This window comes from Pseudomonas sp. GW821-FHT02B10 (genome assembly GCF_059421865.1).
In genome coordinates, this window is record NZ_JBWKVU010000014.1 from 109,978 (window position 1) to 166,094 (window position 56,117).

Annotated in this window: 54 protein-coding genes and 1 tRNA gene (1 of these 55 running past the window's edge); 30 read left to right on the forward strand and 25 right to left on the reverse strand. The window is 64.5% G+C overall.

Annotation, left to right across the window (positions count from 1 at the left end; all coding sequences use genetic code 11):
* Positions 1-331 precede the first annotated feature (331 nt).
* From AC07VU_RS25445 to AC07VU_RS25475, 7 genes are all read left to right on the forward strand, one after another.
* Positions 332-1,162 (forward strand): DUF8611 domain-containing protein, encoded by an 831-nt coding sequence (locus AC07VU_RS25445; protein WP_495030696.1) that lies wholly within the window; start codon positions 332-334, stop codon positions 1,160-1,162.
* Between the two features lie 29 nt (positions 1,163-1,191).
* Positions 1,192-1,392, forward strand: coding sequence for a DUF8610 domain-containing protein (locus AC07VU_RS25450; RefSeq protein ID WP_495030735.1), 201 nt, complete (start codon positions 1,192-1,194; stop codon positions 1,390-1,392).
* A gap of 407 nt (positions 1,393-1,799) precedes the next feature.
* Positions 1,800-2,345 (forward strand): PAAR domain-containing protein, encoded by a 546-nt coding sequence (locus AC07VU_RS25455; RefSeq protein WP_277589009.1) that lies wholly within the window; start codon positions 1,800-1,802, stop codon positions 2,343-2,345.
* Positions 2,346-2,355: 10 nt separating this feature from the next.
* A complete protein-coding gene (locus AC07VU_RS25460) occupies positions 2,356-3,138 on the forward strand; it encodes a hypothetical protein (protein ID WP_124313772.1) in 783 nt (260 codons plus the stop codon).
* Positions 3,123-3,491 carry a DUF7079 family protein gene (locus AC07VU_RS25465; protein ID WP_041983247.1) on the forward strand — a complete coding sequence of 123 codons (369 nt, stop codon included), beginning with the start codon at positions 3,123-3,125 and terminating at the stop codon, positions 3,489-3,491. The genes AC07VU_RS25460 and AC07VU_RS25465 overlap by 16 nt, the downstream gene beginning before the upstream one ends.
* Positions 3,492-3,525: 34 nt before the next feature.
* The gene (locus tag AC07VU_RS25470; protein ID WP_124313773.1) at positions 3,526-3,762 is read left to right on the forward strand and encodes a hypothetical protein; all 237 of its coding nucleotides are present in this window, start codon (positions 3,526-3,528) and stop codon (positions 3,760-3,762) included.
* 186 nt (positions 3,763-3,948) lie between these two features.
* Complete coding sequence (locus tag AC07VU_RS25475) at positions 3,949-4,500, forward strand: hypothetical protein (RefSeq protein ID WP_277589010.1); 552 nt, start codon at positions 3,949-3,951, stop codon at positions 4,498-4,500.
* 364 nt (positions 4,501-4,864) lie between these two features.
* On the opposite strand, the gene AC07VU_RS25480 is transcribed toward AC07VU_RS25475, so the two are convergent.
* Together AC07VU_RS25480 and AC07VU_RS25485 are read right to left on the reverse strand one after the other, a co-directional pair.
* Positions 4,865-5,659 carry a DNA adenine methylase gene (locus AC07VU_RS25480; protein ID WP_277589011.1) on the reverse strand — a complete coding sequence of 265 codons (795 nt, stop codon included), beginning with the start codon at positions 5,657-5,659 and terminating at the stop codon, positions 4,865-4,867.
* Positions 5,660-5,810: 151 nt separating this feature from the next.
* A complete protein-coding gene (locus AC07VU_RS25485; RefSeq protein ID WP_422121735.1) occupies positions 5,811-6,158 on the reverse strand; it encodes a hypothetical protein in 348 nt (115 codons plus the stop codon).
* 227 nt (positions 6,159-6,385) lie between these two features.
* Between AC07VU_RS25485 and AC07VU_RS25490 the strand changes: the two genes are divergently transcribed.
* Positions 6,386-6,760 (forward strand): site-specific integrase, encoded by a 375-nt coding sequence (locus AC07VU_RS25490; RefSeq protein WP_311198383.1) that lies wholly within the window; start codon positions 6,386-6,388, stop codon positions 6,758-6,760.
* 100 nt (positions 6,761-6,860) lie between these two features.
* Here the strand turns inward: AC07VU_RS25490 and AC07VU_RS25495 are convergent.
* The 5 genes from AC07VU_RS25495 to AC07VU_RS25515 all read right to left on the reverse strand — a co-directional run bounded on the left by AC07VU_RS25495 (position 6,861) and on the right by AC07VU_RS25515 (position 10,733).
* Positions 6,861-6,934: transfer RNA gene (locus tag AC07VU_RS25495), tRNA-Cys, on the reverse strand.
* A 268-nt stretch (positions 6,935-7,202) separates the two neighbouring features.
* Positions 7,203-8,336 carry an MFS transporter gene (locus AC07VU_RS25500; RefSeq protein WP_495030736.1) on the reverse strand — a complete coding sequence of 378 codons (1,134 nt, stop codon included), beginning with the start codon at positions 8,334-8,336 and terminating at the stop codon, positions 7,203-7,205.
* A gap of 116 nt (positions 8,337-8,452) precedes the next feature.
* The gene (locus AC07VU_RS25505) at positions 8,453-8,830 is read right to left on the reverse strand and encodes a VOC family protein (RefSeq protein WP_101339444.1); all 378 of its coding nucleotides are present in this window, start codon (positions 8,828-8,830) and stop codon (positions 8,453-8,455) included.
* Between the two features lie 55 nt (positions 8,831-8,885).
* Complete coding sequence (locus tag AC07VU_RS25510) at positions 8,886-9,704, reverse strand: alpha/beta fold hydrolase (protein WP_053261521.1); 819 nt, start codon at positions 9,702-9,704, stop codon at positions 8,886-8,888.
* A 120-nt stretch (positions 9,705-9,824) separates the two neighbouring features.
* On the reverse strand, positions 9,825-10,733 hold the full coding sequence (locus AC07VU_RS25515) for a LysR family transcriptional regulator (RefSeq protein ID WP_274303514.1): 909 nt from the start codon (positions 10,731-10,733) through the stop codon (positions 9,825-9,827).
* Between the two features lie 104 nt (positions 10,734-10,837).
* Between AC07VU_RS25515 and AC07VU_RS25520 the strand changes: the two genes are divergently transcribed.
* The 6 genes from AC07VU_RS25520 (at position 10,838) to AC07VU_RS25545 (ending at position 16,161) form a co-directional block, all read left to right on the forward strand.
* Positions 10,838-11,509 (forward strand): RraA family protein, encoded by a 672-nt coding sequence (locus AC07VU_RS25520; protein WP_495030697.1) that lies wholly within the window; start codon positions 10,838-10,840, stop codon positions 11,507-11,509.
* Positions 11,502-12,161 carry an RraA family protein gene (locus AC07VU_RS25525; protein ID WP_123411469.1) on the forward strand — a complete coding sequence of 220 codons (660 nt, stop codon included), beginning with the start codon at positions 11,502-11,504 and terminating at the stop codon, positions 12,159-12,161. Before AC07VU_RS25520 ends, AC07VU_RS25525 begins: the two co-directional genes overlap by 8 nt.
* Positions 12,158-12,796, forward strand: coding sequence for an RraA family protein (locus AC07VU_RS25530; protein WP_102680443.1), 639 nt, complete (start codon positions 12,158-12,160; stop codon positions 12,794-12,796). Before AC07VU_RS25525 ends, AC07VU_RS25530 begins: the two co-directional genes overlap by 4 nt.
* Positions 12,793-14,007: a pyridoxal phosphate-dependent aminotransferase gene (locus AC07VU_RS25535; protein ID WP_495030698.1), complete on the forward strand. Its 1,215-nt coding sequence runs from the start codon at positions 12,793-12,795 to the stop codon at positions 14,005-14,007. Before AC07VU_RS25530 ends, AC07VU_RS25535 begins: the two co-directional genes overlap by 4 nt.
* A 182-nt stretch (positions 14,008-14,189) precedes the next feature.
* Positions 14,190-15,164, forward strand: a complete 975-nt coding sequence (locus AC07VU_RS25540) for a quinone oxidoreductase family protein (RefSeq protein ID WP_495030699.1) — start codon at positions 14,190-14,192, stop codon at positions 15,162-15,164.
* A gap of 58 nt (positions 15,165-15,222) precedes the next feature.
* Positions 15,223-16,161, forward strand: coding sequence for a LysR family transcriptional regulator (locus AC07VU_RS25545; protein ID WP_495030700.1), 939 nt, complete (start codon positions 15,223-15,225; stop codon positions 16,159-16,161).
* A gap of 6 nt (positions 16,162-16,167) precedes the next feature.
* On the opposite strand, the gene AC07VU_RS25550 is transcribed toward AC07VU_RS25545, so the two are convergent.
* On the reverse strand, positions 16,168-17,061 hold the full coding sequence (locus AC07VU_RS25550) for a LysR family transcriptional regulator (RefSeq protein WP_495030701.1): 894 nt from the start codon (positions 17,059-17,061) through the stop codon (positions 16,168-16,170).
* Positions 17,062-17,146: 85 nt separating this feature from the next.
* On the opposite strand from AC07VU_RS25550, the gene AC07VU_RS25555 reads away from it, so the two are divergent.
* From AC07VU_RS25555 to AC07VU_RS25575, 5 genes are all read left to right on the forward strand, one after another.
* A complete protein-coding gene (locus tag AC07VU_RS25555) occupies positions 17,147-17,938 on the forward strand; it encodes an NAD(P)H-dependent oxidoreductase (RefSeq protein ID WP_495030702.1) in 792 nt (263 codons plus the stop codon).
* 209 nt (positions 17,939-18,147) lie between these two features.
* The gene (locus AC07VU_RS25560; RefSeq protein ID WP_277589019.1) at positions 18,148-19,404 is read left to right on the forward strand and encodes an HlyD family secretion protein; all 1,257 of its coding nucleotides are present in this window, start codon (positions 18,148-18,150) and stop codon (positions 19,402-19,404) included.
* Positions 19,405-19,433: 29 nt separating this feature from the next.
* On the forward strand, positions 19,434-21,608 hold the full coding sequence (locus AC07VU_RS25565) for a peptidase domain-containing ABC transporter (RefSeq protein WP_457276585.1): 2,175 nt from the start codon (positions 19,434-19,436) through the stop codon (positions 21,606-21,608).
* Positions 21,609-21,614: 6 nt separating this feature from the next.
* A complete protein-coding gene (locus tag AC07VU_RS25570; protein WP_274303530.1) occupies positions 21,615-21,821 on the forward strand; it encodes a hypothetical protein in 207 nt (68 codons plus the stop codon).
* Positions 21,822-22,000: 179 nt separating this feature from the next.
* Positions 22,001-22,333 (forward strand): hypothetical protein, encoded by a 333-nt coding sequence (locus AC07VU_RS25575; protein WP_495030703.1) that lies wholly within the window; start codon positions 22,001-22,003, stop codon positions 22,331-22,333.
* 14 nt (positions 22,334-22,347) lie between these two features.
* Here the strand turns inward: AC07VU_RS25575 and AC07VU_RS25580 are convergent, their stop codons facing one another.
* Complete coding sequence (locus tag AC07VU_RS25580) at positions 22,348-22,908, reverse strand: TetR/AcrR family transcriptional regulator (RefSeq protein ID WP_277589022.1); 561 nt, start codon at positions 22,906-22,908, stop codon at positions 22,348-22,350.
* 277 nt (positions 22,909-23,185) lie between these two features.
* Between AC07VU_RS25580 and AC07VU_RS25585 the strand changes: the two genes are divergently transcribed.
* The 6 genes from AC07VU_RS25585 to AC07VU_RS25610 all read left to right on the forward strand — a co-directional run bounded on the left by AC07VU_RS25585 (position 23,186) and on the right by AC07VU_RS25610 (position 28,642).
* Positions 23,186-24,214 carry a cupin domain-containing protein gene (locus tag AC07VU_RS25585; RefSeq protein ID WP_274303531.1) on the forward strand — a complete coding sequence of 343 codons (1,029 nt, stop codon included), beginning with the start codon at positions 23,186-23,188 and terminating at the stop codon, positions 24,212-24,214.
* 29 nt (positions 24,215-24,243) lie between these two features.
* Entirely contained in the window at positions 24,244-25,188 is a 945-nt protein-coding gene (locus tag AC07VU_RS25590) for a DMT family transporter (protein ID WP_495030704.1), read from the forward strand.
* Positions 25,185-25,973 (forward strand): glutathione S-transferase family protein, encoded by a 789-nt coding sequence (locus AC07VU_RS25595; RefSeq protein WP_495030705.1) that lies wholly within the window; start codon positions 25,185-25,187, stop codon positions 25,971-25,973. Before AC07VU_RS25590 ends, AC07VU_RS25595 begins: the two co-directional genes overlap by 4 nt.
* Positions 25,963-26,406 carry an acyl-CoA thioesterase gene (locus AC07VU_RS25600; RefSeq protein WP_274303537.1) on the forward strand — a complete coding sequence of 148 codons (444 nt, stop codon included), beginning with the start codon at positions 25,963-25,965 and terminating at the stop codon, positions 26,404-26,406. Before AC07VU_RS25595 ends, AC07VU_RS25600 begins: the two co-directional genes overlap by 11 nt.
* Before the next feature lie 12 nt (positions 26,407-26,418).
* Positions 26,419-27,705: a cation:proton antiporter gene (locus tag AC07VU_RS25605; protein WP_495030706.1), complete on the forward strand. Its 1,287-nt coding sequence runs from the start codon at positions 26,419-26,421 to the stop codon at positions 27,703-27,705.
* A gap of 124 nt (positions 27,706-27,829) precedes the next feature.
* Positions 27,830-28,642 (forward strand): enoyl-CoA hydratase/isomerase family protein, encoded by an 813-nt coding sequence (locus AC07VU_RS25610; protein WP_087090486.1) that lies wholly within the window; start codon positions 27,830-27,832, stop codon positions 28,640-28,642.
* A 130-nt stretch (positions 28,643-28,772) separates the two neighbouring features.
* Here AC07VU_RS25610 and AC07VU_RS25615 read toward each other — a convergent pair whose 3' ends face one another.
* Positions 28,773-30,368 (reverse strand): serine/threonine-protein kinase, encoded by a 1,596-nt coding sequence (locus AC07VU_RS25615; RefSeq protein WP_495030707.1) that lies wholly within the window; start codon positions 30,366-30,368, stop codon positions 28,773-28,775.
* 338 nt (positions 30,369-30,706) lie between these two features.
* Here AC07VU_RS25615 and AC07VU_RS25620 point away from each other — a divergent pair, with 338 nt between their 5' ends.
* The gene (locus AC07VU_RS25620; protein WP_495030708.1) at positions 30,707-31,468 is read left to right on the forward strand and encodes an alpha/beta hydrolase; all 762 of its coding nucleotides are present in this window, start codon (positions 30,707-30,709) and stop codon (positions 31,466-31,468) included.
* 29 nt (positions 31,469-31,497) lie between these two features.
* Here AC07VU_RS25620 and AC07VU_RS25625 read toward each other — a convergent pair whose 3' ends face one another.
* From AC07VU_RS25625 to AC07VU_RS25635, 3 genes are all read right to left on the reverse strand, one after another.
* Positions 31,498-31,713, reverse strand: a complete 216-nt coding sequence (locus AC07VU_RS25625; protein ID WP_495030709.1) for a DUF3079 domain-containing protein — start codon at positions 31,711-31,713, stop codon at positions 31,498-31,500.
* A 127-nt stretch (positions 31,714-31,840) separates the two neighbouring features.
* Entirely contained in the window at positions 31,841-34,984 is a 3,144-nt protein-coding gene (locus AC07VU_RS25630) for an efflux RND transporter permease subunit (protein WP_495030710.1), read from the reverse strand.
* A gap of 12 nt (positions 34,985-34,996) precedes the next feature.
* Entirely contained in the window at positions 34,997-36,193 is a 1,197-nt protein-coding gene (locus AC07VU_RS25635) for an efflux RND transporter periplasmic adaptor subunit (RefSeq protein WP_495030711.1), read from the reverse strand.
* Between the two features lie 96 nt (positions 36,194-36,289).
* On the opposite strand from AC07VU_RS25635, the gene soxR reads away from it, so the two are divergent.
* Positions 36,290-36,775: a redox-sensitive transcriptional activator SoxR gene (soxR, locus tag AC07VU_RS25640; RefSeq protein WP_007923596.1), complete on the forward strand. Its 486-nt coding sequence runs from the start codon at positions 36,290-36,292 to the stop codon at positions 36,773-36,775.
* 54 nt (positions 36,776-36,829) lie between these two features.
* On the opposite strand, the gene AC07VU_RS25645 is transcribed toward soxR, so the two are convergent.
* The 11 genes from AC07VU_RS25645 to AC07VU_RS25695 all read right to left on the reverse strand — a co-directional run bounded on the left by AC07VU_RS25645 (position 36,830) and on the right by AC07VU_RS25695 (position 52,148).
* Positions 36,830-37,525, reverse strand: a complete 696-nt coding sequence (locus AC07VU_RS25645) for an anaerobic ribonucleoside-triphosphate reductase activating protein (RefSeq protein WP_457276596.1) — start codon at positions 37,523-37,525, stop codon at positions 36,830-36,832.
* Positions 37,522-37,689, reverse strand: coding sequence for an anaerobic ribonucleoside-triphosphate reductase (gene nrdD, locus AC07VU_RS25650; protein WP_053261543.1), 168 nt, complete (start codon positions 37,687-37,689; stop codon positions 37,522-37,524). Before nrdD ends, AC07VU_RS25645 begins: the two co-directional genes overlap by 4 nt.
* A gap of 32 nt (positions 37,690-37,721) precedes the next feature.
* Positions 37,722-39,740 (reverse strand): ribonucleoside triphosphate reductase, encoded by a 2,019-nt coding sequence (locus AC07VU_RS25655; RefSeq protein WP_457276597.1) that lies wholly within the window; start codon positions 39,738-39,740, stop codon positions 37,722-37,724.
* 933 nt (positions 39,741-40,673) lie between these two features.
* On the reverse strand, positions 40,674-41,666 hold the full coding sequence (moaA, locus tag AC07VU_RS25660; protein WP_277589028.1) for a GTP 3',8-cyclase MoaA: 993 nt from the start codon (positions 41,664-41,666) through the stop codon (positions 40,674-40,676).
* A gap of 10 nt (positions 41,667-41,676) precedes the next feature.
* Positions 41,677-42,642 carry a peptidylprolyl isomerase gene (locus AC07VU_RS25665; protein ID WP_495030712.1) on the reverse strand — a complete coding sequence of 322 codons (966 nt, stop codon included), beginning with the start codon at positions 42,640-42,642 and terminating at the stop codon, positions 41,677-41,679.
* Positions 42,643-42,652: 10 nt separating this feature from the next.
* Entirely contained in the window at positions 42,653-43,333 is a 681-nt protein-coding gene (gene narI, locus AC07VU_RS25670; RefSeq protein ID WP_007928747.1) for a respiratory nitrate reductase subunit gamma, read from the reverse strand.
* Positions 43,326-44,081: a nitrate reductase molybdenum cofactor assembly chaperone gene (narJ, locus tag AC07VU_RS25675; protein WP_495030713.1), complete on the reverse strand. Its 756-nt coding sequence runs from the start codon at positions 44,079-44,081 to the stop codon at positions 43,326-43,328. Before narJ ends, narI begins: the two co-directional genes overlap by 8 nt.
* A gap of 2 nt (positions 44,082-44,083) precedes the next feature.
* Positions 44,084-45,622 (reverse strand): nitrate reductase subunit beta, encoded by a 1,539-nt coding sequence (narH, locus tag AC07VU_RS25680; RefSeq protein WP_495030714.1) that lies wholly within the window; start codon positions 45,620-45,622, stop codon positions 44,084-44,086.
* A gap of 9 nt (positions 45,623-45,631) precedes the next feature.
* The gene (locus AC07VU_RS25685) at positions 45,632-49,399 is read right to left on the reverse strand and encodes a nitrate reductase subunit alpha (RefSeq protein WP_495030715.1); all 3,768 of its coding nucleotides are present in this window, start codon (positions 49,397-49,399) and stop codon (positions 45,632-45,634) included.
* 69 nt (positions 49,400-49,468) lie between these two features.
* Positions 49,469-50,866, reverse strand: coding sequence for a NarK family nitrate/nitrite MFS transporter (locus tag AC07VU_RS25690; RefSeq protein WP_101338267.1), 1,398 nt, complete (start codon positions 50,864-50,866; stop codon positions 49,469-49,471).
* Complete coding sequence (locus AC07VU_RS25695; protein ID WP_274303565.1) at positions 50,853-52,148, reverse strand: MFS transporter; 1,296 nt, start codon at positions 52,146-52,148, stop codon at positions 50,853-50,855. The genes AC07VU_RS25690 and AC07VU_RS25695 overlap by 14 nt, the downstream gene beginning before the upstream one ends.
* 313 nt (positions 52,149-52,461) lie before the next feature.
* Between AC07VU_RS25695 and AC07VU_RS25700 the strand changes: the two genes are divergently transcribed.
* The 3 genes from AC07VU_RS25700 (at position 52,462) to AC07VU_RS25710 (ending at position 55,712) form a co-directional block, all read left to right on the forward strand.
* On the forward strand, positions 52,462-54,276 hold the full coding sequence (locus AC07VU_RS25700) for a HAMP domain-containing protein (RefSeq protein WP_495030716.1): 1,815 nt from the start codon (positions 52,462-52,464) through the stop codon (positions 54,274-54,276).
* Complete coding sequence (gene narL / locus AC07VU_RS25705) at positions 54,273-54,920, forward strand: two-component system response regulator NarL (protein WP_007928738.1); 648 nt, start codon at positions 54,273-54,275, stop codon at positions 54,918-54,920. The genes AC07VU_RS25700 and narL overlap by 4 nt, the downstream gene beginning before the upstream one ends.
* A 114-nt stretch (positions 54,921-55,034) precedes the next feature.
* Positions 55,035-55,712: a Crp/Fnr family transcriptional regulator gene (locus AC07VU_RS25710; protein ID WP_274303570.1), complete on the forward strand. Its 678-nt coding sequence runs from the start codon at positions 55,035-55,037 to the stop codon at positions 55,710-55,712.
* Between the two features lie 160 nt (positions 55,713-55,872).
* On the opposite strand, the gene ubiT is transcribed toward AC07VU_RS25710, so the two are convergent.
* Positions 55,873-56,117, reverse strand: the 3' portion of a protein-coding gene (gene ubiT, locus AC07VU_RS25715; protein ID WP_087092108.1) for a ubiquinone anaerobic biosynthesis accessory factor UbiT. Its footprint extends 238 nt past the window's final position; the window shows 245 of its 483 coding nt (coding positions 239-483); its start codon lies off the right edge, out of view — the gene reads right to left on this strand; it ends in the stop codon at positions 55,873-55,875.

Here is a 56,117-nt window from a genome sequence, read left to right on the forward strand (position 1 = left end):
ACTGTTTTATTTACAGCCCCCTGATCCAAGCCCCAAAACGCCTGGCACCTTTCCTGATAAACTCAGCGCACCATACCCCCCGCCGGCTGCACTCAAAGCGACAGACACTCCATCCCCTTGAGCCCCCCCGCCCAGTCCGAACCCTCCCGCCGATTTTCCGTGCCCCTCATGATGGATTGGGTGCAATAAGCGCTGACGACCCCGTGCTCTCTGACTAATCAGCTCTTTCGCCTTCGCTCTGTAGCAACTTTCAAGCAAACGGCATCAATCGACTGTCTCTCGCGTTCCCGCTGCTATGCTTGGGCCTTAGCAAAGCTAAAGGGAAAAAACCATGAAGCTTAAGCGAGAAGCGCGGACACTCAAAAGCAAGGGCATTGCATCGTTACGCCGGGGCTTAGAGGTATTCAATAGCCACGACGACCAAGGTCGTACCGAGTCCGTGCTTCTGCACATGCAGCACTGCAGTGAGATGCTCATTAAGGCGTTGCTGATTCAGAAATCTCAACCAGTTTTTGACAAAGAAAAAGGCATCTCTATCGGGCTGGAGAGAGCCCTGAATGTGGCGACAGCCAGTGGATATATGAACGCTTCCCAAGCAGGAACAATTAGAACTATTGATGCAATGCGGGATGCAGCCCAGCACTGGATGATTGTGGTGTCTGAAGAAGTACTATATCTAAATGCTCGAGCGTTGATCACGACCATTGACGAACTTCTAAAGCTGCACTTCGGAGATTCTCTTGCCGGTAATCTCCCTTTGAGAGTTCTACCTCTTTCGACCACACCGCTGAGAGAGTTTGAACTGTTGATCGATAACGAATACACGCAAATTGCAGAACTTCTTGCTCCTAATAAAAGAGCACACGACGAAGCTCGGGGAAGAATCAGAACCCTACTTGCAATGGAGGGACATGTCACCGAGCAAATCGCTGTGTCAGAGCGGGACATAGATCGTATTGAGCGAGCAATAAAAAATCGCACAGAGGTCTCTGAGGTTTTTCCAAGGTTGATGACTCTCGCGAGCGACGTAACGGGTGAGGGACTAACCGTCAAAGTCCATTTCAGCAAGAAAGAGGGAGCACCTGTTCGTTTTATATCAGGCGACGATCCAGGAGCGGCAGGGGCAATACGGGAAGTCGATCTTCAAAAAAATATCACTTAAGTCCTCAACAACTATCTGAAAAATTAAGTATTACCCCTCCGCGCTGTAAAGCTCTTAGAGATTATCTTGAGATAGATGAAGACGCCGCCAATATGATGATTTTTGAGTTCGGCAGTCAACGACATCCACGATACTCCGATAACGCGCTACGCCTCCTCCACGCGAGCAACACACCGGAAACATTGCACGTCGCTTGGGTAAACAGAAATGCGAGGAAGGTTGCACCGTAGTGAGCAGTTATCAATCATTGCAACTATTTTTTGATCTGGCATGGTTAGGGATTCGAACCCGACCGAAGAACCCGGCAAGCCGCGATAGACCTGTATTTGCTAGGTCGAAAATCAGTACCTGTGGGCTGTCGCGGTCTATTTAGGCCCCAGTTATGCCCTAAATTTGCCCTAACCGCTGCCCCGTTTTCCACATATCCAGCAAGGCTTGCCCAGGTGACGGAGATCGACTAGGGATCGCAGGCCTGCTCCCTGAATGGATTATCAGGATAACCTCAAGGTTGCCTATCGATGGTCAATATAAATCTTTGACCATCCAGCATTCCCGCCGCTAAACCCTCAAACGCTCCAATACCGTCAATCAGTCTGTTAAGGTCGAATCTTCATAGGTTTTTTGACAGGAGGTCATCATGGCGAAACCAGCCGCACGACAAACCGACTCAACCAGTTGCCCGATCCCAGGACATGGCACCAACCCAATAGCTACAGGCTCCCCAACCGTTTTCTTCGACGGGCTCCCTGCTGCACGCCAAGACGATGTTTGTACCTGCGGCAGCACCCTATCGACTGGTTTGGCCTCAACGGTATTCATCAACGGCAAGAATGCTGCAACTATCGATACCGGCGGTACTCATGGCAGCATCATAATAGGTGGTTCCGGTACGATCATCATCGGTGACGTCCACACGCCAGCACCATTCATACCTCCAGAGCCGCTGAACATTCTTCCTAACTGGATCGGTTTCGTTATTCCCGCATCTGAAAGCTATGCGGGAGTTATGTGCACTGCACATTTTGACGACGGTTCCTCAATGTCTGGAATTTTTGACTCAACCAATACAGTCAAATTCCCCAACCCTACCGGAAGGCTTTGTCATACGTTGGAATTTGCTCAGCATGAAGATACCTGCACTACATCAAGCATAGACGGACTATTGAAAGAAATATTGGAATAAGGATCTTCTCATGACTGAACCTAACTTAGTGACCGGTAGCTATATTGTAAAAAGCGAACACACGCTAACGCAGTCACCTCTTGAAATGGCCGTCGCTGGCATGGAGGGCGCCGCAACACGGTTTTCTATAGATGCGATCAAAGACGAACGAGTCCGCGCGAGCTATCAACGCAATATTAAACGCATGTCTGAACAAATTTTCGCCGACGTACGAGCAGGAAACATCAGCGTTGAAGAGGGTACAAAATTTAGTAATGAAATGCGCAACAAAATTATGTTTGAACATCGTAAATTCACTTCCGCTCATGGCCTAGCCATCGTACAAAAAAAGAAAAAATCCGGCAAAACCTACACAGATATTCTTAACGAAAAGTCGAAAACTCAATTCGGCCAAAACTACGAACAACTTTCAAAGGCGCAGCAGAAAGAAGTTCTGTACAAAGCACTAGAACGCTCAGGAAGCGCCAACGCCAAATTCACCTCGGGCACGAAGATCATGTCCGTCATGGGGAAGGTTGGCATCATCCTGACTGCAGCGCTGGCCACTTACGAAATTCTTGAAGCAGACAACAAGGTCAAAGAGAGCGCCCGTCAAGCGACTATCTTAGGCGCTGGTGCCGCAGGAGGGTTTCTGGCCGGACTAGGCGTTTCTGCTATTTGCGGCCCCGCAGCCCCTGCGTGCGCCATAGCCGTCATACTGATCGGAAGCGCCGCGGGAGGTGTAGCCGGCGGAGTGATCGCCGATACTTTCGATGATGAACTGGAGGAGCTTTCGCATTGGGACATATTCTGACTCCGCAAGAGAAAGCGAGTATCCAGATAGCCCTGGCTGAAACTTTTGTAGATAGCGTCGTCGACTACGCTCATATCGCAGAACGCATTCGCGGCTATGACTTAAAAATCGTGGAAGACATTCTGTACTCAGAAGTCGCCCCTGTATGCTTCAGCAACCTTGAGACACCAGTCCCTCCTATATGGACTGGGTTCAAGGACGACTGGCTATTAAATGAAATAGAAAACGAACTCAAGGCCCGAGAATCTAGTTTGATACGCCGAGCCTTTGACAAGCTAAAAGTTGCATGGCTTCGCTATAGCTATGGCTATATATGGAAAGAAATCATGAAAAACTATGACTCCGAAAAATAAATATAAGCATTGATAGAGATCATAAGGAGGCTACATGGGCCTTACCAAACCGAATCAAGAGCTGCGCCGAGACCTGAAACAAGCAGCTGCTATTCTCAAGTGGTCCGGTGTCGATCTTTTCAAGGTTGCAGTTCGGTTATCCGAGGTTGGGCTCGAAACCGAAGCAAGAGAATTGCTCAGAATGGCGAATAGCTACCAGGAAATTGAAGACCGGTTGACGGCCTATTCCAATGAGGTTAAGCAGGGACGAATTGTAAGAGCGAAACTATAAAAGACAGTAACTGCTCGTTGAAATAGAAAACTCAGCCCCCCCTTATGACCACTACAGTGAGCTTTTCCGGTGACATGTAGCCATCCTCTTATTCGACTCTCTGCTTCCTCAGCTTCTTGCGAAAAGATGCGCCTGTGCTACACCTAACATTCGTTCAAGGAAGTTATTCAACCAAAGGATTACCCAATGACAATCTACAGAGTTTATGTCCGAGGACACGGTGGCGAAGAGACGCAGAAGTTGCCTCCATCAAAGGATCTTCCGATCAGCATGATCACACTGGGTCAGTTTGGCAGCACAATGTCCGATGAAGTCGCGGATGACTATATCTATCATCATCGCGGCATTGATGACATCAAGGCGCAGATCAGAGACGAGGTCGTCATCTACTGGACCAAGGCGCAGCGCGACGACTGGTATGACCATCATCGCCTGAACTACTCGAAGCCCGTCCTAGGCATCAATCCCTACGAAACCCTGACCCAGAACCTCGCGCTAGATGGAGACCGTGGCATCGGCGATTGCGGTGTTTGTTACTGGAACGAGCCGAAAGCGGAGTTGACGTGGATTGTCAAACTGCGCCATGGCGAAACGATTCTCCTATCGGAGATCCTTGCGAAGTTGCGAGGCTTGCTCCACGGGGAGCAAGACTCCATCGAACTGTTCTGGACGGCCTGCATGAGTGCCAAGTACTGGAGCGGTAACGCCAAGAAGGTCTCTTTCAACCCTACCAAGTAGGCGGTGGGCAGTGGCTGAATAGAAAACTTAAAGCATTGATGAACGCATATCCGCCGATTCATTTCAAAGTAAGAAGCAAAGGCCCCGGCTATGCCGAGGCCTTTGCTTCAGAGCGCTTGTAGTCGTTCGGCCTCTTGAAACCCCACCCACTTCCCTTCCGAGTTCATCCCCCGTGAGGTCAGCTCACGCCAAGCTAATTCGTTTAGGTCAACCTCCCCACGCACTACTGCGGCGAGAATACTGGCGGGGATTGTCTGAAGGTACATGTCGGCGGTTTCCATGGGGTACTCACTTTGTTTGCGTAGCCACAGTAACGCTCTGTTGAAAGCGTATAGCAAGCTGATCAGGTCCCCCGGAAGCAGCATCAGAACAGCCCTCCCAGGACCGCCGGAGTCCAGTTCATGATCACCAGCTCCCCGGTGACTTCGGCCTTGGCCTGCCGCTGATTGGTGTTGCTGTAGCGGATGTCCAGCGTCTGGAAATGAAAACCATCAAACACCTGGCGGATGTCAGGATGGTCGTTGATGCTGACCATCACCTTGCCTTTGCAACGGAGCATGAAGTCGGCCATGCGCTCGTACTCCTCGAACGGGAAGTCGAGCCCGTAGCCGGCGGTCTGCCAGTATGGTGGGTCCATGTAGAAGAACGTGTGCGCTCGATCGTAGCGCTCGGCGCAGTCGAGCCAGGACAAGTTCTCGACGTAAGTACCGGCGAGGCGCTGCCAGGCCGTCGAGAGGTTCTCCTCGATGCGCAATAGGTTGATGGCCGGCCCCGTGGTGGCAGTGCCGAACGTCTGGCCGGTGACCTTGCCACCAAACGCGTGTTGCTGCAGGTAGAAGAACCGGGCGGCACGCTGGATATCGGTCAGCGTCTCGGGGCGGGTCATCTTCTGCCACTCGAAGATCTGGCGGGAGCTGAGCGCCCATTTGAACTGACGGACGAACTCTTCCAGATGGTTCTGCACCACCCGGTACAGCGTCACCAGGTCGCCGTTGAGGTCGTTGAGCACCTCCACCGGGGCTGGCTGGGGGCGCATGAAGTACAACGCGGCACCGCCGGCGAAGACTTCGACATAGCATTCGTGAGGGGGAAAGAGAGGGATCAAGCGGTCGGCCAGGCGGCGCTTGCCGCCCATCCAGGGGATGATAGGAGTGGTCATTGTTTGCAAGCCTTTACTGTATGGATAAACAGGTGACAGGCTCGCCGCGCTTTGTGCACAAGGCAGAGGCCGCGGCTGGATTTGCAGGAAGGGTCTGCGGGTTCGGCGGGCCGGGCTGGATGTTGGCGCATCCACCCGGCTCGCCTCTTTACTACTTGGTGACTTCGCGGACGTAGGCCTGGCAGGCCTTCAACGCGATCAGTCCCCGATCGCCTTCGTCGGTGATGGCGATAATTCTTCGAGCATGCGCTGGGTCAAGCTGGGTACGTAGGGCTCCATCCACCAGGCCTCCGGTGCCGGCGGGCGCTCGCATCCCACTGTCACCACCCTGGGCGGCAGCGGTTCCGGCGTCGAGTAGGACTGACAGCCGCAGATCAGCAGTAGCAAGCCGATCACGCAAGCGAGCCTGGGCTTGTTGAGCATCGTTCATATCCTTCCAATGTGTTTTGTCTTGAGCCTGCAGGCGATCCTCCAGATCGAGTCGCTGCGCCTGGTGCATCGCCGTCTGCCCGAGCGCTGCTACTGCGGCCCACGCTCGCGCCCATGCGCCAGGTCTTTCGCAGCGAGCTGCCGCTCATACTCCATCGCCTGATTGGCAAGCTCATCGGTCTGCCACATCCAAGCAACGCGAGCACCTACTGCCGCTCCGAACACCAGGGCCAGCACGCCCCACCTCCAGCTCAGAGCCATCAGATCAGCACCTGCTCGGCACGCTTGTAGAAGCGCTTGCGCATTCTCCTTGAGGACGCCGGCAAGCAATCTGATCTGGCGGCGTTTCTTGAGAACCTGCTGGAACGTCGAGCAATGAACGGAATCCGGACGTCGATCCTGATCACCAACGCCTCAGGCCTGCGGATGAGCCAGCAAATGCTACGCAACCGCTGGGACGAGGCCAGGGAGAAAGCAGCCATCAAGGCCACGGCAGAGGGCGATACCGCGCTCGCGGCCAGCATCCGTCAATTTCAGTTCAGGGATATCCGGCCAAAGGCAGCCAGCGAGATCGCTCTGGAGCATGCCAGCAAGCTGCTTGGGCATACCTCCGAAGAGATCACCAAGAGGGTTTATCGCCGTGTCGGGGAAGTCGTCAAACCGACAAAATAGAGGGGGGGGTTGCGGAACACTTGCCAAAAGATGCGGAACACATTGTAAATTTCAGCCAATAAAAAAGCCCGTAGATCGCTGATCTACGGGCTTTTCAGTTTGGAGGCCGAGGTCGGAATCGAACCGGCGTAGGCGGATTTGCAATCCGCTGCATAACCATTTTGCTACTCGGCCAAACTTTCGATGCTTTGCAACCGCATCAAAGGCATACAACTCGAAGCTGGAAACCTGAACTTGATCTAGCTTCCAACCCTTTGAATTCTAAGGGGTTTTTCGCGTTCCTGAATCAGGAATGGACGCAATTCTGGACTTGTTCGCCGGGCATGTCAAGAACAGGAATAAAATAATTCAATGCCCGGCGCCGGCATCCGTCGTGTCTGGCGCAAGCCCCCTTCCCTGCTTCTTTTATCCTGTGGCGGGCATCGACAGACTAACAGGACTGTCATGACGGTCTTTGCGGAGCGCGTGATACCAGCCTGATCAACCACCCCACCAACAGCACATTCAGCAGCGCCAGCGAGCAGAGTGTTGCCAGCACCCCGCCCGCCCCCAGCGCTTGCAACAGGAAGCCGCCGGCCAGCGGCGTCAGGGCCTGGCCGATCAGCGATGGCCGTGACATGCGCCCCATCAGCAGGACATAGTCCGCCGGTGACATCAGGGCCAGCGGCAGCAGGCCGCGGACGATGGCGCGCAGGCCATTGCCGGCGCCGTAAAGCACCAGGCCGAGCGCCGTAGTGCCAGGCGCCAGCGCCACCAGCAGCAGCCCCATGGCCACCAGGGTGACGGAGATCAAGGCAGTCCACACCGGGTGCCGCTTGCGCGCGAATACTTGCAGCACCCGCGAGCCTACCTGGCTGGGCCCCAACAACGCACCAAAACCAATGGCCGCGGCCAGGGAGTACCCCAGGCCCTGCAGCAGAGAAACCAGTTGCACGGAGATCGCCGTCATGATCACCGCGCCCAGGGCGAAGATCGTGGTCAGCAGCCCATAAATACGCCGGTCGATCGCGACCACGGCGGCAACGGCGGTTTGCTGTTTCGCCAGGGACCCGCGCCCGCGCGGCAATGCCCACAGGTACAGCGGTGCCACGGTCAGCGCCAGCAGCACGGCATACACCTGGCAGGTGGCGCGCCAACCGATGTGCTCGATCAGCAGCGCCACCAGTGGCCATGCCAGGGTGCTGGCAAACCCGGAAATCAAGGTGATGCCGGTGATCGCGCTGCCCGCCCGCTCGCCATAAAGCGCGCCCAGGCTGGCGAACAAGGCTTCGTACAAACCCAGCGCCATCCCCAGGCCGATCACCACCCAGGCCAGGAGGAACATCGCCAGTGTTGTCGAAGCGGCCATCAGACCCAGACCCGCGGCGACCGCCAGGCCACTGCTGGCCAGCACCCCGCGCCCGCCATGCCGGGCGATCAGCCGGCTGGTCAGGGGCGCCAGCAACGCCGAGACGAGGATGCTCAGGGACAGCGCGCCATACACCCACTGGCTGGCCCAGCCGGTGTCCTTGATGATCGGCCCGGCCATCACCGCCATCAGGAAGAACGAACCGCCCCAGACCAGGATCTGCAACAGCCCCAGGACAACAATGCCGGAGACGCCCGGTAACCGTGAATGATCGTTCAAGACAATGCCGCCAGAGGGATGGGAATGTGCAAGGCCCCGAGCCAACGGGGCGAAGCGTTTGCGCGCTACAGGTATTGCGAGATTTCGATCAGGTTGAGGTCAGGGTCGCGCACGTAGACCGAACGGATCGGCCCGGTGGCGCCCGTGCGCTGCACCGGCCCTTCGACGATCGGCCAGTTGTGCCGCTGCAGATGGGCGACCACTGCCTCCAGCGGCTGGGCACTGATAAAGCACAGGTCCAGCGCGCCCGGCACCGGCAGATGCGCCTTGGGCTCGAACTCCTGCCCGCGCACGTGCAGGTTGATCTTCTGGTTGCCGAAACGAAACGCCATGCGGCCGTTGCCGAAGGTTTCCAGGGTCATGCCCAGCACCCGCAGGTAAAAGTCCTGGCAGGCCTCGGGGTCCACGGTGGTCAGGACCAGATGGTCAAGGTGATCGATCAGCATGGGGCGGCTCCTCGTAAAAACGCTGTAGCGCAAGCGCGGCAGGTTACAGGCTTCAACCGGCGTGCGCGCCGGCCTGGAACTCGGCGATGTGCTGCCACATCGCCATGGGGTTGGAATACATCGGAAAGTGCCCACAGGCCGGGATCTGCGCCAGCCGCACGCCCTGGGCCTGGATATGCGCCAGGTAGGACAGATGGGCATTCTGCTCGCCGTACATGAACATCCGCGGGCAGCCCAGGCCGAGAAACGTGTCCATCAGCTCGCCATGATCCGAGAGCCAGACCATCGACTCGAAGATCCCGCGCACCGCGCCGGGGCGCACCTTGTGCCGCAGGCTGGCGGCATACAGCGCGCTGGCGTAGGCCGGCGCCTGTCGGGCGCGCTCGATGAAATCGTCGAAGAAGCGCTCGGCGTCGACCTCGGGGTAGTCGACTATCTGCCGGCTGAGGAAGCAGTCTTCCGGGGCGATATTGCCTTCGATATCGACGAAGCTCAGCACCCGCCCCGCAAGCTTATGGGCCAACATCAGCGCGGTCAGGCCGCCCATGGAATGCCCGACCAGATGGAAGCGCTCGATCTGGAAGTGTTCGAGGATCTGCAGCGCGGTGTCGAGCAGGAACGGGATGGAGATTCTCCCCAGGTCGGCACAATGGCTCGCGCCGCAGCCCGGCGCATCGTAGGCCACGAACGGCTGCCCGGCGAAAGCTGCCTGCCGCACGATGTCGGCGTAGTCTTCCTTGGTCGAACCAAAGCCGTGCAGGAACAGGATCGGCGCCCGCTCGCCGGCGCGATGCAGGCTGGCGATGCTCAGCTCGACGCCCTGCACGGTCAGCGGCACCTGTGTAGCGATGAATTCTGTTTGCGCAGCCACGTTGAACGCTCCTTTGACGAATCGCCGCCAGCAGACGGTGACGGCCGGCGCATCGCGCACTCTCCGGGGACGCGGGGCTTATGTAAATTCCGGATTCAAGAAGGCATCCATACGGCAAACCTATGGAACGTTGGCCCGGCCCTTGCCCTGGAACTGCGCCACCAGCTCCTCCACCAGCGGGTTGGTGCGCGTTGGGTTCCAGGCCAGCGCGGTGGTGACCACGTTCAGCCGCTGGCTCAGCGGGCGCAGCACCACATTGCTCGGCGCGACCTTTTTCAAGGACGCCGGCACCAGGGCAATGCCCTGCCCGCAACTGACAAAGGCGATCTGTGAAGCCACCGAACGTACCTCGTGCAACACCCGCGGGGAAAAGCCGCTGGCGCGGCAGGTGGCGATCAGGTTGTCGAAATACATCGGGCTGACTTTGCGCGACGACAACACCAGCGGCTCGCCCGCCAGGCTCGCCAGGCTGATGCGCGAACGCGCGGCCAATGGATGGTCGCTGGGCAGCGCCACCGCCAGACGATCCTCGGTCAGCGCAATCGAGCGTACGCTGCTGCCCAGTTCGCCTTCCACGCGGGCGAAGGCCAGGTCGATGTCGCCGGCCTCCAGGGCCGGGATGGCCTCGACGCTGTCGATCTCCCGCACCGACACCGTGAGCTGCGGATACCGGGCCTTCAGTTTCTCGATCAGCGCCGGCAGTACGTCGAGCATCGCCGTGGTGATGGCGCCGATGGTCAGCACCCCCGACTGCCCCGCCACCGCCTCGTGCACGGCCAGCTCCAGGCGCTCCAGCTGCTCGGCGAACTTGCGCACCGCCGGCAGGATGGCCTGGCCCACCGGGGTCAGCTTGGCACCCCGGCGCGAACGGTCGAAGAGCTTGACCTTGAGGGCCTGCTCCAGCACCTGGATCTGCTCGGTCAGCGGCGGTTGCGACATGCCCAGGCGCTTGGCGGCGCGGCTGAAGTTCTGTTCCTCGGCCACTGCCAGGAACAGCCAGAGATGACGAATCAAGCGAAAATTGATCATGGCGGCACCATAGGTTTTTCGTATGCAAGGCTTACTTGATTCGTAATATACCTATCAAATGCGCTCGTCGACACTGGGCCCTCCGTCACCACAGGGGTTACCCCATGAGCACTGCCACCTTGCTTGATCGCCTGACGGCGCTGGACACCAACACGGTGTCCGACGCCCTCGATTTCCTTGGTCTGCCCGGCGCCACCGTCGGCCTGCGGCCGTTGTGGGACTGCCCGAAGATCGTCGGCCGCGCCAGCACCGTGCTGCTGGGCGCCAAAACCGACAGCGCACCGACCGTGCACCTGATTTCCCCGGTGGTCGAACGGATCGCCAGCGCCGATCGCATCCTGGTGATCGCCGGCGGCCTGGAAGGCATTTCCTGCTGGGGCGACATCCTCGCCAACGCGGCGCAGCACAAACGGATCCGCGGCAGCGTGATCGACGGTTACAGCCGTGACATCGACGGCAGCGCCGCCATCGGCTACCCGGTCTATGGCCGTGGCGTGACCATGATCAGCGCGCGCAACCGGGTGATCCAGCTCGACGCCGGCGTGCCGGTGCAAATTGCCGGGGTCCAGGTAAGCGAAGACGACTACGTGATCGCCGACCGCTGCGGCACAGTGTTTGTCGCCGCCCGGCATATCGAAAAAGTCCTCGACCTGGGCGAGCGCATCGACCGTCGCCAGCACGCCATGGTCGAGGCGGTGCGCGCTAGCCGCTCGGTCGCCGAGGTGATGCATGACCGCCAGTTCGAAGCCATCGCGGTGGAGCACGCACATGAATGATCAGCAACTGGTCGAGCTGTTCGCCGGCCTGGATACCCCCGGCGTCTCCGATGCCCTGGACAAGCTCGGCCTGCCCGGCCAGTGCCTGGGCATCGAGCCGCTGGACAACTACCGCCAGGTGGTGGTCGGCCCGGCGTTCACCGTGCAGTACGTCTCGGCCAGCGTGCCACCCGGCACCGTCGGTGACTTCATCGACGACGTGGCCCCGGGCGACGTGGTGGTGATTGCCAACGGCGGCCGCACCGACTGCACCGTCTGGGGCGACATCATGACCCAGTACGCCGGCAGCCGACGGATCGCCGCCACGGTGATCGACGGTGTCTGCCGCGATGTCGGCAAGGCCCTGGGCGACGGCTATCCGCTGTTCAGCCAGGGCCGCTTCATGCGCACCGGCAAGGATCGGGTGCAAGTGCAGTCGGTGAACCAGCCGGTGTCCATCGGCGGCGCCCGGGTCTGTGCCCGCGACATCGTGGTCGCCGACGCCAACGGCGTGGTGGTGGTTCCCCGCGCCCGCGCCGCCGAAGTGGCGGCCTGTGCCCGCCAGATCGAGGCGGTCGAAGCCGATATCCGTGCCTTGATCGATCAAGGCAAAACCCTCAAGGAAGCCCGGGCCGCCCTGGGTTACCACCACCTGCAGAGGCAAGTCCGATGACCACGCTCCCCCTGCCCCTCGACTTCCACGAGCGGGCCAAAGTACTCGGCAGCTCGACGCTGTATGAAGCCTCGCACCTGCCCTGCGCCGTCGACAGCGCGATCCGTCCGGTCTGGGACGGCGCCTTCATCGCCGCCCCGGCCTACCCGCTGCAATGCTCGCCGGGCGACAACCTGGCCCTGCACCTGGCCATGGAGCGGGTACCCCGCGGCAGCGTGCTGGTGGTGGGCACCGACAATTTCATCGCCGGTTACTGGGGCGAAGTGCTCACCGTGGCCGCCGAAGCGGCCGGCGTGGTCGGGCTGGTGATCGATGGCGGCGTGCGCGATATCGCCGCCCTGAAAAAGCGCCGGTTCCCGGTCTTCGCCCGCGGTATCTCGGTCAAGGGCACCCTCAAGGCCAGCGCGCCCTCGGTGGGTCGTCCGTTCAATTTCAATGGTGCCTGGGTCGCGCCGGGCGACCTGCTGGTGGCCGACGATGACGGCGTGATCGTCATTCCCCAGGCCGACGCCGCCCGCACCCTGGCCGCAGGCGAGGCCCGCGCCCACAAGGAGGCGCAGATGATGCAGGCGCTGAGCGAAGGCCGCTCGACCCTGGAACTGATGAACCTGACCGAGTGGAGAAGCCGCGCATGAGTAACGATATCCAGCGCCTCAACCAGCGCCTGGCCAGTGCCCGGCCTTCGGCGACCTACCGCATCATGGACCGGGTGGCGGAACGCCGGGCGCAAGGCGCGCAGATCATCTCGCTGTGCGCCGGCGAGCCGGACTTCGACACCCCCGAGCACATACGCCAGGCCGCCATACAGGCCATCAAGAGCGGCCATACCCGCTACACCCAGGTGGCCGGCGTGCGTGCGCTGCGCGAAGCGGTGGCCGCCAAGTTCCGCGACGAAAACGGCCTGGAAGCAGGCTGGCAGGACAGCATCGTCAGCAATGGCGGCAAGCAAGTGATCTACAACGCCCTGGCCGCGACCCTGAACGACGGCGATCAAGTGATAGTCCCGGCGCCCTACTGGGTCAGCTACCCGGAGATGGTCCAGTTGTGCGGCGGCACGCCGAACATCGTCACCTGCAACGCCGCGAGTGGCTTCAAGCTGACCCCGGCGGCCCTGGCCGCGGCAATCAGTCCGCGAACCCGCTGGTTGATCCTCAACTCGCCCTCCAACCCGACCGGCGCGGTGTACAGCCGCGACGAGCTCCAGGCCCTGGCCGAGGTGCTGCTGGCCCAGCCGCAGGTGCTGATCCTCGCGGACGACATCTATGAGCACCTGATCTTCGACGACCAGCCGTTCCATACCCTGGCCCAGGTCGAGCCGCGCCTGGCCGCGCGCACCTTGACCATGAACGGTGTGTCCAAGGCCTATGCCATGACCGGCTGGCGCATCGGTTTCGCCACCGGACCGCGCTGGCTACTGGACGCCATGGAGAAACTCCAGGGCCAGCAGACCTCCGGCGCCAGCGCCATTTCCCAGCAGGCGGCGCTGGCCGCGCTGAGCGGCCCCAAGGATTTCATCCGCCACAGCCGCTCAGTGTTCCAGCGCCGCCGCGACCTGATGGTCGAGCTGCTCAACGACACGCCCGGGCTGCACTGCGCCCGGCCGGCCGGGGCGTTCTATGCCTTCGCCAGCTGCGCCGGGCTGATCGGGCGCACCTCGCCCGGCGGGCGTTTACTGGCCAGCGACGAGGACGTGGCCCATGCCCTGCTCGAGGAAGCCGATGTCGCGGTGGTACATGGCAGCGCCTTTGGCCTGGGCCCCTACATTCGCATCGCCTATGCCCTGGACGACTCATCGTTGCGCCAGGCCTGCGAGGCCATCCGCCGCTTCTGCGGCGCCGTGCTGTAGCGTCGCGAAAGCGCCTGCATTGCCCTTGGGAGTCCCGGCTACACGCCGGGATTTTCCTGTCAATTGCTGCACCACATGCAGTAGTCAAATGCAAACAGGCCGGATTGTTGATCATGGAGCGTAGCCCTATCCTCGTTTCCTACACCCAGCTTCCTACCGCAAAGCTTCCAAGGAGATCGAGCATGGTCACCCACGTACAGCTTCACCAAGTCGGCGCCCCTCAGGTCCTGCAGTTCGAACAGGCACAAACCCAGGCGCCCGGTGCCGGCGAGGTCTGGCTGGAGCAGACGGCCATCGGCGTCAATCCGCTGGACCTCAGCCAGCGCAGCGGCGCGGTGCCGGTTGCCCTGCCCTGCGGGCTCGGCCTGGAGGGCGCGGGGCTGGTCAAGGCGATCGGCCCTGGCGTCACCCAGGTCCAGGTGGGCGACCGCGTCGCCTATGCCACCGGGCCCCTCGGCGCGTATGCCAGCGCCCGCCTGTACCCGGCCGAGCGCCTGGTCAAGCTGCCGCCGGCGCTGGCCTCGGACGCCGCCGCGGCGCTGCTGTTCAAGGGCATCACCGCCCAGTACCTGCTCAAGACCACCTACCCCGTCGGCCCTGGCACCCGGGTGCTGATCTATGGCGCCGCCGGCGCCCTGGGCCAGTTGATGGTGCCTTGGGCCAAGCACCTGGGGGCCACGGTCATCGGCGTCGTCTCCAAGGCGCAAAGCATCGAGCGGGCCCGGGCCGCCGGTTGCGACGAGGTGCTGGTGTTCGACGCCGCGGCCCTTGCCCAACAGGTCGTCGAGGTCACTCAAGGGCACAAGGTCGATGTGGTGTACGACCCGATCGGCCGGGTGTCCTTCGAAGCCTCCCTCGACAGCCTGCGTCCCCGCGGCCTGCTGGTGTCCTTCGGCGCGGCGTCGGGCGCTCCCCAGGCGGTGCAGGTCGGCACGCTCAACACCAAGGGCTCGCTGTTTCTCACCCGCCCGTCCCTCGCCGCCCACACCGCCAGCGCCAGCGAGTACCAGACGCGCGCCGCCGATGTGCTGGACGCCTTCGCCGCGGGTATCATCCAGCCGCGGATCTGGCAGCGTTACCCCTTGGCCGACGTGGCCCAGGCCCACGCTGACCTGCACGACGGACGCGCGCAAGGCGCCATTGTGCTGATACCTTGAGGCCGATCCTTTCCGTTCCTTCCGGCCATTTGGCCGCACAACGAGGCAACCCAGGCACATGGATCCGTTCGACAGCCGACAGGCCGATGAACTCGCCACCTTGATGGCGCTCTTCGAGCACGGCTCTTTCGCCGCCGCCGGACGTGCCTTGCAGCGCCACCCTTCGGTGCTGTCCAAGCGCCTGGCGGCACTGGAAAGCCGCTTGGGCATTCGCCTGGTGCAACGCACCACCCGGCAATTGCGCTTCACCGACGAAGGCGCGCGGTTAGTGGAGCACTTGCGGCAGGCGGCGGGCCTGATCAGCGCAGCCGAACACGAAGCCTCCCAGGGCGCCGCGCAGATCCGCGGGCGCCTGCGCCTGGCCTTGCCGGCCGCCATGGGCCGGCGCTGGCTCAGCCCGATCCTTGCAGAATTCGCCCTGGCCCATCCCGGGGTGACGCTGGAGACCGAGTATTCGGACCGTTTCGTCGACATCGTCGGCGAAGGTTTCGACGCGGCGATCCGCATCGGCGAACTGGCCGACAGCCAGCTGGTGGCGCGTAAACTCTGTGCGCACCGGCGCATCCTCTGCGCGTCGCCCGACTACCTGCAACGCCATGGCGAACCGCGGCTGCCCGCCGATCTTGCCAGCCACAACTGCCTGGGCTTTACCGGCCTGCGTTCCTGGCCCGACTGGCGGCTGACCCGCCAGGGCCGGCTGGAAACCGTGCGTATCCACGGCACCTTGCAGAGCAACGACAACGAAGCGCTGCTCGCCGCGGCCCGGGCCGGCGTCGGCATTCTTGCCGGCGGCGACTGGCTGATGAACCAGGACCTCGCCTCGGGGCATCTGGTCCGGGTGCTGCCGCAGTGGCAGCTGGACAGCGACTCAGGGATCTTCCTGCTGCGCCCGTCGGCGCGCTTCAGCAGCGCCACCACCCAGGCCTTCAAGCACTGGATCGAGGCGCGCTTTGCCCAGGGCGCGCCGTGGGAAACGCCGGCCAGGGACGAGCCATAGCACCGTTCACAGCGAAGCGACGATGAACTCCCGCAGCCATTGATGGGCCGGGTCGCGGTGGCAGCGCTCGTGCCAGAGCATGGCCATGTCATAACCCGGGACTTCCAGCGGCGGCTCGACCACCTTCAGCGCCGGGTTGTCGCGCACCAGGCGCGACGGCAGCATCGCCACCAGGTCGGTGCTCGCCAGCGCCGAGAGGACAAACAGAAAATGCGGCACCGACAGCACCACCCGGCGCGTCAGGCCCACCTCGCCCAGCGCGCTGTCGGTGACACCCTGGAAACCGCCGCCATCGGGCGACACCACCACATGTTCCAGCTTGGCGAACTGCGCCGGGCTCGGGCGTCGTTGCAGGCGTGGATGGCCCGCGCGGCCCGCCAGCACGTAACGCTCGCTGAACAGCACGCGGCGGCGCAGCCCCGGCGGCGAGTCCTCGCTGGTGTGCAGGGCCAGGTCGATGATGCCCTGCTCAGCCTGCTGGACCAGACGCCCCGGCTCCAGTTCGAGCACCGCCAGCCGGGTGCCCGGCGCCGCAGCGCGCAAGCCGGCCAGCGCCGGCAGGATCACCGTCGACTCGCCGTAGTCGGACGCCGACACGCTCCAGGTATTGGCCGCCGCGCCCGGGTCGAACGGGCTGGCCGGCGACACCGCCAGCTCCAGGGCCTCCAGCGCCCGGCGCAACGGCTCGCGCAACTCGTCGGCCCTGGCGGTGGGCCGCATGCCGCGCGGGCCCGGCAGCAACAACGGGTCGCCGAAAATCTCCCGCAGCTTGGCCAGATGCACGCTGACCGAGGGTTGCGACAGGTTCAGGCGTTGCGCCGCGCGGGTCACGTTGTGCTCGGCGAGCAGCACATCCAGGGTCAGCAGCAGGTTGATGTCCAAGCGCCTTAAATTATTCACGACAATACCTGGGATATTGGATATTCATTTCCAATATACCTGGCAGCGACCGATCCTGCTGTATCCCGACATTGGAGACCCTGTGATGAATGTACTGCTGGTGTATGCCCACCCCGAACCCCGCTCCTTGAACGGCTCGCTCAAGAACTTCACGATCAAGCGCCTGGAGGCCGCCGGCCACGCGGTCCAGGTCTCGGACCTGTATGCGATGAACTGGAAGGCGCCGCTGGATGCCGACGACAGCCTGGGCCGGGCGGACAACAGCCGCTTCGATCCGTCCCTGGACTCCAAGCGCGCCTTCGAAGAAGGCCTGCAGTCGGCGGACATCGCCCGCGAGCAGGAAAAACTGCTCTGGGCCGACACCGTGCTGCTGCAATTTCCCCTGTGGTGGTTCTCCATGCCAGCGATTCTCAAGGGCTGGGTGGAACGGGTCTATGCCTACGGGTTTGCCTATGGCGTGGGCGAGCATTCGGATGCGCGCTGGGGCGACCGCTACGGCGAAGGCACCCTGGCGGGCAAGCGGGCGATGCTGATCGTCAGCGCCGGCGGCTGGGAATCCCACTATGGCCCGCGGGGCATCAACGGGCCGATGGACGACCTGCTGTTCCCGATCCACCATGGCATCCTCTATTACCCCGGCTTCGACGTGCTGCCGCCCTTCGTGATCTACCGCACCGGGCGCATCGACGCGGCGCGTTTCGCCACGATCTGCGACCAGCTCGGGCAGCGCCTCGACCACCTGGCGCAGACCGCGCCCATTCCTTTCCGGCCGCAGAACGCCGGCGCCTACAGGATTCCGGAACTGACCCTGCACCCGGACGTCGCCACGGACCGGCAGGGCTTCGCCGCGCACCTGATCCCGCCAGCGATCCCCTGAATCGAGCGCCAGTGCAGCAGCCGGCCGCGCAAATAGCTGAATCACAACGAGAAAAGGACCTTTCCATAACCAAACAGCGACAACGCTGATTTACCCTGAAATCAGGACCAACGAGAATTTCCGGCCCTTCATTTCAGCCAGTCCGTCATGCAATGCTTCCCCCTTCCCTCCGGCCCGGTTGTGCCGCCCGCTGAACATCGGTACCCGGCATGACCGGTCCGCTTTACCGCCAAGCCGCGCTGCAAGCAGAGCAACGCAGTGCCCTGGGCGGGGTCACGCTCTATGGCCCCCCTCATCACACCTGGCTGGCGGCAGCCGCGCTGTTGTTCACCGCCAGCGTCGCCCTGTTTCTTTATGCCGGCAGCTATACCGCCCGTGAACGGGCCAGCGGCGATCTGCTGCCGGAACAAGGCGTGCTGAATATCGTGCCGCCGACCGCGGGCACCGTGACCAAAGTCTTTGTGCGTGACGGCCAGGAAGTCGAGCGCGGCGCGCCCCTGTTGGCAGTGTCCAGCGACGTGGCTACCGGGCTCGGCGCCACCCGAGCGCTCATCGCGGAGCGCCTGCAACAGCAACGCGCGACGCTGGAGCTCGACCAGGGTTCGCAGTCGGCGCTGGCGTCCACCACGCTCGATGAGCTGCGCGCCCGCGCTGGGGTGCTGGCCGCGCAGCGGGCCGAATCCGCCAGCGAAATTGTCCGGCGCCGTCGGCAAGCCGAGCTTGCACGGGAGAAGCTGGCACGCTGGCGTACGCTGCGCGATAAAGGTTATGTGTCGAACGGCAAGCTCGCCGACGAGGAAGCCACGGTGCTCGATGCCGAGGTCCGGGTCCAGGAGGCCATCGGCCAACACCTCAAGCTTGAGCAAGAACAGCTCGACACTCGCCGCCAACTGGCCGAGGCGCCGCTGGCGGCGGCCCTGAGGCAGCGCGATATCCAGCGCAAGCTCGGCGAGCTCGACCAGCAGATCGCCGCCAACGAAGAACAACGCGAACGCATACTGCGCGCGCCGCAGGCGGGAACCGTCGCCGCGCTCCTGGCGCATCCCGGACAGACCGTCGCGGCCGGCGAACTGGCCGTCGCCCTGCTGCCGGAAAACGCCAAACTGCAGGCGCGCCTGCTCGTGCCAAGCCGGGCCATCGGTTTCGTTCGCGAAGGCGATCGGGTCGTGCTTCGCTACCAGGCCTATCCGTTCCAGAAGTTCGGCCTGCATTACGGTCGAGTCATCGATGTCTCCCGCACCGCGCTGTCGGCTCGCGACGTTGCCACGCTCACCGGCAACCCCGAGGCCCGCGGGCAGTATTACCGGGTGGTTGTCGCGCCCGACCGGCAAGACATCGATGCTTATGGACGTCGCGAACACCTGCGTGCCGGCATGAGCCTGGAGGCGGACATCCTGCTGGAGCGGCGACGCTTGGTCGAATGGCTGTTCGAACCGCTGTATGCCATTGGCAGGCTGGCACGATGAGGCCGGGTTTCGCTCGCACACGCCTGCCGATGCTGCTGCAGGCCCAGATGGCCGAATGCGGTCTCGCCTGCCTGGCGATGATCGCCTGCTATTACGGAGCCGACACCGACCTGGCCGCGCTGCGGCGGCGTTTCATGCCGTCGGTGCGCGGTGCCACCCTCAACGAGCTTGTCGGCTACGCCGATCAGCTGGGCCTCGGCGCGCGGGCACTGCGTCTCGAACTCGATGAACTCGAACGCTTGACGCTGCCGTGCATTCTTCACTGGGACATGAACCACTTCGTGGTGCTCAAGCAGGTGGCCCGCGACCATGTCGTCGTGCATGACCCGGCGCGCGGCGTGCGGCGCCTGACCTTCGCGCAGCTTTCCCCCTGCTTTACCGGCATCGCCCTGGAGTTGTGCCCTATGCCGTCGTTCGCGCCGGTACGGGACAAGCCGGCCGTCTCGCTGACGACGCTGATCGGCCGGGTGAATCACATCGGCCGTGCCCTGGGGCTGACCCTCGCCCTGTCGCTGGCGGTCGAGATGACCGGCATCCTGGCGCCCCTCTACCTGCAATGGGTCGTCGATCAGGTCCTGGTCTCGGCGGACGTCGACCTGCTGTCGCTACTGGCGATCGGCTTCCTGCTGCTCGTGCTGTTTCGCGATCTGTTCGACGGGCTGCGCGCCTGGGTGCTCACCGGGTTCTCCAGCCAGCTGAACGTGCAATGGAGCACCTCGGTGTTCGCGCACCTGCTGAAACTGCCAATCACCTACTTCGAACAGCGCCATGTCGGAGACGTCGTCTCCCGCTTCAACGCGATCCATGAAATCCAGCACACGCTCACGTCGCGCTTCGTCGGGACGTTGCTCGATGGCGTCCTGGCCATCGTCATCCTGGTGGTCCTGTTCACCTACGAAACGACGCTGACCTGGCTGGTGATCGCCTCCTTCGTCATCTATGGCCTGGTGCGCTACCTGGCGTTCCGCCCCCTGCGCCGGGCGCAAGAGGAATATCTGGTGCACGCCGCGCGAGCCGAGACACTGTTGCTGGAGTCGATCCGCGGCGTGCGCGCGCTGAAAATCGCCAACCAGCAGGAACGGCGCACCCAGGGTTATGCCAATGCGACCGTCAACGCCACCAACCGCCACGTCGGGGTGCAAAGACTGTCGATCGGTTTCTCTTCGTTTCAGCACCTGCTGATCGGCGCATCCCGGGTGCTATTGATCTGGGCCGCGGCGCGCCAGGTGCTCGACGGCGAGTTCAGCGCGGGCATGCTGATGGCCTTCGTCAGCTACGCCGATCAGTTCATGACCCGCGCCTCGGGCCTGATCGATGCACTGATCGAGTTCCGCATGCTGCGCCTGCACGGCGAGCGTCTCGCCGACATCGTGCTGGCCGAGATCGAGCCCGGGGCAACCACCCCTCCCGCACCAGCCGGCCCCCGCCCCGCGTCAGCGCCGAGCGTGGAGGTGCGAGGCTTGCGCTACCGCTACGCGGACAGCGAGCCCTGGGTGCTCGACGGCTGCGATTTCTCCATCGCCCCCGGAGAATCGGTAGCCCTGGTCGGTGCATCGGGGCAAGGCAAGTCGACCCTGACAAAGCTGTTGCTGGGCCTGGTATCGCCCCAGGAAGGCAGCGTGCTGATCGACGGCATCGACCTGCGGACGATCGGCCCCCGCGCCTATCGCGACATGATCGGCTGCGTGCTGCAGGACGACATCCTGTTCGCCGGCACCCTTGAGGACAACATCAGTTTCTTCGCCACAGAACCGGACCGGGCGCGCATCGTGGAAGTGGCACGGCTCGCGCAGATTCACAACGACATCAGTGCGATGCCGATGGGCTACCGGACGCTCGTCGGCGACATGGGCGATGCCCTGTCCGGCGGCCAGCGCCAAAGGGTGCTGCTGGCACGGGCGCTGTACCGGCAACCGTCGATCCTGGTGCTGGACGAAGCCACCAGCCACCTGGACGAGACCTGCGAACAACTGGTCAACGAGGCCATCAGCCAACTGCCCATTACGCGGATCATCGTCGCGCACCGCGCACAGACCATCCGCAGCGCAGACCGCGTGATCCGCATCGAACGCGGCAAGGCCCATGACGCCAGCGCCGCGGCAACGAACCTGCGAGCCGAAGAGGCCCGCGAACGTCTTCGGCCGGATTGGCCGGCCGAAGCGGAGGTCCCGGCGAACGGCCGGCCTCCCTTACCACAGGAGTAATTCCCTATGCGTCAACTCACTAAACAGGAAATGACGGTCGTCAGCGGCGGCGGCTTCAGCATCTCGGGCGGCATCAGCGGTAACACCGGCACCGGCACCGGCAACAATTCGGTGAACGTCGGTATCAGCATCGGCCGCAACGGTACGGGTAAGGGCAACGGCGGGACTGGTATCGGCGTCAATATCGGCGGTAAACAGTCGAGCGCCCGGTAAACCGCTGATGCGCATCGCTCGCCCGCGGCGCAGCCGCGCATCCAGCCATTAGAAATGCCTTAGCGCATGGCACTGGCCGGACACCTCCAGGTGTCCGGCCCCCTTCCCCCCATTGACCCCGATGGCCTTGGCCCCACCGCATGTCCCCGGACACATCCAAGGGATGCGCCTGAGGACTGATGGAAAAGGCCGACAGTCTCGGGCACCAGCCCCACCTACGATTGCTGGCGCGTCCAGGCGTCCTGCTGCTCCTGCTTGACGATGTCGACGAAGTGCGTCGGCAGCAGTTGCGCAAAGCTCCCGTAATGATGTCGAGCTTCTCCACCCGCAGCTTGAGGTCCAGGCTGGCTGCAAGTTCGCGCAGCTCGGTGACCTGCGGGGTGATCTGCCCCCCCGGCGATCACCCCATGCCCATTGGCGGCCAGGCGCAGCGCCACCACACGGTCAAAACCCGAACCGGCGCCGGTGACCAGAATACGTTGAAGCAGTCGCCCGGGCGCGGCACCCGCTAAAACCGAGGCAAAGCCTAGGCCCGCGCCTGGACGCTCGGCACCAGCATGCGCACCAGGGAGTCGGCCGTACTGCGCAAGCGCTCCGGCTCCTGGTAGATGCGTTCCATCACCGCCAGCCCGCGGGTGAAGGTGACCATGACCTGCGCTGCTTCATCCGGCGCCAGGACCAGGTCGTCCCGGATCCGCTCGGCCGACAGCGCAGTGCTGATGGTCAGTTGCAGGGCGTCCAGCAGCTCGCGCAAGCGTTGCTGGATGCGCGGGCCGATGGTGTCGGCGTCGGTGGCCGTCTTGGTGGTCAGGCAGCCTTTGGCCGGTGTGCCGCTGGTCATGTTGCTGATCGCCACCTGGAAAAACCGCCGTAGCGCGGTCTCGGCGTCCGCGGCCTCAAGGGCCTTGGCGGCGTTACCCAGAAAGCGCGTGGCGTAGGCTTCGAACGCCAGCAGGAACAACGCTTCCTTGCCGCCGTAGGCATGGTACAGCGAGCCACGCTGGACCTCGGCCGCCTCGGCCAGGTCGGCCATGGAGGTGGACTGCCAGCCCTTGCGCCAGAACACTTCAAGGACCGCCGACAACACTTTTTCTTCGTCAAACTGCCTGACACCCGCCATAAAAATCACTGCTCACATAATTGTTGACAACCTTGTCAAAGATACCAACACTGCGATCTTTGACAGCCTTGTCAATCATAGCCGATAGGCGCTGTCCGGTAAGCATGCTTGATGTACTGGTCCACGACTTTCGTTCCGCGCCACGGAAGGAAGTCGGCTTCACCTGCGCAGCCACGCCCGGTAACAACGGTCGTGGGGCGCGAGCGGTTTTCTCTTTTTACGTCAGGAAAAAGGAGTCTACGAAATGGTTTCGAACAGTCGTATCCAGTATGGCTACATCAATGTCATCGAGCCCTCCGAGCACAAGGGCGAGCTCACCCGCGACAAGGTCGAGCGCTTCACCGAGGGGTTCAGCAAACCGGCCCTGCTGCGCAAACTCGCGCCCATCGGCGAGGAATTCTCGCAACGGGCATTCTTCGATCAGGTCGGCTCGGGGAAAAACCTGCAATGGCGGGTCAAGTCCGGCGACCAGCCAGTGTCGATGCGCGACGAAAACGGCGCCTCGGACTACAACTATGTCACCGGCCGCGTCGGCACCGGGCAGGAATTCCTCGACGACATCTTCACCCACCACCTCGACGTCTACTCGCACCTGGGCACGATTTCATCGAGCTATAACGACCCCTACGAGTGGGGCAAGGACGCCTTCAACCTGGTCAAGCAGCAGGTTTTCAGCAAACCCTGGTTCAACATCGACGCCTGGAAAGTCACCGGCCACATGTTCCTCGGCTACAGCACCCAGGAATACGGCGAGCCGGCCCGCGGCGCGGTGGGCAGCGACTGGCACATTTTCCCGACCCTGAATATCTTCGTGATGATCGCCGGCACCAAGAAGTGGAGCACCCGCCCGCCCCAGCTGGGCGACCAGTTCCGCGACTACGACCTGATGTTCGAAACCAGCAGCGGCCGCGAAGCGCCAGGCGGCGACTACGAGGCCGACACCGTCTACGTCGAGCCGGGCGACGTGCTGATCAACCCGCCCTTCGAATGGCACAAGGTGCTCAATGCCCGCGGCCTGAGCATCGGCGCGGCGTTCCGGGTGATCGACATCGACTACCTGGACAAGTTGGAGAACCGCCGCAACCTGGACCTCTCCAAGGTCGCCCATGACAACGGCCACTTTGCCGAGACCGAGGAGCTGGCGCACTTCCTCACCAGCGTCAACTACGCCTCGCGCCACATCAACCGGGCGCAGATGCTGCTCAACGACATCGAGTACGCCTACCTGCGCAAGCGCGGCAACGCCGGCTCGGTGAAGATCGGCCACCGCTAGCCCCCAGGCGCCGCAGCGAGGACCCGCTCATGACGCTTACCGTCAGTCCCGAACAGCGCTGGGCCGGCATTCTGTGCGGCCTCGCCGCGGCCTTGATCTGGGGCGCGTTCCCGGTGGTCACCCGGCTGGGGCTGACCCGCACGCCGCTGGATGCCTACGACATCACCTGCATCCGCTACAGCGTCTCCGGGCTGATCCTGCTGCCCTACCTGCTCCGCCATGGCCGCCGGGGCCTGAGCTGGACAAGCATCGGCCTGATGGTCGTCGGCATCGGCGCGCCGTACATGCTGGTGGTGGCCCAGGGGCTGGCCCTGGCCCCGGTGGAGCTGTTCGCGGTGGTGACTCCCGGCAGCATGATCCTGTTGTCGATCCTGATCAGCGCGCGGCTGTTCGGCACCCGCCTCGGCGCCCGGGCGAACGCCGGCACCGCGCTGATCATCGGCGGCGTGCTGCTGGCCGGCTGGCACAGTTTCGCCGGGGCCCAGGCCTCGCCCTACGCCTACCTGATGTTCCTGCTCGGCGGCCTGCTGTGGGCGATCTACACCCTGGTGTCGAAATGGTCCGGCAGCGACGCGCTGCACGCCACGGCGATCGTCTCAGTGTGCTCGATGGTCCTGTACCTGCCGGTCTACCTGGCCAGCCGCGGGCTGCGAATCCTCCAGGCACCGCTCTGGGATATCGGCATCCAGGTGGTCTACCAGGGCCTGCTGGTGTCGACGGTGGCGTTGTTCTTCTACAGCCGCTCGGTCCAGCTGCTCGGCGCTTCGCTCGGCTCCACCTTCGCCGCGCTGGTGCCGGGCACGGCCATGGTGCTGGCCGCCCTGTTGCTCGGCGAGCAAGCGGACAGCAGCGCCATCGCCGGCTTGCTGGTGGTGACCGCCGGCATGCTCCTGACCCTGCTGCCGCAACGCCCGCGCCCGCTGCCAGGCGCCATCGGCCAGCCGACACCCCGGCCACCAGGACCCACGCCATGAACGAGCTACATGAGCGGACAGCGGCCACTGTCCACAACCAAGGAAAACCAAGCATGAGCAGCGCACCCCTGACCCTCTACGAACTGGCCGGCGCCGACCCGGACCTGCGCTTCAGCCCGCACTGTTGGAAGACCCGCATGGCCCTGGCCCACAAGGGGCTGCAAAGCCAGCGCATCGCCTGGCGTTTCAGCGACAAGGCGCGTATCGCCTTCTCCCGACAAGGCGCGGTCCCGGTGCTGGTGGATGGCGACCAGAGCATCAGCGACTCCTGGCGCATCGCCCTGCACCTGGAACAGCGTTACCCCGAGCGCCCGTCCCTGTTCGGCGGCCGCGAGGCCCTCGCACTGTCGACTTTCGTCAACCGCTGGGCCGACAGCATGCTGCTGCCCGCCGTGGCCCGGGTGATCCTGCTGGATGTCTACGCACAACTGGCCGCCGAGGACCGGGCCTATTTCCGCAGCTCCCGCGAAGCGCACTTCGGCACCTCGCTGGAACAGCTGGTGGCCCCCCGGGCCCAGCATCTGGAACAGCTGCGCCAGGTCCTGACCCCGCTTCGCCAGACCCTCAAGGGCCAGCCCTTCCTGGCCGGCGAAGCCCCGGCCTATGCCGACTATTGTGTGTTCGGCATGTTCATGTGGGCGCGCTGCACCAGCAGTGAGGAACTGCTGGGCCCCAACGACGCCCTGCATGCCTGGCGCGAACGCCTGCTGGACGCCTTTGGCGGGCTGGCGCGCGCGGCCACCCTGGCCACCCCCCTCGAGACTGGAGCACGCCATGTCCAATGATCCCGCCCTGCACGACTTCGCCGTCCGTTCCTCGGACAAGATCCGCTACGCCGACACCGACCGCCAGGGCCATGTGAACAACGCGGTGTTCGCCACCTTCCTCGAAACCGGGCGGGTGGAGATCATCTACGACCCCCACGCGCCGCTCGCCGAGCCCGGCAGCGAATTTGTCATCGCGCGCCTGGAGCTCGACCTGCGCGCCGAACTGCGCTGGCCCGGCACGGTGCAGATCGGCACCCGGGTCGCGACCCTCGGAAAAAGCTCGATGACCCTGGAGCAGGCGCTGTTCCAGGACGGGCGCTGCGCGGCCCTGGCCAGCACCGTGATCGTGCAGATCGACGCCCAGAGCCGGCGCTCGAAACCCTTTGGCGAAACGGCGCGGCGCCGCTTGAGCGCCCTGACCACGGCCGCGGAGTCGTTCGCGGAAAAATAGGCGGAGGACGCCATGTCGACGCTCCAGCAACTGTTCTCGGCCCTGCCGTTTTTCCAGCTGGCGGTAATCATCGTCGCCAGCCAGCTGTGCGGCGCGCTGCTGGCCCGCTGGGGGCAGTCGCGGGTGATCGGCGAAATCTGCGTGGGCATCCTGCTCGGTCCCTGCCTGCTGCTGGCCCTCGGCGCGCAGTGGCATGCCGCGGTCTTTCCGGCGGCCATCCGCCTGGGCATCGAGACCCTGGGCAATATCGGCCTGGTCCTGCTGATGTTCCAGATCGGCCTGCGCTTCGACAGCAATCACCTGAGCAGCCACAAGATCGGCTTCAGCGCCCTCTCGGTGGCCGCCGGCGGGGTGATCCTGGCCTTCGCCCTCGGGGCCATGGTCGGGCTGCTCTCCCACAGCGCCCTGGCGCCCGCCCAACCCCGGCTCGGCTATGTGCTGTTCTGCGGCATCGCGCTGTCGATCACCGCCCTGCCGGTGCTGGTGCGAATCATCAGCGACCTGGGGCTGGAGCACTCGCTGGCCGGGACCGTGGGCATCGCGGCCGCCGCCATCACCGACATCATTGGCTGGGTGCTGCTGACGGTCATCGTCGCCCTGTCCAGCAGCGACAGTTCGCTGTTCGGGGTGCTGCGCCAGCTGAGCTTCATCGTCCTGTTCCTCGCCCTCGCCCGCTGGGGCCTGCGCCCGCTGCTGCACACCTTGTTTACCCGGCTGCCCGCGACCCGCAGCGCGGCCCCCGCCGCCGATATGAGCATGGCGCTGATGCTGGCGACCGCCCTGCTGTGTGGCTGGATCACCACCCTGATCGGCCTGCACAGCGCCCTGGGCGGGCTGATCGCCGGCTGGCTGCTGCGCGAGCGGCGCCAGCACTGGCACCGCCACATGGAAGGCTTCGTCAACATCGGGCTGGTGCCCTTCTACTTCGCCGCCACCGGGCTGAAGATGGACCTCGGCGCCCTGGCGCCCCTCGATAGCTGGCTGTGGCTGCTGGCCTTCTTCGTCGCCGCGGTGCTGGGAAAAACCGCCGGCTGCTACCTCGCCGGACGCCTGGCCGGCCTCTCCGTGGAGGTCTCGCGCAGCGTCGCGATATTGATGAACACCCGTGGCCTGATCGAGATCATCGTGCTCTCCGTGGGCCTGGACATGGGGCTGATCTCCCAGAGCGCGTTCTTCCTGTTACTGATGGTGGCCATCGCCACCACCCTGATGACCACCCCGCTGCTCCGGCGCCTGGCCAGGATCGAGGCCGTTCCATCCGCCCTGGCGAAAGGCAGCCTGCAGACCTCCGATCGGTAAGCATCGGCCGACCGGGGAGACCGGGAAAACCCTCCGGCTACACTCGCAGGTTGTGCCTCGCCTGCGCCCGAAAGCCTGGCCGGGTACTGGATATCCCTCGCCAACCACAGGAGGTGCGGCGGCCATGGCCTTCACCGAAATCGACTACGAAACCCAGGGACCGATCAGGATCATCCGCTTCAACCGGCCGCAGAAACGCAATTGCATCGGCCCCACCACCCACCTGGAACTGATCGAGGCCTGGAGCCGCTTTCGCGACGATCCGCACGCCCTCGTGGCCATCATCACCGGTGCCGGCGACCAGGCCTTCTGTGCCGGCGGCGACCTCAAGGCGGCGCTCGACCTGGTGCCCACCACCCCGGACGAGATCGCCGCGCACAATCGCGGCGAGCGCCCCGGGATCATCGGCCCGAGCCGCTGGACGGATATCTACAAACCGGTGATCGCCGCGGTGAATGGCGTGGCCTACGCCGGCGGCCTGGAGTGGGCCTGCTTCGCCGATATGCGCATCGCCGAGGAACACGCCACCTTCGGCGTGACCTGCCGCCGCTGGAACATCGGCCTGGGCGATGGCGGCACCCAGCGCCTGCCACGTATCGTCGGCATGGGCCGGGCGCTGGAGTTGATCCTCACCGGCAAGGTGATCTGCGCCAGCGAGGCGCTGGCTATCGGCCTGGTCAACGAGGTCGTCGCCAAGGGCCGCTCGCTGGAGCGCGCGCTGGAACTGGCACGCCTGCTCTGCACCCTGCCCCAGCCCGCCATGCGCTCGGACAAGGAAGCGGTCATCCGCGGCTACGGCCAGCCCCTGGCCGAGGGCCTGCGCATCGAAGCCGAGTGTTTCAACCGCTCCATCCATGAGCCGGAAACCCAGGAAGGACTGCGCCGCTTCCGCGAACGCGACCATCCGGACCTGCGCGGCGACGCCAGCCAGTGGTGAAAGGCTTGCGTATCCCTGATCGGTAGGCCTCCTGGGTGGATGCCTACCTTTCAGACCGGCTCTTGCAACAGGCTATTGAGACATAGCCTTTTTTTATGTCTCGGCCTCGGCTCCGCGTGCCCTGGGCACATCAAAAGAGCCTGTTCCACAGGCGCTTGAGCGCATTCGGCTGTTCCACCCGCTCGCCGGTCGATTGAGGTGCCGAGGGCCGTGGGGAAGGCGGCGCAGCGGACGGGCGCGGCGCTTGGCCACTGCGTTTGCGCTGCTCATGCTGGTCCCGGAGTGCGAGCAGTTCGGGGTTGTCCGGACGGGCTTCCAGGCCATGCTTGATATAGGCCCGCGCCAGGTCTTTATCGCCCTTGGCATACGCGCTTTCGCTCATCTCGGCGTAGAGCAGCGCCACCTGGTTCAACCCGGCCAGCGCCTGGGCGTTACTCGGCTCCAGGTCGAGTATCTGCCGGTAATAGAACACCGCACTGTCATCCTCGGGCTCCAGCAGGTGTTCTTCGGCGATGCGCTGCTCGGCCCGTTTCCGGTAGCCGGCGATCCGCGCCGCGGCTACCCGTTGCAGTCCTTGCCGGGCCTGCGCGCTGGCTTCGTCGAGCTGTAAGGCCTGGTTGAAGAAATACTCGGCATTGTCCTGCGCCGGCTCGACCAGCTGGCCCGCCGCCAGGCGCTGTTCGCCATGTGCCAGCAGCTCGGTGATCTCGATCCGCTGCTGCAGGTACAGGCCGGTGCCGCTGGCCGCGCCGAGCAGCAGCAGGCTGCCGAGTGCCCACAGCGCCAGGCGCCTGTTGGGGCTGCGCCGGCGGGCAGGCTCGGCCTCGGGCTCGGCCTGGGGCGGCGCAGGATCGATCAGGGCCGGCACGAAGCGGGTAGATTCCAGCTCCACCTCGCTGGGCGAGTCCGGTTCGTCCGGTTGCTCTGGCTGGTCCAGCTCATCGAGTGCCTGCAGCAGCGCCCGGCAGTCGGCGAAGCGCTGGTTGGGGTCCTTCGCCAGCATCCGCTCGAGCAGCGCCTTGTACGGGCTGATGTGCGCCGGCAAGCTCGGCGCCGGCATCTGCACGTGGTTCATCACGGTCTGGGTATAGCTGGCACCGCGGAACGGATTGGTGCCGATGAGCATCTCCAGGAAGATCACGCCCAGGCTGTAGATGTCGGTGCGGATATCCAGCGGCTGGCACTGCGTCTGTTCCGGGCTGCTGTAGGCCGGGCTGCCGACCGCGATGCCGAGCCCGGTGAGCTCACTGTCCATCTCCAGCGCCTTGGCGATGCCGAAATCGGTGATCACCACCGTGCCGTCGCTGCGGAAGAGGATGTTCGCCGGCTTGATATCGCGATGGATCAGGCCCTGCTCATGCACCACGGCGAGGCCGGTGGCGATCTGCCGGACGATATCCAGGGCGCGCGTCGGCTCGAACACCTCGCCCTTGTGCCGGGCCAGGTCGCCGCCGCCGACAAACTCCATGGCCAGGTAGTAGCGGCCATCGGCCAGTCTGTTGATGTCGTGGATGGTGATGATCGTGGGGTGGTGCAACGAGGCGACGATATGCCCCTCGCGGATGAAGCGCTTGCTGAACGCCTCGTCATTGGCGTTGAGCAGTACCTTCACCGCCACCTTGCGGTGCAGCGACTCCTGGGTTGCCAGGTAGACTTCGGCCATCCCGCCTTGGCCAAGCCGGCTATGCACGCTGTAGCCGGGTATCTCGGGTAATCGTTCGTCCATGAAAGAATCCGTGCGCAGCCACTGATTGGGGGATCGCCGATACTGTCGGGCCGAATGTCACCCGTCGGATCGGGTCTCTAATTAATAAGAGCGGGGAACTTTTCCGATAGTTCCCGGCTCGCCGTCTACCGCCGTCCTGGCATTTCGCGCTGCTCCTGGCTGGGGACGATACTTCTGGCGGTGAGCAATGCCACAAGTTTAGCGGAGCAGGCGCCGACGCCAACCCCCGGGCGCCGGGTCGAGTGCGCAATGCCGGCATATGAGCCTATCCTGAGGCGCCGCAAGCGACCGCCGGCGGTCGTTCAGCAGCGCTTCGTCGCCCAACGGAGGTGAGCCACATGTCACGAATGGTTTCGCTCCTGGCCTTGCTCGGCGCCTTGTACCTGGCGCTCTGCGTCGCGGCGTGGGTGTTGCAGCGTTCGCTCATCTACTTCCCCCAGCCCCGCGCCATCGCCAGCCCCGCCACACTGCTCAGGCTGCCGGTCGCCGACGCCGAGGTGCTGGTTTCCGTGAGGCCCCACGACGGCCCGAAGGCGTTGCTCTACTTCGGCGGCAACGCCGAGGACGTGTCCCTCAACCTGCCGGAATTTACCCGGGCCTTTCCCGAGCATGCACTCTACCTGCTGCACTACCGAGGCTATGGCGGGAGTTCCGGATCGCCCTCCGAGGCGGCCATCACGCGCGATGCCATGGCCTTGTTCGACAAGGTGCAAGCCGCCCACCCGCATATCGTGGTGGTCGGGCGCAGCCTCGGCGCGGCTGTCGCCGTGCGCCTGGCCAGCCAGCGTCCGGCATCGCGCCTGGTGCTGATCACGCCGTTCCACAGCCTGCAGGAGTTCGCCGCCAGCCAGTTTCCCTATCTTCCGGTGAGGTGGCTGCTGCAGGACAAGTTCGAATCCTGGAAATACGCACCGCGCATCGCCGTGCCGACTTTGCTGATCGCCGCCGAACACGACGAAGTCATCCCGCGTTCGAGCACCGAGACGCTCTATGCGCATTTCGCCCCCGGCGTGGCCAGGCTCGAGGTCGTCCCGGGTGCCGGGCACAATTCGATAGACGCGAGCCCGCGGTTCCTGGAACTGCTCCGCAGCGGGCTGTGAGCGCGCCGGCCTTCCGGCGAGGCGCCGGCTCAGGACCGCTCCTTGTCCAGCGCCTTGTCCGACGCGATCGGCGGCTCGATGCCCCAGTCGCCGTGCAGGTACCAGTCGTCGCCGAGCATCTCGGCCGGGTGCATGGTGCGGTCCGAGCCGTTACCGCAGGCCAGGGCATTGGCCGCGCAGTAGCGATCGCAGCCCCAGCAGATGCGTTCGGGGTGCTTGGGGCTGATGGGAAAATTCTTGGCCATGGCGTTCCCCGGGGTGCGGGTGGGACTGGGAATGGCTCCCAGCCTACGACGCCCACAGGGAAAGGCCCTTGATCGTGGTCAAGAATGACAGGCCCGGGGCGCCCGTCTTGGCACCCCGGGCCACCTGTTACGCCGTGACCGCCGGCGCGTAGCGCACTGCCAGCTTGCGCAAGGCGACGTAGAACACCGGGGTCAGGAACAGCCCGAACAGGGTCACCCCGAGCATGCCGGAGAACACCGCGACCCCGGTGGCGCGGCGAATCTCGCTGCCCGCGCCGCTGCCGATCAGCAAGGGCACGGAGCCGGCGATAAACGCCACCGAGGTCATGACGATCGGCCGCAGGCGCAAGCGGCAGGCCTCCAGCGCCGCCTCGATGATGCCCTTGCCCTGAAGCTCCAGCTCCCGGGCGAACTCGACGATCAGGATCGCGTTCTTGCAGGCCAGGCCCATCAGCACCACCAGCCCCACCTGGACGAAAACGTTGTTGTCGCCGCCGCTGAGCCACACCCCCGACAAGGCCGCGAGCATGCACACCGGCACGATCAGGATCACCGCCAGGGGCAGCGTCCAGCTCTCGTACAGGGCGGCGAGGACCAGGAACACCAGCATCACCGCCAGCGGGAACACCACCGCCGCGGCATGGCTTTGGGTGACCTGCTGGTAGCTCAGGTCGGTCCACTCCAGAGTGATGCCGCGGGGCAATACCTGGGCAGCGATCTCTTCCAGCTTGGCGATCACCTGGCCCGACGACAGCTGCTTGGGGTCGGAGTCGCCGATCAGGTCGGCCGCCGGGTAGCCGTTGTAGCGCACCACCGGGTCGGGGCCGTAGCTGGGCGTCACGGTGATCATCGCACCGAGCGGCACCATCTCGCCCCGGTCGTTGCGCACCCGCAGGTTGGTGATGTCCTCGGCGGTCTGCCGGTAGGAGCTGTCGGCCTGGGCCATGACCCGGTAGACCCGGCCGAACAGGTTGAAGTCATTGACGTAGACCGAGCCCAGGTAGGTCTGCAAGGTATTGAACACATCGCTCAACGACACCCCTTGCGACTTGACCTTGACCCGGTCCACCTGCACCTCCAACTGCGGGATGTTGGCCTGGTAGGAGCTGACCGGGTAAGTCATGCCCGGGGTCTGCGCCACCGCGGCCTGGAAGGCGCTCAAGGCATTCTGCAGGGCGCCGTAACCCAGGCCCGCGCGGTCCTCGAGGTACAGCGAATACCCCGAACCGTTGCCCAGCCCCTGGATCGGCGGCGGCAACAGCGCATAGGCAAAACCTTCATGGACCTGGGACAGCTTGGCGTTGAGTTCGGCATTGATCTCCACCGCGCCGCGCTGACGCTGGTCGAACGGCTTGAGGATCACGTAGGCGGCCATGACATTCGGCGTGTTGACCGATTGCAAGGCATTCAGGCCGCTGAAGGCCGGCACGGTCTCAACGCCCTCCACCGAGAGTGCCGTCTCGATCAGCTCGCGGGTCACCGCATCGGTGCGGGCCAGGGACGCGCCTTCCGGCAGCTTGGCGCCGGCGAACAGGTAGAGTTTGTCCTGGGTCGGGATAAAACCGCCCGGCACCAGGTTGAACATCCAGGCCGTGCCGATCAGCAGCAAGGCGTAGAGGAAGAACACCGAGCCGCGCCGCCCCAGGGAGTAGGACACCAGGCCGTGATAACCGTCGGAGCGGCGTTTGAACATCCGATTGAAGGCGCGAAAAAAGCCTCCGAATACTCGCTGGATGCCGCGCTCCAGCCAATCCTGCGGCGCGCCGTGGGGCCTGAACAGCTTGGCCGCCAGGGCCGGCGACAGGGTCAGGGAGTTGATCGCCGAGATCACCGTGGAAATCGCGATGGTCACCGCGAACTGCTTGTAGAACTGGCCGGTGACGCCGGAGAGAAAGGCCATGGGAATGAACACCGCGCACAGCACCAGGGCGATGGCGATGATCGGCCCGGACACCTCCTTCATCGCCCGGTGCGCGGCCTCCCGCGGGTCGTAGCCCTTTTCGATGAAGCGCTCGACGTTTTCCACCACCACAATCGCGTCATCGACCACGATGCCGATGGCCAGCACCAGGCCGAACAGGGTCAGGGTGTTGATCGAATACCCCAGCAAATACAGCCAGGCGAAGGTACCGATCACCGACACCGGTACCGCGATCAGCGGGATGATCGAGGCGCGCCAGGTCTGCAGGAACAGGATCACTACCAGTACCACCAGCACCACCGCTTCCATCAGGGTGTGCTGCACCGCGCTGATGGATTCCCGGACGAACACCGTCGGGTCCCATACCGCCTTGTAGGCCACGCCTTCGGGGAAATTCCGGGACAACTCGTCGAGCTTGCCGTAGACCGCCTCGGCGACCTGCAAGGCGTTGGCCCCCGGCGAGAGGAAAATCCCCACCGTCGCCTGGTTGCGGTCGTCCAGGTGCGCGCGCAGGGTGTAGTCGCCCGCGCCAAGCTCGACCCGCGCCACGTCCGACAGCTTCACCAACTGCCCGTCCGCCCCGCTCTTGAGGACGATATCGGCAAACTCCTGCTCGCTGCGCAAGCGCCCGCGCACGCTGATCGACACCAGGAAGTCGGCGCCCTGGGGCGAAGGCTCGGCGCCCAGCTGGCCGGCCGAGACCTGCACGTTCTGCTCGCGGATCGCGTTCACCACGTCGGCCGCGGTCAGTCCCCGGGCGGACAGGCTGTTGGGGTCCATCCAGATGCGCATCGCGTAGTCGCCCGAACCGTAGACCCCGACATCGCCGATCCCGGACAGCCGCGACAGCTCATCCTTGACGTGCAGGGTCAGGTAATTGCGCAGGTACAGCGAGTCGTAGCTGTTGTCCGGGGACAGCAGGCTGACGTACATCAGCGGCGTCGGCGATTGCTTCTGGGTGGTCACGCCATACTGCCGCACCTCTTCCGGCAGCCGCGACAACGCCTGGCTCACGCGGTTCTGCACGCGCACCGCGGCGGTGTCCGGATCGACGCCGGGGACGAACGTGATGCTCAGCGCCAGGCTACCGTTGGAGCCGGTGACCGACTTCATGTACATGATCCCTTCGACGCCGTTGATCGCCTCTTCCAGGGGCACGGCGACCGACTCGGCGATCTCCTTGGGGTTCGCCCCCGGGTAGGTGGCGCGCACCACCACGCTGGTCGGCACCACCTCGGGGTATTCCCCCGACGGCAGCACCGGGATGGCGATCAGGCCGAGGGCGAAAATGATGATCGACAGCACGATGGCAAAGATCGGTCGGTCGATGAAAAACTTGGAAAAATCCATGGCCGCTCTTCCTTATTTCGCCAAGGGTGTCTGGGGCGCGGCGGTTGAGGCCTGCTGCGTCGGCGCGGCGATTTCCTTGGGTTCCACCGCCATGCCCGGGTAGAAGATCTTCTGCGCCCCGTTCAGCACTACCCGATCACCGGCGGCCAGCCCGGCGCTGATCACCCGCAGGCCATCGAGCTGGCGGCCGAGGGTCACGTCCTTGCGCAGGGCCTGGTTTTGCGGGCCGATGACGTACACGTATTTGCGGTCCTGGTCGGTTTGCACCGCGCGGTCGTCGATCAGCACCGCACGGGTCTCGCTGCCGCCCTCAAGACGCACCCGGGCGAACAGGCCCGCGGTCAGCCGGCGCTCGGGGTTGGGCAGCACCGCGCGCACGCGGATGGTGCCGGTGGCCGGGTCGACCTGGTTATCCAGGAAGTCCACGGTGCCGGTCAGGGGGAAGGTCCCGACATCGTTGGCCAGGCCGACCCGCACGGTATTGCTCACCCCCGGGCGCTGGCCCTTGCCCAGCAGCTCGGTGTAGCGCAGCAGGCTCTGCTCGTCGGCGTCGAAATAGACGTACATCGGGTCCTGGGAAACGATGCTGGTCAGCACGCTCTGGTCGGCCTGGGCCAGGTTGCCGAGGGTCAGCATGGCCCGGCCGACACGCCCGGAAAACGGCGCGCGGACCTGGGTGAAGTCGAGGTTGAGCTGGGCCGTGGCCACCTCGGCGACGGCCGCGTTCACGTCCGCCACGCCCTGGGCCAGGGAGGCGCTGCGAATGTCGCCCTCCTCCCGCGACAGCGCCGACTGCTTGACCAGGGCCTGGCCGCGACGGTCCTGCTCGATGGCCAGGCGCACCGTGGCGCGGGCCCGGGCCAGCCGGGCCTGGGCGCTGGCCAGCGCCTCGCGGTAAGGGCGCGGATCGATGACGAACAGGGTCTGGCCCTTTTCCACCTCGTCGCCCTCGCGAAACGCCACCCGGTCGACATAACCGCTGACCCGTGGCCGCAGGTCGACCGCGTCGATCGCGCTGATGCGGCCATTGAACAGGTCCCACTCACGCACCGCCTGCACGCTCACGGTCGTCACCTCGACCACCGGCGCCGCGGCGGCGACCGGCTCGCCCTTTTCGTTACAGCCGCCCAGCGCCAAGAGGAGGCACAACGCGCCCAATCGATGGGTTGAAGAACAGCCTCGACCGACTACTCGGCGAATTCGATTCATGAACGTGGACTCCCGCTGCACCAGAGGTATTGATTTATAGGCAGACGGAATATAAAAGTTAAAGTTAACTTTAAGTAAAGCCCCTTCGGAGGCCCCATGAAAAAGCCCAGCGAACCGCTGCTGACCATCACCGAAGTGGCCCGGCGCAGTGGCGTCATGGCTTCGGCACTGCGTTTCTACGAGACCCGCGGGTTGCTCCACTCGATCCGCGTGGGCAGCGGCCACCGCCGCTACCCGCGCTCGATCCTCAGGCGGGTCGCCTATATCGTGTTCGCCCAGCGCATCGGTTTCTCGCTGGATGAAATCATCCAGCAACTGACCGGCCTGCCCATCAACACCGCCCCGGCGGGCGCGGACTGGCGACGCCTGACCGCCACCTGGAAAACCCGGGTGCAGCAACGCATCGCCGAACTCGAACGGCTGAACATGAGCCTGGAGGAATGCATAGGTTGCGGCTGCATGTCGATGGAACACTGCCAGCTCAACAACCCCGAGGACATCTACTCGCGCAACGGCTGCGGCGCCCGGCGCTGGCTGGGGGACCAGAAAATCGCGATCCCCGGCGAGCCGCAGGCCGATTGATCGAGGGGACCGCCTGCCCTCCCCGGCGGCGACCGTTCGATCCGCGCCAGCACCTTAGCCACGCAGCACGAACACCGGGAACATCTCGCGCAGGTGCTGCCACAGGTCCGGCACCAGCACCTGTTGCGGCGTGCTCGACAATTGCGGGTCGAGCATGCGCGCGGTGCGCACCATCTGCACCACGAAGCGCTTGACCCCCAGGGCTTGCAGGCGCTGGCCGAGGAGCAGCAGGCGGGCCGGCTGCAACAGGTGCCAGTGCACGGTGGTGCGGCATTCGTAGTCAACGCCGCTGGCCAGCAGCAGCTCCAGGCTGCGCCAGTTGGCCTTGCCGCTGCCCGGCACGCCGGTAATCATCGGGCCGTCTTCGGCCAGGGCCTTGACGTCGAAGCCGACCCAGTCGGCGCCGGCCACCGCCCGGGCAAAGGCCGCCGGCTTGATGCCGGCGCTGTGCAGGCCGATGCGGAAACCCATGGCCCGCACTTCATCCATCGCCGCCGGCAAACCGTCCTGCAGGGTCGGCTCGCCGCCACTGAACACCACCGCGTCCAGCAGGTCCTGGCGGCGTTGCAGGAAACTCAGGACCCGGCACCAATCCAGCTCCTCGCTGCCGCGCGGCGGGATCAGTTGCGGGTTGTGGCAGTAGCGGCAACGCCAGGCGCAGCCCTGGCAGAACAACACGCAGGCGAGCAGCCCCGGGTAGTCGAGAGTGGTCAGGGGCGCCATGCCCCCGACCCGCATCTTTCGGCTCATTGGCAACCGGCCGCGGTGGCCTGTTCGGTGAAGTGCACGCGCTCGCGGTGCTCGGACTGTTTACCCGGGTTGAAGGCCGAGACCGGGCGGTGATAACCCATCACCCGGGTCCAGACCTCACAGCGCTGGCGTTGCGCCTGGGGCAATGTGGATTGTGCGTTCATGGTGGAACTCCTTGCGGTTGGGGGAAGACAGGTCAGTGCGCGGTGGCCATGTCCGTGGCCTGGGCCTGCAGCAGGGCTTCGTCGCACTTGGGGCAGAACTCGTGTTCGCCGTCGAGGTAGCCGTGCACCGGGCAGATGGAAAAGGTCGGGGTCACCGTCAGGTACGGCAGGCGAAAGCGCCCCAGGGCCTTGCGCACCAGCTGCTTGCAGGCCGCGGTCGAGGAAATCCGCTCGGCCATGTACAGGTGCAGCACGGTGCCGCCGGTGTATTTGCATTGCAGTTCGTCCTGCAGCTCCAGGGCCTCGAACGGATCGTCGGTATGCCCCACCGGCAACTGCGAGGAGTTGGTGTAGTACGGCGCCTCGCGGCTGCCGGCCTGGAGAATGCCGGGGTAACGCTTGAGGTCCTCCTTGGCGAAGCGATAGGTGGTGCCTTCGGCCGGGGTCGCCTCGAGGTTGTAGAGATGGCCGGTTTCTTCCTGGAAGCGCACCAGGGTCGCGCGCACATGGTCCAGCAGCCTGAGGGCGAACTGGCGGCCCTGTTCGGTGTGCATGCCCTGCTCGTCGCCGCTGAAGTTGCGCAGCATTTCGTGCAGGCCGTTGAGGCCGATGGTCGAGAAGTGATTGCGCAGCGTGCCCAGGTAACGCTGGGTGTAGGGATACAGGCCGGCGTCCATATGGTGCTGGATCACCTTGCGCTTGACCTCCAGGCTCTCCATCGCCAGTTCCATCAGCGCGTCCAGGCGTTGCAGCAGGCCGCTGGTATTGCCCTTGAACACATGGCCCAGGCGCGCGCAGTTGAGCGTCACCACGCCGAGCGAGCCCGTCTGCTCCGCCGAGCCGAACAGCCCGCCGCCGCGCTTGAGCAGCTCGCGCACGTCCAGTTGCAGGCGGCAGCACATGGAACGCACCTGGTTGGGCTGCATGTCCGAATTGAGGAAGTTCTGGAAGTACGGCAGCCCATAGCGGGCAGTCATCTCGAACAGGCGGTCGGCGTTCTCGCTGTCCCAGGGAAAATCATGGGTGATGTTGTAGGTCGGGATCGGAAAGGTGAACACCCGGCCCTTGGCGTCGCCGGCCTGCATCACTTCGATATAGGCGCGGTTGAGCAGGTCCATTTCCGCTTGCAGCTCGCCATAGGCGAAGGGCATTTCCTCGCCGCCGATCACCGGGACCTGCTCGCGCAGATCCTCCGGGCAGACCCAGTCGAAGGTCAGGTTGGTAAAGGGGGTCTGGGTACCCCAGCGCGACGGCACGTTGAGGTTGTAGATGAACTCCTGGATCGCCTGGCGCACCTGCGGGTAGTTCAGGCGGTCCTTGCGCACATAGGGCGCCAGATAAGTGTCGAAGGAACTGAAGGCCTGGGCCCCGGCCCATTCGTTCTGCAGGGTGCCGAGGAAATTCACCATCTGCCCCAGGGCGCTGCTCAGGTGCTTGGGCGGCCCGGCCTCGACCCGCCCCGGCACGCCATTGAGGCCTTCATGCAACAGGGTGCGCAGGGACCAGCCGGCACAGTAGCCGGCGAGCATGTCGAGGTCGTGGATATGCAGGTCGGCCTCGCGGTGGGCGCGGCCGATATCTTGGCTGTAGACCTCGTCCAGCCAGTAGTTGGCGGTGACCTTGCCGGACACGTTGAGCACCAGCCCGCCCAGGGAATACCCCTGGTTGGCGTTGGCCTGCACCCGCCAGTCCTCGCGGTCAAGGTACTCGTTCATCGAGGCCGCCACTTCGACCAGGGTCTTGCGGTCGCGGCGCAGGCGCCCGTGCTGTTCGCGGTAGACGATGTAGGCGCGCATGGCGAGGAAGAATCCGGCGTCCATCAGCACCCGCTCGACCCGGTCCTGGATCTGCTCCACATGCAGCCGCGCATGCCCCTCAAGATGGGCCAGCACCGCCTTGAGCAAGCCCTCGGCCTCGACTTCGGCGTACTCGCCGCTGGCCTTGCCGGCGGCGATCAACGCCTGGCGGATCTTGTCCGCATCGAAGGCAACCCGGCTGCCATCGCGTTTGTGCAGGCGGTTGTTGCCCACCCTGATCAGCGTGCTGTGCATTTGACCTCCAGATACTACATATAGATATTTTTAGTTCTTAAGACACAAGATGCAGTGAGATTACGGAGTGGTGGTTGGGTTGCCATTGATCGCGATCAAGTATTTTTTGGTTTGTGTACATATCCATTTTTTGGGTAACGGCGACTTAGGGTTCCGCCCTTACGGCGGCTCACTTTTGAAGAGCGCAAAAGTAAGCAAAACGCTCTTGCCCCACCACTCGGTGCCTCGCTAAGGCTCGGCATGCCCTCACTCCGGCATTGATCCGTGGGCCGCCGCCACAGGCCATCCATGGCCTGGGGCGGCTAACCCGGCATCCCTGCCGGGTTACCCACGGCTCAATGCCTACGTTCGGCCATCGTGGTTAACGGGGCGCTCAGATCAAAAGCAAGACGGCGGCCTGCCGGCCGGCCTGGGGGTGGGTGTGCTTCCTGTAGCCGCTGCCGAGTGCAGCGAGGCTGCGATCGAGGCCGAAGGACTCGCCAGGCGGGCACCGCGTTGCCCCAGATCCTGCGAGGTGTCAGGGTTAGCGTCCCTGCGGGCCGATCGCAGCCTCGCTGCGCTCGGCAGCGGCTACACAAAGCGTGTCCGGCGGAAGAGCTGTAGCGTGGCAAAAGCAGCAAGCTTCGCCCGGCGAAGGCTCTGGCTCTGGCTTTTGATCTTGATCTCTAGCGCCCCCGTTAACCACGCTGGCCGAACGGAGGTATTACGGAGCGGGTAAACCGGCAGGGATGCCGGTTTAGCCGCCCCGGGCCATGGATGGCCCATGGCGGCGGCCCGCTCCGTAATGCCTGCGTTCGGGCACACCGAGCCTCAGCGAGGTGCCGAGTGGTGGGGCAAGAGCGTTTTGCTTACTTTTGCGCTTTTCAAAAGTAAGCCGCTGTAAGAGCGGAACCCTAAGTAGCCATTACCGCAGCAACGGATATCCCCCCAATCTCACCCCCCACTCATATTCATAAACCGCACCACCTGCACCGTGCCCTGCGGGTTGAAATCATGACGCAACGGCTTACGCCGCAAAGCCTGCTGCAAGGCATCGACCAGCGGCTGGTCGTCCAGCGGATAACGCCGCAGCAGGCCACGCAGATCCAGGGCATCGTCCTGCCCCAGGCACAGCAACAGCTTGCCTTCAACGGTCATGCGTACCCGGTTGCAGCTGCCACAGAAGTTGTGGCTGTTGGGCGAGATAAAACCAATGCGCGTCTGCGGATGGCGCTCCAGGCGCACGTAACGCGCCGGGCCGCCGCTGTTCTCGGTGCTGTCGAGCAAGGCATGGCGGCTGGCGATCAGCGCCCGTACCTCGTCGCTGGAACAGAAGGATTCGCCCCGGGAACGGCCGACGTCACCCAGGGGCATTTCCTCGATAAAGCTGATATCGATGCCCTGCTCGATGGCGTACCGCACCAGTTGCGGTACTTCCTCGAAGTTGCGCCCCTTCATCACCACGCAGTTGAGCTTGACCCGCTCGAACCCCGCCTCGCGCGCCACCTCGATGCCGCGCAGCACCTGATCGAGATCGCCGTTGCGGGTGATGGCGCGAAACTTCTGCCCGTCCAGGCTATCGAGGCTGATGTTCATCCGCTTGACCCCGGCCTCCGCCAGCGGCCGGGCCAGGCGCTCCAGCTGCGAGCCGTTGCTGGTCATCACCAGTTCGCGCAGGCCCGGCAAGGCGGCGATGTTGCGACACAGATCAACGATACCCGGGCGAATCAACGGCTCGCCGCCGGTGAGGCGGATCTTGCGCACGCCCTGGCCGACGAACAGCGCCGCCAGGCGCTGCAACTCTTCCAGGGTCAGCACCTGCTGGCGCGGCAGGAAGGTCATGTTCTTCGCCATGCAATACACGCAGCGAAAATCGCAACGGTCGGTCACCGACATCCGCAGATAGTCGATCTGCCGCCCGAAGCCGTCCTGCATCACATTGCTCATGGCCTTCCCCTTACTGCAGCAGCGGCGAGTCGGCGCCTTGCAGATGAATGCCCCGGATGTCCGCGGCCCCGACCAGGGTTTGCAGGTACTGCACCACGGCCTTTTGCCAGACGCCCTGTTGCAGCTGGTTGCGGATCACCAAAGCCACTGCCTCATAGGGCAAGGCCTGGCCCTCGACCCGCTGATCGACGCAGACCACATGCCAGCCATAACGGCTTTCCAGCGGCTTGGCCGCCAGCCCCGTCGGCAGACCGAACAACTGGCGTTCCAGTTCCGGCACGGTCTGGCCCTTGCTGATCTGCCCCAGGGAACCGCCCTGGGCCTTCGACGGGCAGGCCGAATACTTCAGCGCCAGTGCAGCGAAACTGTCGGGCTGCTCGTCCAGGCGTTGCAGCAAAACCTCCGCCTGGACCTGGGCCGTGCTGCGCGCCCCGGCATCGTCCGGCGCGCATTCGAGCAGGATGTGCCGCACCGCCAGCAACGGCGCGCTGTGAAAACGCCCGCGGTTGTTGTCGTAGTAACGCCAGCACGCCGCCTCGTCGCACTCCGGCACCTGCACCTCGCGTTCGAGCAGCAAACGGGTGGCGGCCTCCTCTTGGTTCTCGCCGGCGCCGATCTGCAACGTCAGGCCGAGTTCGGCGATGCGCTGCTGCAACAGCTCGCGGATCACCAGGGCCCTGGCCGCCAGGTACACCGCCTCCTCGCGGCTGGCCGCCGGGTGGTATTGCAGCTCCTGGGCCAGCGCCTGCGGGGTGATCGGCACCTGGTTGACGCTGATGATCGGCCACTCCTGCTCGCTGCTGGCGATCAGTTGCACAGGCGCCTCGTCCGCGGCCACGGGCTCATGCCCCGGCGGCGTGAACGCCTGCACGCCCACCTCCACTTCACTCTCTGGCACCAGCGTTTCCTCGCGGGCCGAAGACCCGCAACCGCCGCTGCCGCCGTTACCGCCGCCACATCCACATCCACCTGACATGACTGCCTCCTCAGATTTTCTGCCGAACGATTTGATAACGCCGCCCCAGGTACCAGACCGGCGCGCTGACCATGTGCACCAGGCGGGTAAAGGGGAACAGCACGAACAGGGTCAGGCCGAGGAACACGTGCAGCTTGTAGGTCAGGCCGACCGGGGCGATGGCCGCCGCCGCGTCCATGGGCCGCAACAGCACGATGCTCTGCGCCCAGTCGGCGAGCATCACCATCACCGAACCGTCCATATGGGCGGTGGAGGCGACTATGGTCAAAAGGCCGAGCAGCAACTGCGCCAGCAGCACCAGCAGGATCAGGATGTCCGAAGGGCTGGAGGTGGCGCGCACCCGCGGGTCGGTGAGGCGGCGCTTGATCAGCATCAGCAGGCCGACCAGGCACAGCAGGCCGAAGAAGCCGCCGGAGACCATCGCCAGCAACTGCTTGTGCTCGGTGCTGATCACATGGTGATAGACCGAGGCGGGGGTCAGCAGGCCGACAAAGTGCCCGGCCAGCACGAACAGCACGCCGACATGGAACAGGTTGCTGGCCACGCGCATGCCACGCTTGTCGAGCATCTGGCTGGAACCGGCCTTCCAGCTGTACTGCGACAGGTCGAAGCGTGCCCAGCTGCCCAGCAGGCAGATCGCCAGGGCGACATAGGGATAGATCCCGAACACCAACAGATTCCACTTAGACATTGCCCACCTCCCCGGACGGCGCGGCGGCCAGCCCCTGATGCTGAAAATCCACCCAGTGCAGCGGTACCGCGCTTTCCTCCCGGTCCTTGCCCGGCGCACTCGGCATTGAGCTGCAACGTTCCTGCTGCTCGGCCTTGAGAAAGTCCACCGCCTCCTCTTCCCAGATCCGGTCCAGGGCTTCGAGGGAATCGTCGCGCGGCTCGGCCGCCACCTGTTCGCGCAGGTCGGCCACCGCCTGGTGCGGCTCCGCGCCAGCGATTTGCAGCAAGGCGCGCAAGCAACTGGCGTAGGCGCTCTCGCGTTCCTCCAGGCGCGCCGCGAGCAAGGCCAGCAGGTGCGCGACATCGGCCAGGCCCTCGCGGGCCTCGAGGTCGTCGCGGGTGGAAAGGAACTCCAGGTACAGCGGGATGTAGTCCGGCAGCTCCTTGATGCCGATGGCAAAGCCCGCGGCTTCATACTGGGCGAGCATGTCGACCATGGCCTGGCCGCGGTCGCGGGACTCGCCGTGCACATGCTCGAACAACAGCAGCGACAGCGAGCGGCCACGACCGAACAGCGCGCCGTAGTGCTCCTGGCCATCCATCAGGTCGTTGGTGCAGATCAGTTCCAGCAGCTCGAACAGCGCGCCGCGCTGCTTCGGGCTGATTTCCCGGGCCTGGATGATCGCCTGCTCCAGTTCGTCGCGGCCCTCGACCAGGGTTTCGCTCGGGTAGTCGAGCAGTAGCGAAATCACTTTCAAGATGCGCATGCTCATTCCTCCCACAGCTGCACGGTTTTCAGGACGTCGCGGCGGTTGGCCTTCTTCGCCCCGAACATGTTGGTGTCGGAGCTGCCGCTGCAGCCGCTGCCGAAACTGAAGCCGCAACCGGAACGCTCGGCGAAGGCATCGCTCATGGCTTCCTCGCGGTGCGCGCTGGGCACCACGTAGCGGTCTTCGTAGTTGGCAATGGCCAGGTAGCGGTACATCTCCTCGACCTGGCTCAGGCTCAGGCCGACCTCCTCCAGCACCCGCAGATCCTGCACGCCTTCGACCTGTTCGGCGCGCTTGTAGGCGCGCATCGCCAGCAGGCGCTTGAGGGCACGCTTGACCGGTTTTTCGTCGCCCGCGGTCAGCAGGTTGGCCAGGTAACGCAGGGGGATGCGCAGGCTGTCGACATCCGGGATCACCCCGTTCATGCCCACGGTGCCGGCGGCCGCGGCGTTCTGGATCGGCGACAGCGGCGGCACGTACCAGACCATCGGCAAGGTGCGGTATTCCGGGTGCAGCGGCAGCGCCAGCTTCCAGTCCACCGCCATCTTGTACACCGGCGAACGCTGCGCGGCGTCGATCACCGACTGCGGCACCCCGTCTTCCAGGGCCTGGCGGATCACTGCCGGGTCATGCGGATCGAGGAAGATTTCCAGCTGCTTCTCGTACAGGTCCTGCTCGCTGGCGGTGCTCGCCACCTCGGCGATGCGGTCGGCGTCATACAGCAGCACGCCGAGGTAGCGGATGCGCCCGACACAGGTCTCGGCGCACACGGTGGGCATGCCCGCCTCGATCCGTGGGTAGCAGAAGATGCACTTCTCGGACTTGCCGCTCTTCCAGTTGAAATAGATCTTCTTGTACGGGCAGCCGCTGATGCACATGCGCCAGCCGCGGCACTTCTCCTGGTCGATCAGGACGATGCCGTCCTCTTCGCGCTTGTAGATCGCCCCGCTAGGGCAGGACGCCGCGCACGCCGGGTTCAGGCAGTGCTCGCACAGGCGCGGCAGGTACATCATGAAAGTGTTTTCGTACTCGCCGTAGATGTCCGCCTGGATCTGGTCGAAGTTCCGGTCCTTGCGCCGCTTGGCGAACTCGCTGCCGAGGATCTCCTCCCAGTTCGGCCCCCACTCGATCTTTTCCATGCGCTTGCCGGACACCACCGAACGCGGCCGCGCGGTGGGCTGATGGTCGCCCAGGGGCGCGGTGTGCAGGTGCTGGTAATCGAAGTCGAACGGCTCGTAGTAGTCGTCGAGGCTCGGCAGGTCGGGGTTGGCGAAGATGTTCGCCAGCACCCGGAACTTGCCGCCGATCCGTGGGTTGATCGAGCCGTTGGCGTTGCGCACCCAGCCGCCCTTCCACTTGTCCTGGTTTTCCCATTCTTTCGGGTAGCCGATCCCGGGCTTGCTCTCGACGTTGTTGAACCATGCGTATTCCATGCCTTCGCGGCTGGTCCAGACGTTCTTGCAGGTGATCGAGCAGGTATGGCAGCCGATGCATTTGTCCAGGTTCAGGACCATGCCGATTTGTGAACGAATCTTCATGACAACTCCTCAATCCATCTCGGTCGGCAGGGGGCGTGGCAGCTCATCGCCGTCCGAGCCATCGAGCCAGTCGACGCGGGCCATCTTGCGCACCACGACGAACTCGTCGCGGTTGCAACCGACCGTGCCGTAATAGTTGAAACCGTAGGCCTGCTGGGCATAGCCGCCGATCATGTGGGTCGGCTTGAGCACCACCCGGGTGACCGAGTTGTGGTGGCCGCCGCGGGTCTTGGTGGTCTCGGAGCCGGGCACGTTCACGATCCGTTCCTGGGCGTGGTACATCATCACCATGCCCTCCTTGACCCGCTGGCTGACCACCGCCCGGGCGGTCGCCGCGCCGTTGGCGTTGAAGCATTCGATCCAGTCGTTGTCCTCGATGCCGGCGCGTTTCGCGTCGATTTCCGAGAGCCAGACAATCGGCCCGCCACGGCTCAGGGTGAGCATCAGCAGGTTGTCGCTGTAGGTGCTGTGGATGCCCCATTTCTGGTGCGGGGTGATCCAGTTGAGGACGATTTCCGGGTGGCCGTTGGTGCGCTTGCCCTTCACTGCCTCGATGGTCCGGGTGTTGACCGGCGGCCGGTAGCTCATCAGCTGTTCGCCGAACGCCTGCATCCACGGGTGGTCCTGGTAGAACTGCTGGCGGCCGGTGATGGTGCGCCACGGGATGTTCTCGTGGACGTTGGTGTAGCCGGCGTTGTAGCTGACGTGATCGTCCTCCAGGCCCGACCAGGTGGGGCTGGAAATGATCTTGCGCGGCTGCGCCTGGATATCGCGAAAGCGGATCGCCTCGTGGGCCTTGGACAGCGCCAGGTGGCTGTGGTCGATGCCGGTGAACTCGGACAGCGCGGCCCAGGCCTTGACCGCCACATGGCCGTTGGTTTCCGGGGCCAGGGACAGGATCACCTCGGCGGCGTCGATCGCCGTGTCGATCTTCGGCCGGCCCTGGCTGATGCCCGCCGCACCCTCGCGGTAATTCAGCTCGCCGAGGAATTTCACCTCCTCCTCGGTGTTCCAGTTGATGCCCTTGCCGCCGTTGCCGAGTTTTTCCAGCAGCGGCCCGAGGGAGGTGAACTGCTTGTAGATGTTCGGGTAGTCGCGCTCCACCACTTGCAGGTTCGGCGCGTTCTTGCCCGGCTGCGGGGCCACGCCCGCGGTTTTCCAGTCGGTGCCGCCGAACGGCTGGGCCAGCTCGCCGACGCTGTCATGCATCAGCGGCACGGTGACCAGGTCCTGCTCCACGCCCAGGTGCCCCACCGCCATGCTGGAGAACGCCTTGGCGATGCCCTTGTAGATCTCCCAGTCGGAACGCGATTCCCAGGCCGGGTCGATGGCCGCCGACAGCGGGTGGATGAAGGGGTGCATGTCCGAGGTGTTCATGTCGTCCTTCTCGTACCAGGTGGCGGTCGGCAGGACGATGTCGGAATACACACAGGTCGAGGACATGCGAAAGTCCAGGGTGGTGACCAGGTCGAGCTTGCCGATGGCGCCCTGGTCCACCCATTCGGCTTCCTGCGGCTTGCAGTCGCCGACCTGGCCGATGTCCTCGTTCATCACCCCGTTACGGGTGCCGAGCAGGTACTTGAGCATGTACTCGTGGCCCTTGCCCGAGGAGCCCAGGAGGTTGGAACGCCAGATGAACATGTTGCGCGGGAAGTTCTGCGGGCTGTCCGGCTGTTCGCAGGCGAAACGCAGCGAACCCTCATGCAACGACTTGACCACATAGTCCTTGGGCGTCATGCCGAGTGCTGCGGCGTCCCGGCAGATGTGCAGCGGGTTACTGTTGAGCTGCGGCGCGCTGGGCAGCCAGCCGGCGCGTTCGGCGCGGATGTTGTAGTCCAGGGCGTGCTCGGGGAACTGGCTCTTGTCGGCCAGCGGCGAGAGCACGTCGTGCATGCTCATCTTCTCGTGGCGCCATTGCGAGCTGTGGGCGTAGAAGAAGCTGGTGCCGTTCATCTGCCGTGGCGGCCGGCTCCAGTCCAGGCCGAACGCCAGGGGCAGCCAGCCGCATTGCGGGCGGAGTTTTTCCTGGCCCACATAGTGCGCCCAGCCGCCACCGGTCTGGCCGACGCAACCGCAGAGCATGAGCATGTTGATCAGCCCGCGGTAGTTCATGTCCATGTGGTACCAGTGGTTCATCGCCGCGCCGACGATGATCATCGAGCGGCCACGGGTCTTGTCGGCGTTGTCGGCGAACTCGCGGGCGATCTGGATCGCCTTCTCGCGGCTGACGCCAGTGATCTGCTCCTGCCAGGCCGGGGTGCCGGGCACGCTGGCGTCGTCGTAGTCCTTGGCCACATTGGCGCCGCCCAGGCCACGGTCGATGGCCAGGTTGGCCGCCGACAGGTCGAACACCGTAGCCACCTTGACCTGGCTGCCGTCGGCCAGGGTCAGGCTGCGCACCGGCACGCGGCGGTATTGCACGGCGTCGCCGGCCACATGCTGGAAGTGCTCCTGGATTTCCCCAGCGAAATACGGGAAGGCCACTTCGGCGACATCGCCACCGATCAGGCTCAGGCTCAGGTCGATCTCACGCCCCGCGCCGCCTTCCCGGGCGAGGATGTTCCACTTGCCCTGCTCGCCCCAGCGGTAGCCGATGGAGCCCTGGGGCGACACCAGCTCGCCGCTGGCGTCGATGGCGATGGTCTTCCATTGCGGGTTGTTGTCCTGGCCGAGGTTGCCGGCCAGGTCCGAGGCGCGCAGGAAGCGGTCCGGCTGGTAGCCGGCCCCCGGCGCGGTGCCGAGCATCGGCTTGAGCAGCACCAGCACCGGCAGGTCGGTGTAGCGCTTGGCGTAGTCGGTGAAATAGGCGCTCGGGCGGTCGAGGTGGAACTCCTTGAAGATCACATGGTTGAAGGCCTGGGCCAACGCCGCGTCGGTGCCCTGCTTGGGGTTGAGCCAAAGGTCGGTGAGCTTGGCCACTTCCGAATAGTCCGGGGTGATGGCCACGGTCTTGGTGCCCTTGTAGCGCACCTCGGTGAAGAAGTGCGCGTCCGGGGTACGGGTCTGCGGAACGTTGGAACCCCAGGCGATGATGTAGTTGGAGTTGTACCAGTCGGCCGATTCCGGCACGTCGGTCTGCTCGCCCCAGACCATCGGCGAGGCCGGCGGCAGGTCGCAGTACCAGTCGTAGAAGCTCAGGCAGGCGCCGCCGATCAGCGACAGGTAACGGGCGCCGGCGGCGTAGCTGACCATCGACATCGCCGGGATCGGCGAGAAACCGACGACCCGGTCGGGGCCGTACTGCTTGATGGTGTAGACGTTGGCCGCGGCGATGATCTCGTTGACCTCATCCCAGCTGGAACGGATGAAGCCGCCCAGGCCGCGCTTGCTCTTGTACGACTCGGCCTTGGCCGGGTCCTCGACGATGCTCGCCCAGGCCTCCACCGGCGCCATAGTCTGCCGCGCCTGGCGCCACAGCTTGAGCAGCGGCTTGCGGATCTTCGGGTACTTCAGGCGGTTGGCGCTGTAGATGTACCAGCTGTAGCTGGCGCCCCGCGGGCAGCCGCGCGGCTCGTGGTTGGGCAGGTCGTTGCGGGTGCGCGGGTAGTCGGTCTGCTGGGTTTCCCAGGTGATCAGGCCGTTCTTCACGTAGATCTTCCACGAGCAGGAACCGGTGCAGTTGACCCCATGGGTGGAGCGCACGATCTTGTCGTACTGCCAGCGCGAGCGGTAGACGTTTTCCCAGTCGCGGGACTCCTTGCGGGTTTCCCCGTGGCCCTCGGCGAACTCGCTTTGCTTGCGGTTGAAAAACCGCAGTTGATCCAACAAATGACTCATGGTGCTTTCCTCTCAGGCTTGCCGCGGGGTTCTATGCCCCGACCGGGCAAGGTTTGGATTCGGGTCGTGTCAGCAGGGAGTCGCCGCGCCTTTGCGCGCGTACCACCACCAGGTCACCACGATGCAGCTCAGGTAAAAGCCGACGAACATGTAGAAGGCCATCTCCGGGCCGCCGGTCTGGGCCATGGAAGTGCCGAAGGATTTGGGGATGAAGAACGCGCCGAAGGCGCCCATGGCCGAGCTGAAACCGAGCACCGCGGCCGACTCCTTGCCGGCGTTCTTTTGCGCCTGCTCGCGCACCGCGGCGCTTTGCCCGGCGGCGGCTTTTTCATGCAGGGTGCGGAAGATCACCGGGATCATGCGGAAGGTGGAGCCGTTGCCGATGCCGGTGGTGATGAACAGCAGCATGAACAGGCCGAGGAAGCCGTAGAAGTTGCCGCCGGCGCCGTTATGCGGAAGAAAGTGCAAGACCCCGAAGACCATCACGATCATCGCCACGAAGTTCCACAAGGTCACCCGGGCACCGCCCAGCTTGTCCGCCAGCCAGCCGCCCAGCGGCCGCACCAGGGCGCCCACCAGCGGGCCGAGGAAGGCGAACTTCAGCGCCACCACGTCCGGGAACGCGGTCTTGATCAGCATTGGAAAAGCCGCCGAGAAGCCGATGAACGAGCCGAAGGTCGCCAGGTACAGCCAGCACATCAGCCAGTTGTGCTTGCGCTTGAAGATCACTGCCTGCTCGCTGAACGAAGCCTTGGCGCTGGACAGGTCGTTCATCCCGAACCAGGCCAGCAGGGTCACCGCGATAATGAACGGCACCCAGACAAACCCGGCGTTCTGCAGCCACAGCTGGCTGCCGTCGGCCAGCACCTGGGGTTGCCCGCCAAGCCAGCCGAACAGGCCGAAGGTGATCACCAGCGGCACGCAGAACTGCATCACCGACACCCCGAGGTTGCCCAGCCCGGCATTCAGGCCCAGGGCCGTGCCCTGCTGCGACTTGGGGTAGAAGAAGCTGATGTTGGACATGCTCGAGGCAAAGTTGCCGCCACCGAAACCGCAGAGCAGCGCGATCAGCACGAACACGCTGTAGGGGGTGTTCGGGTCCTGTACGGCAAAGCCCATCCACAGCGACGGCAGCAGCAGCGAGGCGGTGCTCAGGGCGGTCCAGCGGCGGCCGCCGAAGATCGGCACCATGAACGAATAGAACACCCGCAAGGTGGCGCCGGACAGCCCCGGCAACGCCGCCAGCCAGAACAGCTGGTCGGTGCTGAAGCTGAAGCCGATGGCGTTCAGGCGCACGATCACCGTGCTCCAGACCATCCACACGGCGAAGGCCAAGAGCAGCGCGGGAATCGAGATCCACAGGTTGCGGGTCGCCGTCTGCTTGCCGCTGCGCCCCCAGAAAGCGGGGTCTTCCGGGCGCCAGTCATGAATCAACGGGCCTGAATCGGGCTTATCAAGAACCGACATGTTCTTCTCCTTGGGCAATGCTGGAAAACGGGGACGAGGTGGCCGGCGGCTGTTTGCCCAGCAGCGGGCGCTTGCGGATTTCGCTGAAGTACATCCAGGTGAGCGACACCCAGACCACGCCGTACATCAACATGAAGCAGGAAGAGCGCACGCCGGTGAGGTCCACCAGGGCGCCGAACAGGATGGGCAGGACGAAGCCGCCCAGGCCGCCGGCCAAGCCGACGATGCCGGACACCGCGCCCATGTTCTGCGGGTAGTCGTTGGCGATGTACTTGAACACCGAGGCCTTGCCGAAGGCGAAGGCGATGCCCATGACGAACAGCAGCACGGTGAACAGCGCAGGATTCAGGCCGAGGTGGAAATCCAGGGCGCCGTCGACGGTGCGCACTTGCAGCTGGGTCTGCGGGTAGGACAGCAGGAACAGGCAGATCCAGCTGACCCAGAGCACCCACCAGGTCACGCTCTGGGCGCCCCAGCGGTCCGACATCCAGCCGCCGACGGCGCGCAGCACCCCACCCGGCAGCGAGAAACAGGCGGCCAGCAGCGCCGCGCTCTGCAGGCTGAAGCCGTATTCCTGCACGTAGTACTGGGTCATCCACAGCGCCAGGGCCACATAGCCGCCGAAGACGATCGAGTAGTACTGGCAGTAGCGCCACACCGCCGGGTCCTTCAGGGCACCCAACTGCTCGCGCAGGGTGGCGCCAGAGGCGCTGCGATGGGCCTTGTTGTCGGCGCTGAGAAACCAGAACAGCAGCGCGGTGATGAACAGGATGGCGCTGAAGGCTTTCGGCACCAGCTGCCAGCTGCCGGCGGCGATCAGCGCCGGGGCGAGAAACTTGGTCAGCGCGGCACCGGCGTTACCGGCGCCGAAGATGCCCATGGCGAAGCCCTGGTTGTCCTGGTCGAACCACTTGGCGACGTAGGCAATGCCCACCGAAAACGAACCGCCGGCCAGGCCGACGAACAGGCCCAGGACCAGGAACTGCCAGTAGGCCGTGGCGTGGCTGATCAGGTACAGCGGCAACACGCAGCACAGCATCAGCAGGAAGAACACGCTGCGCCCGCCAAAGCGATCGGTCAGCAGGCCCAGCGGCAGGCGTGCCAGCGAACCGGTGAGTACCGGAGTGGCGGCCAGCAGGCCGAACTGGGTTTCGTTGAGCGCAAGCAGTGCCTTGATCGGCACACCGAGCACCGCGAACATCATCCAGACCATGAAGCACACGGTGAAGGCCAGCGTACTCATGCCCAGCACCAGGCCTTGTCGTACACGCGGTTGGGTCATCTCGCTCTCCAGTCAGTCATTCATGGCCGCAGACTAGAGAGGCGAACCCGGTAAAAACTTGACCCGGGTCAAGGAAGCCCGGGGCCTCATGGGCCTATGCTTGCGCCGCCTACCTCCAACGAGGTAGTGCCGAAAAACCTCTGAACCCTTTGTTTATCAGGCTCTTGCCTTGGCTCCACGAGGCGGTTGCACGGATCCGATGAACAACAACTCTTTAGAGGTAGAGCGCCAGGGACCGGCTGCAAAACCATCGCCAGCCGCCCCTGGAGCCTGCTATGTCCACCCTTCCCCCGTTCACATCCGGCCCGCGCCCTTGATCCGCTGGCTGCGCAGTTCCCTGCCCGCCCGCGCCGGCCTGGCGGTGATCCTGATCGCCGTGCTGGCGCTGGCCAGTTCCCTGAGCGCCGGGCTGATCGCCTGGTTCAGCCAGGGCGACGCGGCGGCCATCAATACCGCGGGCTCGGTGCGCATGGAGACCTACCACCTGAGCTGGAAGCTGGCCGCGGGCGCCAGCGCCGAAGAGATCGGGCAGATCCGCCAGAGCCTGCAACAGCGCCTCGACAGCCAGTCGCTCAGGGCGGTGCTGGAAGACGGCGCCGACCCCGAGCTGGTGGACAGCTACCGGCAGATCCAGCAACGCTGGAACGCTGAGTTGCAGCCAGCCCTGGAACAACGCGATGCCGCCGCGTTCCAGGCCCTGGCCCTGCCCTTCGTCGAGCAGCTGAACCAGTTCGTCAGCCTGCTGCAACGCCAGAGCGAACATAAGCAAACCTGGCAACAGTTGATCCAGGGCGCGGCGCTGTTCACCACCCTGTTCGTCCTGCTGCTGGGCCTGTACGAACTGCAATACGGCGTGGTCACGCCCTTGCAGGAACTGGTGGAAGCCACCCAGCGCTTTCGCCGTGGCGACTTCCAGGTGCGGGTCAACCACCAGTCCCGGGACGAGCTGGGCCAGTTGGCCACCAGCTTCAACGCCATGGCCGAGACCATCGAGCAATCCCACCGCACCCTGGAAACCCTGGTGCGGCAAAAGACCCACAACCTGCAACAGGCCAACGCCGCCCTCGAGCTGCTGTACCAGAGCAGCCGCAGCCTGGCCACGCGGCTGGCCAACGCCGAAGGCCTGGACGAACTGATCCGGCGCTTCCAGCAACGCCTGCCGGGGTTGCGCCTGTCGCTGTGCCTGCAAGGCCAGTTGCAGGCCCCGGCGCAGCAGCTGATCGCCCTGCATGGCGCCGACAGCCGGGAGGTCTGCGCGGTCAGCGATTGCGCCAACTGCCAGCGGCACCAGCCGATCGCCCGGCAGCGTTTCAGCATCAGCAACCAGGGCAGCGAACTGGGCGAGCTCAAGGCGCACTTCGTCGACGGCCATGCCCCGCAAGCCTGGGAAACCGAACTGATCCAGGCCCTGGCCAACCTGATCGGCACCTCGCTGTCGCTCAAGCGCCAGCGCGAACAGGACCATCGCCTGCTGCTGTTCGAAGAGCGCGCGATCATCGCCCGCGAGCTGCACGACTCCCTGGCCCAGGCCCTGTCCTACATGAAGCTGCAGGTCAGCCGCATGCAGACCCTGATGCGCCGTGGCGAACCGCTGAGCACCCTGGAGAACGTCACCGCCGAACTGCGCGAGGGGGTGAACAATGCCTACCGCCAGCTGCGCGAACTGTTGACCACCTTTCGTTTGCAGATCCACGACGCCGGGCTGGTGCGCGAGCTTGAGGCGACCACCGAGGAGTTCTCGCGCCGCGGCGATTTCCAGGTGCATGTGCAGCTCGACAGCCTGGCTTTCGAGCTGTCGGCCAGCGAGCAGATCCACCTGCTGCAGATCACCCGCGAGGCGCTCTCCAACTGTCTGCGCCACGCCCACGCGGAGAATGTCTGGCTGCAACTGCGCCAGCATGGCGAAACCCTGCGCCTGTCGATCGAGGACGATGGCCGCGGTTTCAGCGGCGACCACGACAACAGTGGCAACCAGCGCGAACACCACGGCCTGAACATCATGGATGAGCGGGCCCGCAGCCTGCATGGCCAGTTGCAGATTTCTTCCAGGACGCCCCAGGGCACCCTGGTGCAGATGGAATTCCGTCCGGAGTTTCTCGCCGTCCCCACACAAGGTAGCGCCGCATGAACCCATCCCCCACCTACCGGATCCTGCTGGTCGACGACCATCCGATGATGCGTCGCGGCATCCGCCAGATGCTCGAACTGGAAGACGACCTGCAGATCGTCGGCGAAGCCAGCCACGGCGAAGAAGCCCTGGGCCTGATCGAACCCTTGCAGCCCGACCTGGTGCTGCTCGACAACAACATGCCGCAACTCAACGGCATCGAGACCCTGCGCCGCCTGCGGGCCATGGACTACCGCGGCAAGGTGCTGCTGTTCACCGTGTCCGACGCCGAGGACGACATTCGCGACGCCCTGCGCCTGGACGCCGACGGCTACCTGCTCAAGGACATGGAGCCCGAGTTGCTGATCCAGTACCTGCGCGATGCCCTGAGCGGCGCCCTGGTGATCAGCCCGGGGCTGACCCGGGTCATGGCCCAGGCCCTGCGTTCGCCGCCGCGCCAGCCGGAGGTCGAGCTGACCGAGCGCGAGCGCCAGGTGCTGCGCACCATCGCCAGCGGCTACAGCAACAAGGTCATCGGCCACAAGCTGGGCATCACCGAAGGCACGGTCAAGGTCCATGTGAAGAACCTGCTGCACAAGCTCGGCCTGCGCTCGCGGGTCGAGGCCGCCGTGTGGGCCATGGAACACCTGCGCAACGCCGGCTGAGCCGCGCTTAGCCACTCCTGCCCCTTTGGCCCCCCTGCCCCTTTGGAGGTACGCCGGCGGAGGCATAGGCCCTGGCAGCCGCGCGCTCTACCATGGCCGGCAGCGGAGGTACCCATGCTGACCCACCCTTCCATCGTGCTGTTGTTGCGTCGCCATCATCTGTTCAGCCAGTTGCCGGACAAGGTCTTCGAGGAGGTCTGTGCCCAGGCCATGCTCAGGCGCCTGCCCAGTCACAACACCCTGATGCACCAGGGCGACCCGGCCAAGCGCTTTTTCCTGCTGGTCAGCGGCCAGGTCAAGCTGTACCGCATCACCGGCGAAGGCCAGGAGAACCTGGTGGAAATCATCCAGCCCGGGCAGACCTTCGCCGAGGCCCTGCTGTTCAGCCAGGCGCGCTTCTACCCGGTGAATGCCACTGCGCTGAAAGACAGCGTGCTGGTCAGCATCGACGGCAACCATTACCGCCACGCCCTGGAGGACCAGCCGCAGGTGTGCCTGGCGATCCTGGCGAGCATGAGCGTGCACCTGCACCAGCGCCTCAAGGACATCGACACCCTGACCCTGGGCAGCGCCAGCCGGCGGGTGGTGAATTTCCTGTTGCAGGAGCGCGACCCGCACAGCGGCGAGGTGGTGCTGCAAGTGTCCAAGCGCCTGGTGGCCTCCAAGCTGGGGATCCAGCCGGAGACCTTCTCGCGCATCCTCCATCGGTTGGTCGAAAGCGGCCTGATCGCCATGGAGCGGCGCACTATCCAGATCCCCGGCGCCGAGGAACTGGCCGCCTACCAGGGCTAAGCGGCAGCGGGCCGGCCCCTATTCCCTGTAGGAGCGAGCTTGCTCGCGATGGCGGCGTCCCAGGCATACTGCGGCGCCAGAATCGCCAGCAAGCTGGCTCCTACAGAAGCTGACCTGCCGGCGGTGCATCCTGGCACTGACAAGCCGACGTCTTCAGTCTTCAGCCTGCGGCCAGCCCCTTGCCCGCCCGTTCCAGATTGCGCCACAGCCAGACCGGCAACACGTCCGGGTCGAGGCTGTCGATCAGGTTTTTCAGGGTCAGGCCCAGCTCGGTATCGCCCTCGATCACCAGGCGCCGGCGGAAGAACAAGGTGTCTGGGTCTTCCTGGCGGCTGGCCAGCAGCAGGAACTCGCGCCAGTTGCCGCTGATGGTCACGTCGGCCCGGGCGCGTTCGGCAATGCGCA

Bases quoted from the DNA above. Each gene is read 5' to 3' on its own strand.
- AC07VU_RS25555 (WP_495030702.1), top strand. From the start codon at position 17,147: ATGAATGTACTGCTGGTGTATGCCCACCCCGAACCCCGCTCCTTGAAC.
- narH (WP_495030714.1), bottom strand. From the start codon at position 45,622: ATGAAGATTCGTTCACAAATCGGCATGGTCCTGAACCTGGACAAATGC.
- narJ (WP_495030713.1), bottom strand. From the start codon at position 44,081: ATGCGCATCTTGAAAGTGATTTCGCTACTGCTCGACTACCCGAGCGAA.
- AC07VU_RS25545 (WP_495030700.1), top strand. From the start codon at position 15,223: ATGGATCCGTTCGACAGCCGACAGGCCGATGAACTCGCCACCTTGATG.
- AC07VU_RS25445 (WP_495030696.1), top strand. From the start codon at position 332: ATGAAGCTTAAGCGAGAAGCGCGGACACTCAAAAGCAAGGGCATTGCA.
- AC07VU_RS25575 (WP_495030703.1), top strand. From the start codon at position 22,001: ATGGAAAAGGCCGACAGTCTCGGGCACCAGCCCCACCTACGATTGCTG.
- AC07VU_RS25480 (WP_277589011.1), bottom strand. From the start codon at position 5,659: ATGACCACTCCTATCATCCCCTGGATGGGCGGCAAGCGCCGCCTGGCC.
- AC07VU_RS25630 (WP_495030710.1), bottom strand. From the start codon at position 34,984: ATGGATTTTTCCAAGTTTTTCATCGACCGACCGATCTTTGCCATCGTG.
- AC07VU_RS25455 (WP_277589009.1), top strand. From the start codon at position 1,800: ATGGCGAAACCAGCCGCACGACAAACCGACTCAACCAGTTGCCCGATC.
- AC07VU_RS25610 (WP_087090486.1), top strand. From the start codon at position 27,830: ATGGCCTTCACCGAAATCGACTACGAAACCCAGGGACCGATCAGGATC.
- AC07VU_RS25595 (WP_495030705.1), top strand. From the start codon at position 25,185: ATGAACGAGCTACATGAGCGGACAGCGGCCACTGTCCACAACCAAGGA.
- AC07VU_RS25570 (WP_274303530.1), top strand. From the start codon at position 21,615: ATGCGTCAACTCACTAAACAGGAAATGACGGTCGTCAGCGGCGGCGGC.
- AC07VU_RS25625 (WP_495030709.1), bottom strand. From the start codon at position 31,713: ATGGCCAAGAATTTTCCCATCAGCCCCAAGCACCCCGAACGCATCTGC.
- AC07VU_RS25485 (WP_422121735.1), bottom strand. From the start codon at position 6,158: ATGCACCAGGCGCAGCGACTCGATCTGGAGGATCGCCTGCAGGCTCAA.
- AC07VU_RS25615 (WP_495030707.1), bottom strand. From the start codon at position 30,368: ATGGACGAACGATTACCCGAGATACCCGGCTACAGCGTGCATAGCCGG.
- AC07VU_RS25470 (WP_124313773.1), top strand. From the start codon at position 3,526: ATGGGCCTTACCAAACCGAATCAAGAGCTGCGCCGAGACCTGAAACAA.
- AC07VU_RS25605 (WP_495030706.1), top strand. From the start codon at position 26,419: ATGTCGACGCTCCAGCAACTGTTCTCGGCCCTGCCGTTTTTCCAGCTG.
- AC07VU_RS25535 (WP_495030698.1), top strand. From the start codon at position 12,793: ATGAGTAACGATATCCAGCGCCTCAACCAGCGCCTGGCCAGTGCCCGG.
- nrdD (WP_053261543.1), bottom strand. From the start codon at position 37,689: ATGAACGCACAATCCACATTGCCCCAGGCGCAACGCCAGCGCTGTGAG.
- AC07VU_RS25620 (WP_495030708.1), top strand. From the start codon at position 30,707: ATGTCACGAATGGTTTCGCTCCTGGCCTTGCTCGGCGCCTTGTACCTG.
- AC07VU_RS25600 (WP_274303537.1), top strand. From the start codon at position 25,963: ATGTCCAATGATCCCGCCCTGCACGACTTCGCCGTCCGTTCCTCGGAC.
- AC07VU_RS25475 (WP_277589010.1), top strand. From the start codon at position 3,949: ATGACAATCTACAGAGTTTATGTCCGAGGACACGGTGGCGAAGAGACG.
- AC07VU_RS25635 (WP_495030711.1), bottom strand. From the start codon at position 36,193: ATGAATCGAATTCGCCGAGTAGTCGGTCGAGGCTGTTCTTCAACCCAT.
- AC07VU_RS25520 (WP_495030697.1), top strand. From the start codon at position 10,838: ATGAGCACTGCCACCTTGCTTGATCGCCTGACGGCGCTGGACACCAAC.
- AC07VU_RS25645 (WP_457276596.1), bottom strand. From the start codon at position 37,525: ATGAGCCGAAAGATGCGGGTCGGGGGCATGGCGCCCCTGACCACTCTC.
- AC07VU_RS25460 (WP_124313772.1), top strand. From the start codon at position 2,356: ATGACTGAACCTAACTTAGTGACCGGTAGCTATATTGTAAAAAGCGAA.
- soxR (WP_007923596.1), top strand. From the start codon at position 36,290: ATGAAAAAGCCCAGCGAACCGCTGCTGACCATCACCGAAGTGGCCCGG.
- AC07VU_RS25655 (WP_457276597.1), bottom strand. From the start codon at position 39,740: ATGCACAGCACGCTGATCAGGGTGGGCAACAACCGCCTGCACAAACGC.
- moaA (WP_277589028.1), bottom strand. From the start codon at position 41,666: ATGAGCAATGTGATGCAGGACGGCTTCGGGCGGCAGATCGACTATCTG.
- AC07VU_RS25585 (WP_274303531.1), top strand. From the start codon at position 23,186: ATGGTTTCGAACAGTCGTATCCAGTATGGCTACATCAATGTCATCGAG.
- AC07VU_RS25665 (WP_495030712.1), bottom strand. From the start codon at position 42,642: ATGTCAGGTGGATGTGGATGTGGCGGCGGTAACGGCGGCAGCGGCGGT.
- AC07VU_RS25560 (WP_277589019.1), top strand. From the start codon at position 18,148: ATGACCGGTCCGCTTTACCGCCAAGCCGCGCTGCAAGCAGAGCAACGC.
- AC07VU_RS25590 (WP_495030704.1), top strand. From the start codon at position 24,244: ATGACGCTTACCGTCAGTCCCGAACAGCGCTGGGCCGGCATTCTGTGC.
- AC07VU_RS25525 (WP_123411469.1), top strand. From the start codon at position 11,502: ATGAATGATCAGCAACTGGTCGAGCTGTTCGCCGGCCTGGATACCCCC.
- AC07VU_RS25565 (WP_457276585.1), top strand. From the start codon at position 19,434: ATGCTGCTGCAGGCCCAGATGGCCGAATGCGGTCTCGCCTGCCTGGCG.
- AC07VU_RS25690 (WP_101338267.1), bottom strand. From the start codon at position 50,866: ATGTCGGTTCTTGATAAGCCCGATTCAGGCCCGTTGATTCATGACTGG.
- AC07VU_RS25540 (WP_495030699.1), top strand. From the start codon at position 14,190: ATGGTCACCCACGTACAGCTTCACCAAGTCGGCGCCCCTCAGGTCCTG.
- AC07VU_RS25685 (WP_495030715.1), bottom strand. From the start codon at position 49,399: ATGAGTCATTTGTTGGATCAACTGCGGTTTTTCAACCGCAAGCAAAGC.
- AC07VU_RS25695 (WP_274303565.1), bottom strand. From the start codon at position 52,148: ATGACCCAACCGCGTGTACGACAAGGCCTGGTGCTGGGCATGAGTACG.
- narI (WP_007928747.1), bottom strand. From the start codon at position 43,333: ATGTCTAAGTGGAATCTGTTGGTGTTCGGGATCTATCCCTATGTCGCC.
- narL (WP_007928738.1), top strand. From the start codon at position 54,273: ATGAACCCATCCCCCACCTACCGGATCCTGCTGGTCGACGACCATCCG.
- AC07VU_RS25530 (WP_102680443.1), top strand. From the start codon at position 12,158: ATGACCACGCTCCCCCTGCCCCTCGACTTCCACGAGCGGGCCAAAGTA.
- AC07VU_RS25710 (WP_274303570.1), top strand. From the start codon at position 55,035: ATGCTGACCCACCCTTCCATCGTGCTGTTGTTGCGTCGCCATCATCTG.
- AC07VU_RS25515 (WP_274303514.1), bottom strand. From the start codon at position 10,733: ATGATCAATTTTCGCTTGATTCGTCATCTCTGGCTGTTCCTGGCAGTG.